The organism is Streptomyces sp. DH24 (assembly GCF_029813775.1).
Taxonomy (GTDB): Bacteria; Actinomycetota; Actinomycetes; order Streptomycetales; family Streptomycetaceae; genus Streptomyces.
This window is the reverse complement of record NZ_JARVKW010000028.1, coordinates 55,856-99,054: the sequence shown is the minus strand read 5'-3', so window position 1 is coordinate 99,054 and position 43,199 is coordinate 55,856. Positions and strand designations below refer to the sequence as shown.

Below are 43,199 nucleotides of genomic sequence, written 5' to 3'. Positions count from 1 at the left end.
CCCCCCGACACGTCCCCTTCCCGCCGTACGCGACTGCGGCCCGGTGGCCCATCCCGTCCCGCCCATCCCGCGCGGGCGGCTGCGGCGGCGGCACGCCGCAAGCCGCGGGCAGTCGTGCCGCTGGGGCGGCACGGGTGGGCGCGGGCGGCAACCCGATGGCGCCGGGCCGCGCGAACCCCGTGCGGTCAGCGCAACGCCGGGCAACCGGACAACACCGGACAGCCGAGCGGCGGCACGTCGCACGCCGCGGGCATGCGTGCCGCCCGGGGCGGCACGGGTGGGCGCGGGCGGCAACCCGATGGCGCCGGGCCGCGCGAACCCCGTGCGGTCAGCGCAACGCCGGGCAACCAAGCAACGTCGCTCACCCCGACGTCCGCAACGGGGCAACGCCGCAGCCACCGCACCCCCGGTCGCTCGCCACCCCCGTCGCCCCCTACGGAGCCGGGTCCGTGGACAGTCGGGCGTGCAGATGCGCATCGCGGAACGCGTCGTGCCGGCCCGCTGCGAACACCGCCCCCCGCAGCGTCCCCTCGTACCGGAACCCGCACCGCTCGGCGACCCGGCAGGACACCTCGTGCCCCACGGCGTGAGTCCAACTCAAGCCGGTGCAGCCGGAGTTCACTGAACGCCCAGTCGGCCGCGACCCGCAGCGCCCGCGTCGCGACACCCCGGCCGCGCGCCTCGGGAAGCACCCAGTAACCGAACCGGGCCACCTTGAGCGCATGGTTGACGGCGTTCACACCGATGTGCCCGAGCGTCGTGCCGCTGTCCGCGGCGGTGATGCGGAACGCCGCGCACCGTCCCTCGTCCGCCTCCCGGGCCCGCATCCGCAGCGACTCCCGCGCGCTCTCGGCGTCGGTCACGGGGCTGACGGGCGTGTTCCAGCGCCGGAACTCGGGGTCGAGCTGGCCCCGCAGCCACGTCTCCACGTCGGTGTCGGAGTCGGCGTCCCAGGGGCACAGCCGCAGATCGTGGCCGCGTACCTCGGACACGAGGGAGGTCAGGTACGGGTCGTGAAGGGAGGCCATCGGTCCATTCAACAACGCGCGCGCCCCGCACGGGGCCAGCAAGACCCGAGGGCTTCGGCCACCCGCCTCCCCTGGGCAGCAGCCGCCCGGCGGGGTTTCGCGGGGCTCAGGCACCAGGCCCTCGTACAAGCGTTCCGGTCCGTGGTGGATACTCCCGCCCATGGCCGACTCCACAGCATCCCCGAACCCCGCGGTGCCGACCCCGGCGGACCCCGCGCGTCCCGTCTACGTCGTCGGCGGCGGCCCCGGCGGGCTGGCCGTCGCGTACGCCCTGCGCGCCCGGGGCATACGCGCCGTCGTCCTGGAGAAGTCGGACCGGGTCGGGGCGTCCTGGCGGGGCCACTACGACCGGCTGCGCCTGCACACCACCCGCCGGCTGTCGAGCCTGCCCGGACTGCCGATCCCGCGCCGGTTCGGGCGCTGGGTGTCCCGGGACGACGTGGTGCGCTACCTGGAGAAGTACGCCGAGCACCACCGGCTGGAGATCGTCACCGGTGTGGAGGTGTCCCGCGTCGAGCGCACCCCCGACGGCACCGGCTGGCTGCTGCGCGCCACCGGCGGCCGGGAGCTGACCGGCGCGGCGGTGGTCGTCGCGACCGGCCACAATCACACGCCGTACGTCCCCGCCTGGCCGGGCCGCGAGACCTTCACCGGCGAGTTCCTGCACGCCCGCGAGTACCGCAACGCCGGGCCGTACGCCGGGCGGGACGTGCTCGTCGTCGGCGCCGGCAACACCGGCACCGAGATAGCCGTGGACCTCGCGGAGGGCGGCGCCGCCCGGGTGCGGGTGGCGATCCGTACCGTGCCGCACATCGTGCGCCGGTCGACGGCGGGCTGGGCCGCGCAGTACACGGGCGTGCTGGTGCGCCGTCTGCCGGCAGCCCTCGTCGACCGGCTGGCCCGGCCGATGGCCCGGCTGAGCGTGCCCGACCTGGCGGAGCGGGGCCTGCCCCGGCCCGACACCGGTCTGTACTCCCGCGTCCGCGAGGGCGCGATCCCGGTGCAGGACGTCGGCTTCGTCGACGCGGTGCGCACCGGCAAGGTCGAGATCGTGGCGTCCGTCGAGCGTTTCGAGGACGGCGGGGTGGTCCTCGCCGACGGCAGCCGCGTCGAGCCGGACGCGCTGATCGCGGCGACCGGGTACGCCCGTGGCCTGGAGAGCCTCGTCGGCCATCTCGGCGTACTGGACGACCGGGGAAGACCGGTCGTCCGGGGCGCGCGCACCCCGGACGGGGCGCCCGGTCTGTACTTCACCGGGTACACCAACCCCATCAGCGGCATGCTCCGTGAGCTGGCCAGGGACGCGGTGCGGATCGCCGGTGCCGTCGCGAAGAAGGGCGGCGGGGCCGTGTCACGCCTGCCGGGCTGACCGGCGCCCCGTCGCGGTCAGGTGAGGGACGGCACCGGCGTCGGGCGGCGCCGGATCACCAGGGCCATCAGGGTCGCCGCCGCGCACAGGGCGCCGGACGCGTACCAGACGACGTCGTAGGAGCCGAAGGTGTCGCGGGCGACGCCGCCCAGGAAGGCGACGAGGGCGGCGCCGACCTGGTGGGAGGCGAGGACCCAGCCGAACACGATCGCGCTGTCCTCGCCGTACTGCTCCCGGCACAGCGCCAGGGTGGGCGGGACGGTGGCGACCCAGTCGAGGCCGTAGAAGACGATGAAGAAGATCATCGGCGGGTGGACGCTCGGCGCCAGCAGCATCGGCAGGAAGAGCAGGGAGATGCCGCGCAGCGCGTAGTAGGCGGCGAGCAGGCGGCGGGGTTCGAAGCGGTCGGTGAGCCAGCCGGAGGCGATGGTGCCGACCACGTCGAACACCCCGATCACGGCGAGCAGGGAGGCTGCGGCCGTGATGGGCATGCCGTGGTCGTGGGCGGCGGGCACGAAGTGGGTCTGGATCAGGCCGTTGGTGGACGCGCCGCAGATCGCGAAGGTCCCGGCCAGCAGCCAGAACGGCCCGGTGCGCACGGCGGAGAACAGCACGGTGACGGCGCGGCGGGCGGCGCCGGGCACGGGCGCGGGCTTGGGCACGAACTCCTTGGCGCCGTACGGCTTCAGGCCCACGTCGGCCGGGTGGTCGCGCATCAGCAGCCAGACGAACGGGACGACCGCGAGGGCGGCGAGCGCGACCGTGACGGCGGCCGGGCGCCATTCGTGCCGGTCGACGATCCAGGACAGCAGGGGCAGGAAGATCAGCTGTCCGGACGCGGAGGCGGCGGTGAGGATCCCGGTGACCAGGCCGCGCCGTTCGGTGAACCAGCGGTTGGTGACCGTGGCCGCGAAGGCCAGCGCCATCGAGCCGGAGCCGAGGCCGACCAGCAGGCCCCAGCACAGCAGGAGCTGCCAGGCCGCGGTCATCCACACCGTCAGGCCCGAGCCGAGGGCGATCACGGTGAGGGCGACGGCGACCACGCGCCGGATGCCGAACCGGTCCATCAGCGCCGCCGCGAAGGGCGCGGTCAGGCCGTAGAGGGCGAGGTTGATGGAGACCGCCGCGCCGATCGTGCCGCGTGACCAGCCGAACTCCTGGTGCAGCGGGTCGATCATCAGCCCGGGCACGGAACGGAAGGCGGCGGCGCCGATGATCGTCACGAAGGCGACGGCGGCGACGAACCAGGCGCGGTGGACACGGGAACGCCTGCGGGGCCCGGCGCCCTCGGCGGCTGTGGCGGCAGCGGTTGTCTGGGTCACGCCATAGAGCGTGTGGTGCGGGGACCGCACGATCGAGTGGCCCGAAGGACAGCATTCGCTAGGATCGGGCCATGGCCCTGGACAGCACACCCGAGCGGCCCTTCCGGCCGCACCGCGTCGTCGTCCTCGCCCTCGACGGGCTGCTCCCCTTCGAGCTGGGCATCCCGCACCGCATCTTCGGCCGGCCGAAGGACGCCCGCCGCCGGCCGCTGTACGAGGTCGTCACCTGCTCGGTCCGGCCGCCGGGCCCGGTCGAGACGGACGCCGACTTCTCGATCCACGTGGCGCACGGCCCGGAGGCGCTGGCCACCGCCGACACGGTGATCGTGCCGGCGTCGTACGAACTCGGCCCGGTGTACGAGGAGGGCGTGCTGACCGACGACCTGGCCGCCGCGCTGGCCCGCGTCCGGCCGGGCACCCGCCTCGCCTCCATCTGCACCGGTGTGTACGTCCTGGCCGCCGCCGGCCACCTGGACGGCCGCCCGGCGACCACGCACTGGGCGGACGCGGAGCGCCTCCAGCGGCTGTTCCCGCGCGTCAAGGTCGACCCGGAGGTGCTGTTCATCGACGACGGCGACGTCCTGACCTCGGCCGGGGTGGCCGCCGGCATCGACCTGTGCCTGCACATGGTGCGCCGCGACCACGGCACGGCGGTCGCCAACGAGATCGCCCGCCGCACCGTCGTACCGCCGCACCGGGACGGCGGGCAGGCGCAGTACATCGAGCGGCCGGTGCCCGATCCGCAGCAGGCGACGACGACCGGGGCGCGGGCCTGGGCGCTGCAGCGGCTGCACGAGCCGATCCAGCTGCGGGACCTGGCCGCCCGGGAGAGCATGTCCGTCCGCACGTTCACGCGCCGGTTCCGCGAGGAGGCCGGGGTGAGTCCCGGGCAGTGGCTCGCGCGGCAGCGGGTGGAGCGGGCCCGTCAGCTGCTGGAGTCCACCGACCTGTCGGTGGACCAGGTGGCCCGCGAGGCGGGCTTCGGCACGGCCCAGTCGATGCGGCAGCACCTGCAGGCGGCGCTGGGGGTCACGCCCACCGCGTACCGCAGGACGTTCCGGGTGGGGAGCGGGGCGTAGTCGCGGCGCGGGCCGATGAAAAGTTGTCCACAGCCTGTGGACAAAGAGTCGCGGTGAGCCGCGGCCGCATCCCGCGGTTCGGTCGGCTGGCGGCGTGGCGCTTGCCTCGCCCCGAGCACGGCTTCGCCCGCCGCCACCCGACTCCGGCGTCCCCCGCCCGGCCTCCCGTGGCCCCGAGGAAACCGACGCCGTGTCACGACCCGCGCTCGTCGAGGGCCTCCGTCACCAAGGCCCTCGTCGTCCCCTCACGGCAAGTCGCTGCCACAAGCGTGATCAAACGGACATGAGGCGTCAACACCTGTCCGGCAATTTGTTACTTACGCACCCTTTGCGGCGGACGCGCACAGATGCACAACCCCGGCGCACCACTTGACGGTCCGGACACGCCCCGCGTCCGACGTGCGCCCCTGCCCCGGGCGGTGTCCGCGGCCTAGACCGCCTCGTAGGCGAAGCCGCCGTACGCCGCGGCGCCGCCACCGTACGCCACGACGCCACCGGTGCAGGCCGCGGCGTCGGAGGGCCGTTCGCAGCGGTCGAGTTCGCACCAGATGCGCTGGCCGGCGCCCTCGCGGGTCCAGCCCCCCCGGTCGGCGAGCCCGTCGACGAGGGCGAGACCCCGGCCGCCGGTCGCGTCGCCGTCCGGGCAACGGGGCACCGGGGCGCGGTCGCTGCGGTCGGCGACCTCCAGGCGGACGGTGGCGCCGTCGACCGCGGTGCCCGGCAGGGACAGCCGCAGCACCGCCGGACGGCCGGTGTGCACCACGGCGTTGGTGACCAGTTCGGAGACGAGCAGGATCAGCGTCTCGGCGATCGGCTCATCGGCCTCTATCCCCGACCCGGCGAGGCGTGAGCGGGCCCACTTCCGGGCTCGCGCCACCTCGGCGGGGTCGGGCCGGACCTCCAGCTGCACTTGAAGCACCTGCACCGCTCACACCATCCGAACCGGCGGACACTTAGGCTCGCGCCTCATGAGGGCCACGATCGTAGCCATTTTCTGCATGGCCAGAACAACGGCCGGGACAAGAGTCACGGAACGTGAATCCCTTGTGGGACAGCATGGTTGACGTACAGTCACGTCAACAAGCGCTTCGGGCATATTCCAGCGCGAAGGAGTACCCGTGCGGCATACTGTGCGACGCCCGTCGCCACGAGTCGAACGTGCGACGTCGCCGGACCCTCCCGACCTGCTGCGAACGGCACCGCGCACCGCCGCGCCCCGGGCCGCCTCACAGGCAACTCCGGCCGGGCGCGCGCTCAGAACCACTCGCATCCACCACAAGGTACCGGAGCGGACCGCCGACTCCGGGCCGTGACGAGCCGCACCCGGGACACAACCCGGTATCAACGCTCCGTGACCTGCCGATGCCACAATCCGTGACATTCGCCGGTGTGTTGCGACAACACCCCAGCCCAGGCCGCTCCGACGGCGGGACGGCGCACACCGAGGCGTACGGGAGCGCTCACTCTGTGTCACAGAACGGGGCGGCAACGTCCGTCGCCCGTACGGCGCTTGGTCCCGGCCCGGCCTATTCGGGGACGGTGAAGTAGCGGGCGAAGGCCGACACGATCTCGGCCTCGCCGATCCTGCCGTCGGCGTCCGTGTCGAGGGCGGCCGCGGCCCGCGCGGCGACGTCGTCGCTCACGCCGAGGCAGCCGAGCACCCGCGCGGTGGCCTCGACGGTCGCCCGGCCGTCGCCGTCGGCGTCCGCGACGTCGAGGGCGGCGTGCAGAAAGGGGCGGGCGATCTCGGCGAACCGGTCCGGGTTGTCGCGCAGCCGCTTGACCGCGCCGGTCACGAACTCCTCGCGGGTGATGCGCTGGTCGCCGTCCCGGTCGGCGATCCCGGCCATGCCCTGCCAGAACGCCTCGGCGCCGATGTACAGCGCCTGGCCCCTGTCGGAACGCGCCGGTACCGCGAACTCCGCGAGCAGCGCCTTGGCCGCCGCGTTGAAGTCCGCACGGTCGATGTAGCCGTTGCCGTCCTGGTCGAAGGTGGCGAACCGGGCGGCGATCCTGCCCTCGTACTCGCTGCTCACCATGTCTCTCGGGCCGCCTTACGTCGGATGGATGGGCGATCTCGCTCGGAGCGTACGACGGCGCGGACCGCGCCGGAGCGGGAACAACGACGCTTGTACCAAGACCGGGGGAATTCCGGGACAACGGCGTTGCGGTGCGGCGCGCCTGTCCGCGCGGGCTTTCCGGGGGCGACGGTTCAGGCCGACAGCGGCCCGGCCTCCGGGGCGACGGCCGCGTCGACGTCGGGATACACGTCGAACAGCCGGCGGACACCGAGGGCGCCCATGACCCGGTTGACGTGCGAGCCGTCGGCGGCGCCGCGGGCCGGCAGGACCAGCCGCAGACTCCCCCGGCAGGAACGTATGAGCCGGCGGGAGGCGATGAGGACGCCGACGCCGCTGGAATCGCAGAACCAGACCTCGGAGAGGTCGAGGACGAGACTGTGCCGGCCGTCGGCCACCACGTCGTGAATTCCCTGACGCAGCACCGGCGACGTCACCAGGTCCAGCTCGCCCGACACCCGGAGCACGGCCCACTCGCCGCGCTCGGCACCGGTCACTTTGAACGCCACCACCATGCCCTTCGCTCGCCGGACCGAACGGAAGCAGTTCTTACGCTTCCTTGCAGCGCGGCTGCCCAGCGGCAGTTCCCTGAAACACGGGGCCACAAACGGACGCTGTACGAAAGAGGCTTGTTCAAGTCGGCTTCGATCCTGTTCGATCGGGTCTGTGCCGACGGCGTCCCGCGTGGTCGCGCCGCGGGACACGCGCCACCACTGATCGGCGGCCCTATACCACCCGCGGATGCGCCCAGGGCACACATTGACGCAAAGGGGCGTGCGTTGTCATACGTGCCGACTACATTCGAAGGGACGGCGGGCGCACGCCGGGCAGCGAAGGGACGGCGGACACCGCCGTCGGGCAAGGGGCGAGGGGGGGAGGGCCGCATGGCGAAGAAGGAAACGCCGCTGCGCTGGGACCGCAAGATGCAGCAGCGGCTCGCGCGCGGGGAGGCGGCGGCCCTCGGTGAGCTCTACGACCGGTTCGCGTCCCTCGTGCACGGTCTCGCGTACCGGGTGCTCGGCGACGAGCGCGCCGCCGACCGCCTCACCCGCGAGGTCTTCACCCATGTCTGGGAGCACCCCGACACCTACGACCCGAAGCAGGGCCCGCTGCGCACCTGGGTCGCGGCGCTGACCCACCGCTTCGCCGTGCAGCGGCTGCGCGACACCGAGACCGCCGCCCTCGCCCGCGGCGGCGCCGGCAGCACGGAGGAGCTGGAGCGCAAGGTGCGCCAGGCCTCGGTCGCGGCCCGCGCCGACTACATCGTGCAGTCCATGCCGGTCCCGCTGCGCGCCGCCCTGGAGCTGGCGTACTTCCAGCGCCGCGACTACCGCCAGACCGCCGCCGACCTCGGCGTCACCGAGGACGAGGCGCGTCGCAGACTCCGCCTCGGCCTGCAACTGCTGTCCACCGCACGCGACGCCGGGGCACCGGGCGCTCCGCCCGGGTACGGGGGTGCGGCGTGAGCGGAGCGGACCGTTTCGAGGCGTTCGACGAGCACGGAGGTGACCGGGAACACACGGGATGCGACGGCGGCGAGGGCACCGGCGCCGAGCAGCCCGGCGGCTTCGACGGCTCCGGTGACCCCTGCGACTCCGGTGGCCCGTGCGGGCCCGGCCGGGTCGGCGGTCCCGGTGACCCAGGTGACTTCGGTGATGCGGGTGGCTCCGGTGGCTCCGGTGACCGGGGCGGGTCCGGTGGGCCGCGGAGCGGCGGGCCGGAGGGCGGTGGCGGGAGTGAGCCCGGCCGGCCCCGCATCCCGCTGCCGCGTGCCTCCGTCGAGGACGGCGGACGGCCGCTGCCCGCGCTGGAGGACCTCGGCGACCCGGACCGCCCCGCGCCGCCCGCCCTCGACCACCGGGTCCTGAAGTCGCTGCTGGGCGCCTGGGCGCTGGCCGCCTGCTCGGCCGAGGAGGCGGCCGGCGTCGAGGAGCACCTCGGCGAGTGCGGCGCCTGCGCCGAGGAGGCCCTGCGGCTGCGCGACGCCGTCGGCCTGCTCCAGCGGCCCGAGAGCCTCGACCTGAACCCGGCGCTGCGCACCCGCGTCCTGGAGGCCTGCCTGGAGCGGCGCCCGCCGCGCATCCCGGTGCCGCAGTGGGCGACGGCGTACGACGCCGAGACCGCCCGGCTGGACGCGCTGCTGCAGGACTTCGGCGACGCCGAGTGGCACGCGCCCGTGCGGCTGCGCTGGTTCGCCGGCCAGGAGGAGACGAACCGGCGCACGACGGTCGCCGGGGTCATCGCGCACCTGATGACGGTCGACGGGCTGGTCGCGGTGGCCCTCGGCCTGGACGACCCGCTGGGCGAGATCGCGGCCGAGGCCGGCACCCCGGCGGCGCGCACGGAGGCGTACTGGCGGGCGCTGCACGTCCCGCCGACCCGCGGGGTGCGGGCGCAGTGGCGTGAGCAGAGCCACGACCTGGTGCGGACGGTGGCGTTCACGGACGGGAGCGCGGGCCGGATGCCGGTGTCGTTCGGCGACTTCCGGCTGCCGCTGCACGACGCGATGCTGGACCGGGCCTTCGAGTGCTGGGTGCACGCGGAGGACATCGCGGACGCGGTGGACTACCCGTACGAGCCGCCGTCGGCGCGGCATCTGAACCGGATGATCGACCTGGCGGCGCGGCTGCTGCCGGAGGCGCTGGCGGACCGCCGCCGGGGCGGGCCGGGCCCGTCCGGCGGGCACCGGCACCTGGTCGCGGCGGGCGAGCCGGGCCGCAGCCTGCGGCTGGAGATCGAGGGTTCCGGCGGCGGCGAGTGGCTGATCCCGCTGGACTCCCCGGCGGCGGTGGGCTCCGCCGAGCACGAGGTGGCGCACATCGCGCTGGACGGTGTGGAGTTCTGCCGGCTGGCCGCGGGCCACGTGTCCCCGGAGGAGGCGGCCGCGGGTCAGCTCGGCGACAAACAGGCCATCAGGGACGTGCTGTTCGCGGCGGCGTCGCTCAGCCGCATGTGACCGGCAGCACGCCGGCCGGGCCGTGGCGCTAGGCGAAGACGACCGTCCGCCGCCCGTTCAGCAGGATGCGGCGCTCCGCGTGCCACTTCACGGCCCGCGCCAGCGCCTGGCACTCCACGTCCCGGCCGATCGCGACCAGTTGGTCGGGGGTGACGTCGTGCCCCACCCGCTCGACCTCCTGCTCGATGATCGGACCCTCGTCGAGGTCGGCGGTCACGTAGTGCGCGGTCGCCCCGATCAGCTTCACGCCCCGGGCGTGCGCCTGGTGGTACGGCTTGGCGCCCTTGAAGCTCGGCAGGAACGAGTGGTGGATGTTGATGATCCGCCCGCTCAGCTGCTTGCACAGGTCGTCCGAGAGCACCTGCATGTACCGGGCGAGCACGACCAGCTCGACGTTCTCCTCGCGCACGAGCTCCAGCAGCCGCGCCTCGGCCTGCGGCTTCGTGTCCTTCGTCACCGGAATGTGGTGGAAGGGCAGGTCGTAGGACTTCACGAGCTCGGCGAAGTCGGTGTGGTTGGACACCACGGCGGCGATGTCCACCGGCAGCGCGCCGATCCGGGCGCGGAACAGCAGGTCGTTCAGGCAGTGTCCGAACCTGCTGACCATGAGGACGACGCGCATCCGCTCGTCGGCCCGGTGGATCTGCCAGTCCATCTGGAAGGAGTCACCGATGGCGGCGAAGCTGGCCCGCAGCTTGTCCACGGTCACCGGCGGCTCCGCCGAGAAGTGGACGCGCATGAAGAACAGTCCCGTGTCGTGGTCGCCGAACTGCTGGCTGTCCTCGATGTTGCAGCCGGTCATGAACAGGTAGCTCGACACGGCGTGCACGATGCCCTGCTTGTCGGGGCAGGACAGCGTCAGGACGTACTGGTCGGCCGGGGCCGCGGCTCGGGTGGACTGCTCGTTCATGCAGGACAGGGTCCCATATGCGGGGCCCGCGCCGGGGTGGCGTCCCGCTACGCGGACCGGGTCAGGATGTTCAGCACCTCCAGGCTGCGCGGCGGCGTGTCCGGGTCCTCGCCGTCGCTGGTGGCCATCCGCACGTGCGCGTCACGGGCCGCCCGCACCGCCTCGGGCCAGGCCTCGTTCGCCAGGTAGGTCTGCACGGGGGCGTCGGGGCCGACGTGGTGCATGATCCGCAGCACGCGCAGGACGGCGGTGTCGACGAGGGCGGCCTCCTGCGAGTCGCGGAAGATCGTGCCCACGTACTTCTCGGCCGACCAGTGGTCCAGCCAGGTGTCCTCGACCAGGCGGTAGACGGCGTCGGTGACGTCGCCGTAGCCGTCCACACCGGCCAGCCAGACGTCCCGCTGGAACACGGGGTCGGAGAGCATGTGCAGCGCGGAGCGCACATTGCTGCGCCAGCGCCACCACGGCATGTCGTTCAGGGGCATGCCGCCCATGGTGGGGGAGCGACGGCCGCGACGGGAAGAGTTCTCCGAACCTTGCACGGTCACCGATCGTACGTTCCTGTCCCCGGGTGCCTCACGGGCCCCCGCAATTCACTTCGCCGCCACCGCACGTTGACCGAGGGTCACTCCCCGGTTGGCCGTGTGAGGGAATCGTGCGAGCACATGACCGGTAGGCGCCACCCCCGCAGCACATTCCTGTCCCGCCTCCTCTCCCGACGCGTCAAACCGACCGCCCTGACCACGGTCGCCCTGGCGGCGTGCTCGACGCTCGCCGCCGGCTGCGGGGTCGTCCCCGGTACCACGGGGGGTTCCGGGGACGACCCGATCACCGTCATGACCTGGGCGCCGATGGACACGGGCGCCACCAACCAGCCCGGCATGCCCGCCTTCGCCCAGGCCTACGCCCGCTGGATCAACGCCCACGGCGGCATCAACGGCCGCAAGCTGCGCGTGCTGGTCTGCAACGACCACAACGACGGCGTGGCCGCCGCGAAGTGCGCCCGCCGCGCCGCCAAGGAGAACGTCGTCGCGGTCGTCGGCTCCTACAGCCAGCACTCCGACGCCTTCCTGCCTCCCCTGGAAGGCGCCGGCATCCCGTACATCGGCGGCTACGGCATCACGACCAACGAGTTCACCAGCCCGCTGTCCTACCCGGTCAACGGCGGCCAGCCCACGCTGCTGGCCGGCCTCGGCAACGCCCTCGCGTCGAGCTGCGGGCCCGTCACCCTCGTCCGGCCCAACACGATCGCCGGCGACCAGCTGCCCGAGCTGCTCGACTCCGGCCTCACGGCGGGCGGCCACCCGGCGGCGAGCGACCAGCTGGCCGAGGAGGACGCCAACGAGTACGACGGCCAGTCCGAGCTGGCCCTGCGGCGGGCCAACGCCGACCCGGCGAAGCAGGGCTGCGTGGTGCCCGCGCTCGGGGACCGCACCAACACGTTCATGGACTCCTTCCGCCGCGCCCGCGACCACTACCCCGAGGTGCGGACCGCGACCGTCCTGGGCAGCGTCGACCAGACCGCGATCAACGCCACCGGCGGGGCGTCGGGTCCGTACGAGGGCTCGTACATCACCGGCTGGTACCCGGTGGCGAGCGACGCGCGCTGGAACCCGATGAAGAAGGTCATCCAGGAGAAGGCCTTCGGCGACAACCGCATCGACGCCGCGGACGCCGGCGTGCAGACCACGTGGATCGCCTACACCGTGCTCCGCAGGGCCGTCGAGGCGCTCGGGGACGGCGAGGTGACCGCGGACTCCGTGCGGGACGTCCTCGACGACGGCCTCAAGGTCGACACGGGCGGGCTCACGCCGACGCTCCAGTGGAAGTTCCAGGACCAGCTCGCCGCCGTGGGCTTCCCGCGCCTGGTCAACGCCAACGTGACCCTGCAGATCGTGCGGGAGGGCCGGCTGGTGGCGGCGCGCGAGGGCTTCGTGGACGTGACGGGGACGCTGCGGAACGCGGAGCTGTGACGCCCCGACGCCCGACGCCGTGACACCGCGCCGCGGGGCCGCCCCGGCCGGGACGGCCCCGCCCGCCGTCACAGCTGGGTGGGCCGGCGCTGGGTCAGTCCGTAGTTCTCGGCGATCACGTTCCACAGCTCGGCCGCCCTGGCCTTCTGCTGGGTGGCGATGCCGCTCTGCCGGTTGCCCGCCGCCGTCTGGCCGCTGGTGAAGGCCTGCCCCTTCTTGCACTTGCCCTTCTTGGCGGCGACCTGGTCGGCCCAGGCCGCGTAGTGGTTGTCGGCCGACGCGGACGCCTGCCACGCCTTGGTGAGCGCGGTCGTCAGCGCGGCGTGGTCGGGCAGCTTGTCCACGCTCAGCCCGGACAGGCGCGTGACCAGCTCGTTGCGCTGCTTGGCCGCGTCCCGCAGGTCCTTGGCCGCCGCGTCGAGGTTCCGGCAGGCCTTGACGTCCGAGACGGCGTTGATCACCGAGGTCCGGCTGTCGCCGCTGTCGGCCAGCAGCTTGTCCAGCTCGACGGCCTGCGCCTCGGCCGGGTCGGCGGACGGCGAGGGCGACTCCTCGGCCACCGGCGCCGTCGCGGACACCGGCTGCTTCTTGTCGTCCTGCTCGCCGCCGCCACCGGCGAGGAGCGCGCCCGCGCCGACGCCGACGACGACGATGGCGACGCCGATCGCCGCGATCAGCGGCACCCGCGAACCGCCGCGCCCGCCACGGCCTCCCCGGCCGCCCTCACCGTCGTACGCGGTGCCGTGCCGTCCGCCGCCGGGGCCCTGCGGGGCGTACGCGGTCTGCGCGGCGGCGTGCGGGGGGCCCTGCTGCGCGAAGCGGGGCATCTGCTGGGTGGCGTTGGCCGCGCCGCCCGGCTCGCTGCGGAAGAGGTTGTCGAACTCGGCGGGCGGCTGCCGCTCGCCGGGCGCCCCGGACGGCCGGTCGCTGACGGGGGCGATGAACTGGGTCGCCTCGGCGTCGGGCCCCGACGCGGGCGGCATGGGGCCGCCGTGGACCTGCTGTCCGGCGTGGTGGGGCCGGCCGGCGTGGCCGGCGTGCGGTCCGCCGTGCTGCGGGGCGCGGCCGAGGAACTGCGTGGACTCGGCCGGCGAGTCGGCGCGCGCGCCGGCCGGCATCTCGGGCGGCAGGGCACCGGGCCCCACCGGGGGTATGTACTGCGTCGCGCCCTCGTCGGGGGCGGACGCGGCGACCGGCGGCAGGTAGTGGGTCGCCTGGTCGGTGTGACCGCCGGGCGCGGGCGGCAGGTACTGCGTCGCGCCGTCCCCGGCGGGCGGCAGCGGGGCCCCGGCGCCCTGGTGGCCGTACGTGCCCCCGTCCGCGGGCGGCAGGGTGTGGTCCGGGCCGCCGTGCTGGGCGGGCGGCAGCGGAGCGGCGCCGTGGTGGCCGTACGTACCGCCGTCCGCGGGCGGCAGGGCGTGGTCGGGCCCGCCGTGCTGGGCGGGCGGCAGCGGGGCCGCGCCGTGGTGGCCGTACGTGCCGTCGTGGCCGGTGTCCTGGTGCGCCCGGGGGGCCGTGCCGTAGGCGTCCGGGGTGCCCTCCTGCGGCAGCGGGGCCCCGGCGTCCTGGCCCGGCGCTCCCCAGGAGGCGGGCTGCTGCGGCGCGCCCTCGGGCGAACCCCAGGGCTGGGCGGGCGGCGGCGTCCAGCCCGGGGCGGCCGGCGGGTTCTGCTGCTGGTCGGGCCCCCACGGGGTGCCCCAGGCCTGGCCGCCGGCCGGCGTCGTGGTGGGCGGCGGGGCGGGCGCGGGCCCGCCGGGCCGACCGCCGCCGGATGCGCCCGGCATGCCCGGCAGCAGCGGCTCGCCGCCGTCGGAGGGCAGCACGATGCCTTCGCGCGCGGGGCGCGCCGAGGGCTCCTCGCCCTGTCCACTCTGCGTCACCGGGACTCCTACGATTGGGGGACCTTCGGAATCGTCGGCTCACGCTACCGGGTCCCCCGAGCCCGCTGCCACGCAGCACAGGGCGCGAGCTCCTTCCCTGTGAGCGCGGTAACAAACCCGGGCCGCACGACGCTGTTTACGTCACCTCCCGCGCCGCACCCTGTCCTTTCCCTCACCTTCACACCGTGGCCACCGGGGCGTTCACGCCGCTGTCTGCAGGTCGAGCCGTGCCCCGAACTCCCTGACCACCGGCTCGTCCCGGTACGGCTCCAGCCGCTGCTGGAAGTCCTCCAGGTACTCGGCGCCCCGGTTGGAGCGCAGCGTCTCCAGCAGCTGGACGGCGCGCAGCCCGGTCGCGCAGGCGTGCTCGATTTCACGTTGCTGCACCTGCGCGGTGGCCAGCAGGACGTACCCGATGGCCCGTCGGCGTGCCCGTGACTCCGGATGCCCGGCCAGGGACTCCTGCGCGCACCGCGCCGCCGCGTCGGCCTGCCCGAGGTCGCGGTGGCAGTGCGCCAACTCGTCGGCCAGGTACGCCCGGTCGAAGTGGGCGATCCACGCCGGGTCGTCCCCGGAGGCCGGGTCGGCCGACTCCAGGGCGCTCACCGCACGCCCGGCCGAGGTCTGCGCGGCCCGCGCGTCGCCCATCAGCGCGTGCCCGCGGGCCTCCGCCGCGAGGAACATCGCCTCCGCGCGCGGCGTCACCCGCCCGCGTGCGCCCTCCTGCGCGGCGCGCGCCAACTGGGCGATCTCCCTGGGGTTTCCGAGCTGCGCGGCCAGGTGGCTCATCGACGCGGCGAGCACATAGCCGCCGTACCCGCGGTCCCCCGCGGCCTGGGCGAGGCGCAGCGCCTGGATGTAGTACCGCTGGGCCAGGCCCGGTTGACCGGTGTCGACGGCCATGTACCCGGCGAGTTCGGTCAGTCGCGCCACCGCGGCGAACAGGTCCCGGCCCACGGCCTCGCGGTACGACCCCGCCAGCAGTCCCGAGACGACGCTGTTGAGGTAGTGCACGAGGACCGGGCGCACGTGTCCGCTGCCGTACTGGTGGTCGAGTTCCACCAGCGCCTGTGTCATCGCGCGGACGGCCGCCACGTCGGACTGGCCGACGCGCGGCCCCGCCGAGCGCGCCACCTGGCCGTCGGGCGCGGTGATCAGCCAGTCCCGGCTGGGCTCGACCAGCGCGGACGCGGCGATCGACGAGCCGGACAGGAAGTCCCTGCGGCCCACGTCGCTGCGCCACAGTTCGCAGACCTGCTCGATGGCCCCCAGTACCGTCGGCGAGAACTGGAGACCCACGCCCGAGGCGAGGTTCTTGCCGTTGGCCATGCCGATCTCGTCGATCGTGACCGTCCGGCCGAGTTTGCGTCCGAGCGCCTCCGCGATGATCGCGGGCGCCCGGCCCCGCGGTTGCTGGCCGCGCAGCCAGCGCGCCACGGACGTCTTGTCGTAGCGCAGATCGAGCCCGTGCTCGGCGCCGCACATGTTGACCCGGCGGGCCAGCCCGGCGTTCGAGCAACCCGCTTCCTGGATGAGCGCCTGCAGCCGTTCGTTCGGCTGCCGCGCGACGAGAGGCCTTGCGGCCATGCGTACCCCCTGAGGCTGCGGTGCCTGCCCACGCACCGAGTTGACGTGTCTTCCGCGACCGGACCCCCTCACGTCCCGGCGAAAAGTTCCGGCCGTGAAGATCAATGCCCCGCCCAGTTGGCGAAGATGCGAGGCTTACGAGGATTTGCCGGATACGGCTGCCGCGCGAAGGCGGCGACCGGTCCCCCACGTGGCTACCCAGCCCTCGCACCGGAACCTCCCACGCGCCCCCGCCCGTGCACCCGTGCGCCCCGGATGCGGAATCGATGCTCCTGCCTCGCGCGCGAGCCGCCCGCGGCACGGCCGTAACTCCAGGTGGGTGCGGGAGTTGAGTGGGGCGTGGAAAAGACGATCCCGGGCACCGAAGCCGTTCAGACCGCCGGGCGGACCGCTGGGCGGACCGCTGGGCAGATTCCGACGCAGCGCGGGGAGTCGCTGCTGGATACCGCCGTGCGCTATGCCGAGGAACGTCACTGGGACGTGTTCCCCGGCACCTGGCTGGAAGCCGTCGACGGAGTGCACCGCTGCTCGTGCGGCGACGCCGCGTGTGCCGCGCCGGGCGCGCATCCGGCGCGCGAGGACTGGGCGACCCAGGCGACGGGCAGCGCGACCGTCGCGCGACGCATGTGGCAGCAGCGGCCGACGGCGTCGATCCTGCTGCCGACGGGGCGCACGTTCGACGCGATCTCCGTGCCGGAGACGGCCGGTTTCCTGGCGCTGGCGCGCATGGAGCGGATGGCGGTGACGCTGGGGCCGGTGACGCTGACGCCGGACCGGCGGATGGAGTTCTTCGTGCTGCCGGGGGCGGCGGCGAAGGTGCCGGGGCTGGTGCGCAAGCTGGGCTGGTCCCCGGCGTCCCTCGACCTCGTCACGCTCGGCGAGGGCGCGTACCTGGCGGTGCCGCCCACCCGGTTCGGGTCCCGCGGCGCCGTGCAGTGGGCCTGCCGGCCGACGGCCGCGAACCGGTGGCTGCCGGACGCGGAGGAACTGATCTCGCCGCTCGCCTATGCGTGCGGGCGGGACCGGTAGCCCAGCCCGCGCCTCTTCGCCCGTCGTTGATGCCGCCGGCCGAGCGCGGCCGAGCGCCGGCCGACGCCGCCCGCCGACCGACGCCGGCCGACGCCGCCCGCCGACCGACGCCGGCGGGCGGCTGCGGTTCGGCCGCGGTTCGGCCGAGACTGGTCGAGCGGTTCCCCTCCCGCCTGCCGGGCGTCGCCGCCCCGTAGGGTGCTCGCTATGACCGAGGGGACTGCAGTGGGTACACCGGCCGTGCGGGTGCGAGGGCTCTGGAAGCGGTTCGGCCAGCAGGTCGCCGTGGCCGGGATCGATCTGGAGCTGCCCGCGGGCAAGTTCATCGGGCTCGTCGGGCCGAACGGCGCCGGGAAGACCACCACCCTGTCCATGGTGACCGGTCTGCTGCGCCCCGATCAGGGCGAGGTCGAGGTCGTCGGGCACGACGTGTGGCGTGATCCCGTCGAGGTGAAGGCCCGGATCGGGGTGCTGCCGGAAGGGCTGCGGCTGTTCGAGCGGCTGTCGGGACGTGAACTGCTCGCCTACTCCGGCCGTTTGCGGGGGCTGCCCGGCGCCGAGGTCGACAAGCGCGCCACCCAGCTCCTCGACGTCCTCGACCTGGCCGGCGCCCAGCACAAGCTCGTCGTCGACTACTCGACCGGCATGCGCAAGAAGATCGGCCTGGCCGCCGCCCTGCTGCACAACCCCGAAGTCCTCTTCCTGGACGAGCCGTTCGAGGGCGTCGACCCGGTCTCCGCGCAGACCATCCGCGGTGTCCTGGAGCGCTACACCGCCTCCGGCGCCACCGTGGTCTTCTCCTCCCACGTGATGGAACTCGTGGAGTCGCTGTGCGACTGGGTCGCCGTCATGGCGGCCGGCCGCATCCGCGCCCACGGCCCCCTCGCCGAGGTGCGCGGCGACGCGCCCTCGCTGCAGCGGGCGTTCCTGGAACTCGTCGGCGCGCACAGCCGCGACGCCGGGTCCGACCTGGACTGGCTGGGCGGCGGGGCACGATGAGCACCGTCACCTCCACCGTCGTCCGGCTGAAGCTGTCGCTGCTACGGGGCGGGCTGCGGCAGTCCGGCGGGCGGCGCGCCGCCTACGTCGCGTCCGCCGCGTTCGCCCTGCTGTTCGCCGCGCTCCAGCTGATCGGACTGGTCGCGCTGCGCGGGCACGCGCACGTGGAGTCGCTGGTCGTGCTGGCGGCGGCCGTGCTGGGGCTGGGCTGGGCGGTGATGCCGCTGTTCTTCCCGGGCGGCGACGAGACCCTCGACCCGACCCGGCTGGTCATGCTGCCGCTGCGGCCCCGCCCGCTGGTCCGGGCGCTGCTGGCGGCGTCGCTGGTCGGCATCGGGCCGGTGTTCACGCTCTGCCTGCTGGTCGGTTCCGTCGTCGCCGTCGCGCACGGCGGGGCGGCCTTCGCCGTCGGCGTGGTCGCCGTCCCGCTCGCACTGCTGGTGTGCGTGGCGCTCGCGCGGGCCGTGGCCGCCGCCAACGTACGGCTGCTGACCAGCCGCAAGGGCCGCGATCTCGCGGTGCTCAGCGGCCTCGTCATCGCGGTCGGCGCGCAACTGGTCAACTTCGGGGCGCAGCGCCTCGGTTCGTCCGGCCTCGCGCAGCTCGACCCCGCGGCCGACGTGCTGCGGTGGGTGCCGCCCGCGTCGGCGATCGCCGCCGTCCACTCGGTCGGCGACGGCTCCTACGCTGTCGCCGCCGCCCAACTCGCCCTGAGCGTCCTGGCCCTGGTGGTCCTCGTCGTCGTGTGGACGCGGCATCTGACCCGGCTGATGACCGCGCCCGACGGCTCCACGCTCGGCGCGGCGGACTCGGCCGCCCGTGAACGCACGTCGAGCGGGCTCGCCCGGCTGCTGCCGCCCGGCCGCACCGGCACCGTCATGGAACGCAGCCTGCGCTACGTGTGGCGCGACCCGAAGACCAAGGCGGCCTGGGTGACGTCGCTGGCCATCGGCGTGATCGTCCCCGTGTTCAACGCCTGGCAGGGCACCGGCTCGGTGTACTTCGCGTGCTTCGCCGCCGGCATGCTGGGCATCCAGATGTACAACCAGTTCGGCCAGGACACCTCCGCGTTCTGGATGGTCGCCATGACCGTCTCGTCCGCCCGGGACGCCTACGTCGAACTGCGCGCCCGCGCCTTGGCCCTGCTGGTGATCACCCTCCCGTACGCCACCGTCGTCACCGTCGTCACGACGGCGATGCTCGGCGACTGGGACCGGCTGCCGGAGGCGCTCGGCCTGTCCTTCGCGCTGCTCGGCGCGATGCTCGCGACCGGCGCCTGGACGTCCGCGCGTTTCCCGTACTCCATCCCGCAGGAGGGCCACAAGAACGTCGCCCCGGGCCAGACCGGACTGGCCTGGATCTCCATCTTCGGCGGGATGATCGCGGCGGCCCTGCTGTGCGCCCCGGTCATCGCGCTGACGATCTGGCTGCACGTGAGCGAGGGCGGCGACCGCTGGGCCTGGCTGCTGCTGCCGGTGGGCACGGCCTACGGCGCGGCCCTCACGCTGCTCGGCCTGCGGCTCGCGGCACCCCGCACGGCGGCGCGGCTGCCGGAGATCCTCACGGCGGTCAGCAAGGGGTGAGGGCGCGTGCCCGGCGTCACCGCACCGCGCACGCCTCCAGGAACGGTTCGATCGCCGCGCGCCACGCCTCCGGCTGGTCGTAGTGCACGAGGTGGCCGGCCTCGGCGACCTCCGCGTACTGGCCCCGGGGCAGCACCCGCACCATCTCCTGCGCCTCGGCGCGGCCCAGCTCGCCGTCGAGGCCGCGCACCACCAGGGCGGGGCAGCGGACCTGCGCCAGCTCCTCCCAGTGCGCGTCGTAGACCCACGTCTCGCGCGACCTGAGCATCTGGTCCGGCTCGAAGACGGGCCGCCAGCCGTCCGTGGACTCGGACATCACCTCGGCGTAGAACTCGCCGCGGGACGGATGGGGCCGCTCCACCCAGGGATCGTCCCCGCCGAACCACTTGCGGACGTCCGCGAGGGTGGCGAAGGGCACCGGCCACGCCCTGAACCAGTCGGCCCACTCCCGCTGCGAGGCGGCGCCGAGCGCGGAGGCCCGCATGTCGCAGATGACCACGCCGCGCACCAGGTCGGGGCGTTTCGCGGCGAGCTGCCAGGCGGTCAGCGCGCCCATCGCGTGCCCGATGAGGACGGCCGGGCCGAGGCCGAGCTGTTCGAGGGCGGCCTCGGCGTCCTCGACGTACGCCTCCCTGGTGAAGGCGGCGTCCGGGGGCTTGTCGCTCTGGCCGTGGCCGCGCTGGTCGAGGGCGACCGCGCGGTGCCGCTCCGAGAGCCAGCGGGCCGTGGACGCCCAGTGCGAGGCGCGTCCCATCAGCCCGTGCAGCAACAGCACGCCGGGCGCGCTCTGCCCGCCGGGCGGACCGCCGGCCCGTGCCGTGTCCGGTGTGTGCTGCCCCGCGCCCGGTGTTCCGTCGTCCGTGTCCGTCGCCGGGTCGGTCTTGGGAGGGTCGCCGAACTCCCAGGCCGCCAGGCGGACGCCGCCCGCCCCCGTCACGTCGATGCGCCGCATCATTGGTTCTGGCACCCCCCAAGCTCCGCGTGGACCGCTCGCTCCGTCGAGCCGGACGGTCCGGTGAACCGTGTCCTGCCTGCCGTGCCCTTCTGCCGTCCGGCGGCTGCGCGGCGCGCGTCCCGCTGGGCCTGCCACCCCCAGGTTATCGAACGGTCATTCGAAAATGCCGCCTCGGCGGGCAACACCCCTCGTTCGAGTGACCCCCGTCAAGGAATGATCGCCTCCGCCACGGGGAGACCTTCAGCGGGAGGCGGACCACTCGGGGAAAGAGGTCCGAAGGGGATGACCCTGGGAGCTCGGGGCTCCGGGTCAGCACAGGGGAGGACAGGCCCCGGCGCCGCACGGCGCCGGGGCCCTCCGCGTCTTCTGTGCCTGCTGTGCCTGCTGTGCCTGCTGTGCATTGTGCGGAGTCCGCGTGTCTCCGGTTCCGGCACATCATCCCCGCCCCCTCCCGGCCGGACGGCGGCACCGTGACGGACGAACCGTCAGGTCCCACGCCCACGCGACAGCGTCGCACGCGCGGCGCCGGAGCGCTGCGGTTCGACGTACTGGATCTTCGATTCGGCGAGATCGCAACGGCGCGCGACTGACACACCGTCACCGCCGCCCGGCGGCCCCCACCGCCGGACCCGGAACGGCGCTCAGCGCTTGGCGACGAACACGTGCGACGCGACGTCCGCCTCCAGCTCGGCCGCCTCGCCGCCGCTGCCCACGAGCACCCCGCCCGCCGACTCCGTCACGCTGACCACCGAGCCGGGCTGCACGCCCGCCCTGCGCAGCGTGTACATCAGCTGCGCGTCCGTCTGGATCGGCTCGCCGATCCGGCGCACGACGACCGTCTTGCCCTCCACGCCCGGGTCGAGGTCGGCGAGCGACACCATGCCCTCGTCCAGGAACGGGTCGGCGCCGTCCTTCTCGCCCAGCTCCTCCAGGCCCGGGATGGGATTGCCGTACGGCGACTCGGTCGGGTGCCGCAGCAGCTCCAGCACACGCCGCTCGACCGCCTCGCTCATCACGTGCTCCCAGCGGCACGCCTCGGCGTGGACCTGCTCCCACTCCAGACCGATCACGTCGACGAGCAGGCACTCCGCGAGGCGGTGCTTGCGCATCACGCGCGTGGCCAGCCGCCGGCCCTCGTCCGTGAGCTCCAGGTGCCGGTCGCTGGCGACGGACACCAGGCCGTCCCGCTCCATCCGCGCCACCGTCTGGCTCACCGTCGGGCCGCTCTGGTCGAGCCGCTCGGCGATCCGGGCGCGCATGGGGACCACACCTTCCTCCTCCAGCTCGAGGATGGTGCGGAGATACATCTCCGTGGTGTCGATCAGTCCGGACATACGTGCCCCTCGATTGAGATCTGCCGGAGGCTCGGCGGCTCCGGCGTGTGCGCTGGCCCTGGACTCAATTCTGACGCATACCGCCGACAACCGTGCCTCGGCGGCGAAAGGCGGGGCCCGCCGGGCGGCGACCGGCGTGGCCCACGGCGCCCGGACGGCGCGGGCCGCCCGCCCGCGCCGGTGCCCGCGCGGTCGTATTGACACCGTACTGGTCCAGACCGCACCGTGATCCGCGACGCAGCCGCACCGAAGGGGCCCCGCATGAGCGACCGCAAGCCGGCACGCCAGTTCCTCGACGCCGCGATCGGCCTGCTCGAACGAGTGCGGGACGAGGAGGGCGAGGCCGTCGAGGCGGCCGGCACGCTCCTCGCCGACACCGTCGAGTCCGGCGGGCGGCTCTTCGCGTTCGGCGCCGGGCACTCCTCCCTCCCCGCGCAGGACGTCGTCTACCGGGCCGGCGGCCTCGCCCTGATGAACCTGCTGGCCGTGCCCGGCGTCGTCGGCGTGGACGTCATGCCGGCCACCCTCGGCTCCGCCCTCGAACGCGTCGACGGCCTCGCGAGCGCCGTGCTGGACACCTCGCCGGTCCGCGCGGGCGACGCCCTGGTGATCATCTCGCTGTCGGGGCGCAACGCCCTGCCCGTGGAGATGGCGATGAACGCCCGCGCGCTCGGCGTGAAGGTCATCGGCGTGACCTCCGTCGCGTACGCCACGGAGACGAAGTCCCGGCACGTCTCGGGGACGTACCTGAAGGACCACTGCGACGTCGTCCTCGACTCCAAGATCGCGGTCGGCGACGCGGAACTCACCCTCGACACCGTCCCGGCGCCCTTCGCCCCGGCCTCCACGGTCGTCACCTCGGCCCTCATGCAGGCCGTCGTGGCGACGGCGGCCGGGGTACTCGCCGACCGCGGCATCGAGCCGCCGCTGCTCCGCTCGGGCAACGTGGACGGCGGCCACGACTGGAACGGCCGCGTGATGGAGCAGTACCGGGACCGGATCTTCTACCGGCGCTGACGCCCGCGACGACCCCCAACGGGCGTCGCCTTTCGGACGTACAACGATTCCCCGGAATCTTGCCGGAACCCGATGTGCGTTGAGTCACGTTCAAGTTGAATGATTGCAAGTATGCGAACCGACGCGCCGTACGAACGGACGCAGCCTGCAGGGGGTCCAGGTGAGTGCTTCCCGGCGTAGTGGGACCACGGACGAGCTGGGGCCCGGCGAGTCCGAGCCGCCCGAGCGGGACGGCGCGGACCTGCTCGCCGCGCTCCTCGACGGGATGGACGCGGCCCTGTGCGCCTTCGACGCCGACGGCGTCGTCACCCACTGGAACCGGGAGGCGGAGCGGATCCTCGGCTGGACCGCCGCCGAGGCGGTGGGCCGGGAGGGCCTCACCGGGTGGGCGGTGCGCAGCGCCGACGCCGAAGAGGTCCAGGGCCGCCTGATGTCCGCCATGAACGCGCCGGGGCGGCAGGTGCACGAGTTCGCCCTGCTGACCAAGGACGGCGGCCGGGTGCTCGTGCGGACCCAGTCGGCGGCCGTGCGCGGCCCGGACGGCAAACCGGCCGGGCTGTACTGCGCCTTCAGCGAGGTGCACACGCAGATCGACCTGGAGCGGTCCATAGCCCTCAGCGAGGCCCTGTTCGAGGACGCGTCGTGGGGTGTCGTGCTGGTCGACGCCGATCTGCGGCCCGCCGTCGTCAACGCGCACGCCGCCCGCGCCCTGGGCGTCGGCCGTACGTCCGTACTGGGCCGCCCCCTCGGTGAGCTGCTCGCGCAGGGCGTCGAGGAGCTGGAGAGCGCGCTCACGCACGTCCTGGCGGAGGGCGCGCCGCCCGCGCCGGCCGACATCTGGGTGAGCGTGCGCACGCCGGAGGGCGACAAACGGCGCTGCTGGTGCTGCGGCTTCGTGCGGCTGGCGTCGCCGCTCGCGGAGGAGCCGGTGCCGCTCGGCGTCGGCTGGCTGTTCCAGGACGTCACCGAGGCCAAGCAGAGCACGCAGGAGGCGTCGCTGCTGCGCTTCCGCACCAACCAGCTGCACCGTGCCGCGCGGGCCGCCGCCGAGTGCGAGAGCCCCGTCGAGGCGGCGACCGTCCACCTGGACTTCGCGCTGGCCGGTTTCGCCGACCACGCCGTCGTGGACCGCGTGCTGGGCGATCCGGCGGACGAGGACGCCTCCGAGGCGGTGCGCCTGGTACGGGTCATGGCGACACCCTCGGGCGCGCCCGGACCGAGCGCGCTGGGCGGCGCCGCGGGGCTGCCCGCGCGGTACGCCCCGGGGCATCCGGCGCTGCAGTGCGTGGCGCGCTCCGGGTCGGTGCGCGCGAGCGCCGGGTCCGTGCCGGCGGAGCGGGCGCGCGCGTGGGCGCTGGCCCGGCAGTGGCCGGCGGACACGGTGCACGCCCTGTGCGCGGTGCTGCGCAGCAGGGGCCGCACACTCGGCGCCGTGACGTTTCTGCGCGGCGCGGGCCGGAACTCCTTCGAACGCTCCGACACGGCCTACGCCGAGGACGTCGCCGCCCGCATCGCCGCGGCGCTGGACCTGTCGGCGGCGCTGAAGGACACGGACGGGAACCCGAACACGGGCACGGGCACGGACCCGGAGTAAGGAAACGGAGTAAGGAACCGGACGCGGGCGACGGACGCGGCCCCGGTGACGGCGCCGCGCCGGTGACCGCCCTGGTGACCGCGCCGGTGACCGCGCCGCCCCGCCGCGTCCGCCCATCCGTCACGTCCGCCGCGTCGGTCGCCGGTGCCGTGTCCCGGTCCGCCTGGTCGTGAAAAAGCACTTGAACGGACGGAGCGCTGCTTCTTAGTGTGGGCAGCACTTCGGAAAGGAGGTGGTTCGGCAGATGTATGCATACCGGACGGAAGAGGTGACCGCGGGCTAGCGTCCGTCGTCGTACTCGGTTCGGCGCCGGACCAGCGTGTGCCAGTCACGCGCAGCCGGCCAATCCAACGCAGTCACCCGACCCGCGGGCTGCCGGTACGTCCGGCCGGCTCCTCCTTGAGGAACCCAGCCCGCGGGTCGCTGCGTTTTCCGGTGGCGATGTCCCGCCTGTCAGCCGGCGATGTCCTCGTAGCCCTCGATCTCGCGCGGGTCGCGCGAGCCGGGGCCGACATAGCGGGCGGACGGGCGGACCAGGCGGCCGGTGCGCTTCTGCTCCAGGATGTGCGCGGACCAGCCGGCCGTGCGGGCGCAGGTGAACATCGACGTGAACATGTGCGCCGGGACCTCGGCGAAGTCCAGGACGATCGCCGCCCAGAACTCCACGTTGGTGGCGAGGACACGGTCGGGGCGGCGGCTGTGCAGTTCGTTCAGCGCCGCCTTCTCCAGGGCCTCGGCGATCTCGTAGCGCGGGGCGCCCAGCTCGCGGGCCGTGCGGCGCAGCACCCGGGCGCGCGGGTCCTCGGCGCGGTAGACGCGGTGGCCGAAGCCCATCAGGCGCTCGCCGCGGTCGAGGGCCTGCTTGACGTAGGCCTCGGCGTCGCCGGTGCGCTCGATCTCCTCGATCATGCCGAGGACGCGGGAGGGGGCGCCGCCGTGCAGCGGGCCGGACATGGCGCCGACGGCACCGGAGAGGGCGGCGGCCACGTCGGCGCCCGTGGAGGCGATGACCCGCGCCGTGAAGGTGGAGGCGTTCATGCCGTGCTCGGCGGCGCTGGTCCAGTAGGCGTCGACGGCGGCGACGTGCTTGGGGTCGGGCTCGCCCCGCCAGCGGATCATGAAGCGCTCGACGACGGACTCGGCCTTGTCGATCTCGCTCTGCGGGACCATGGGCAGGCCCTGGCCGCGGGCGGACTGGGCGACGTAGGACAGGGCCATGACGGCGGCGCGGGCGAGGTCCTCGCGGGCCTGCGCCTCGTCGATGTCCAGCAGGGGTTTCAGGCCCCACACCGGCGCGAGCATGGCGAGGGCCGACTGGACGTCCACGCGGATGTCGCCGGAGTGGACGGGGATCGGGAACGGCTCGGCGGGCGGCAGGCCGGGGTTGAAGGCGCCGTCGACGAGCAGGCCCCAGACGTTTCCGAAGGAGACGTGGCCGACGAGGTCCTCGATGTCGACGCCCCGGTAACGCAGGGCGCCGCCCTCCTTGTCCGGCTCGGCAATCTCCGTCTCGAACGCGACGACTCCTTCGAGCCCGGGTACGAAGTCGGACATCAGGCGGCTCCTCGTGATGTGTGCGACAGATGGTGTTGTGGGGCTGGGGCGACCATGTGTCAGGCAGTGGTGAAGTGGCGGTCGTCCGGGGGATCCACGGCCGTGACGGCTCGCGGTCCTGGACGTCACCCCAGTGATGCCCCGTACGGTCGGCGGTCACCCAACCGCATCGGCCTCCTCACGATATTCCCTCAGTGCCACCCTTGTGCAGGGGTCGCGGCACTGAGTGCCACTCAGTGACGAAGGCCACCGGATGCCGGGGGGACGGACGGCCACGGTGTGGACATCTTCCCTGGGGCGGCTTTCGCATGCGGCAAGATGACGGCGTGACCCACCGAGACTCCTCCCACACCGTCCCCTTCGACCTCGCGTCGATGCGCAAGCAGTACCGGGCCGAAGGGCTCCTGGAGTCCGAGCTGGCCGCGTCGCCCGTGGAGCAGTTCGCGCGCTGGTTCCGGCAGGCCGCGACGGAGGGCGGACTGTTCGAACCGAACGCGATGGTGGTGTCGACGGCGGACGCGCAGGGGCGGACGAGCTCCCGCACGGTGCTGCTGAAGCACTTCGACGAGCAGGGCTTCGTCTTCTACACGAACTACGACTCCCGCAAGGGCCGTGACCTGGCCGAGAACCCGTACGTGTCACTGCTGTTCCCGTGGCATCCGATGGCCCGGCAGGTCGTCGTGACGGGCACGGCGCGGCGCACCGGCCGGGACGAGACGGCGGCGTACTTCCGGACGCGTCCGCACGGCTCGCAGCTGGGGGCGTGGGCCAGCGCCCAGTCGTCGGTGATCGCGGACCGTGCCGACCTGGACGCGGCGTACGAAGGGCTGGCGGCGCGCTATCCGGAGGGTGAGCAGGTGCCGGTGCCGCCGCACTGGGGCGGCTTCCGGGTGGTCCCGGACGCGGTGGAGTTCTGGCAGGGCCGCGAGAACCGGCTGCACGACCGCCTGCGGTACGTGGCGGAGCCGGACGGCGGCTGGCGGGTGGAGCGGCTCAGCCCCTGAGGGCGTGACCGCGCAACCCCGAAGACCCGCACCACCCCGCCCGCGAAGGCTCAGCCCTTGAGGGCGTGACCGCGCATCGCGGCCGGGCGTCCCGGCCGATGCGCCCGCCGGTGCGCCTCAGGACAGCGCGTCGTCCAGCAGGGCCGCCCACTGGGTGACCACGCGCTCGCGGCGCGCGGTGTCGTCGGTGAGCAGATTGGCCAGGCCCAGGCCGCGGGCCATGTCCAGAAGGCCCTGGACGGTCTCCCGGGCTCCGGGGCGGGACTCGTCGGCGCCGAGCAGTTCCACCGCTATCCGGTGGGTCTCGCGGCCGACGCGCGCTTCGAGCTCGGCGACGCGGGGGCCGAGCTGGTCCTCGTTGGAGGCGGCGACCCACAGGTGGAGCGCGGCGCGGAACAGCGGCCCGGTGTAGAGGTCGACGAGGGCGGCGACGACGGCCCGGCGGTCCTGGGCGGTGCCCTCGGGGAAGAGGGCCCGCAGGGCGACGGAGCGCTCCTCGGCGACGTACTCGACGGCCGCGGTGAACAGGTCCTCGCGGGTCGGGAAGTGGTGCTGCGCCGCGCCCCGGGACACGCCGGCCCGCTCCGCGACGACGGAGACCGTGGAGCCCGCCCAGCCGTGTTCGGCGAGGCAGGCCACGGCGGCTTCCAGGAGGCGCTGCCGGGTGGCCCGGCTGCGGTCCTGCTTGGGAACGCGTTCGCCGGGGACGCGTTCGTCCGTGCTCACAGCACCCATGCGGGGTCCCGTCGTTCTAGGAAGGCCGTCATTCCCTCGCGGGCGTCGGCGGAGCCGAACAGCCGGGCGGAGAGCCTGGTGAGCTCGTCCGCCTCCCGGTCGAAGGTCTCCAGCACCTTAGCCGTGAGAAGGGCCTTCGTCGCGGCGAGGGCCTGCGGGGCGGCTCTGCGCAGGCCGTCGAGGACCGGGGCGAGGACGGCGTCGACGTCGTCCCCGGCCGCCGTGAGCAGGCCGATGCGGGCGGCCTCGGCCGCGTCGAAGCGTTCACCGGTGAGGTAGTAGCGCGAGAGGGCGCGCGGGTCGGTGCGCGGCAGGAGCGGCAGGGAGATGACGGCGGGCGCCACGCCGATGCGCACCTCGGTGAAGGCGAAGCTCGCGCCGGTGGAGGCGGCGGAGATGTCGCAGGCGGCGAGCAGGCCGAGGCCGCCGGCGCGGACGTGGCCGGTGACGCGCGCGACGACGGGTTTGCGCAGCTCGGCGATCTGCCGCAGCAGCGCGACGAGGGCCTTCGGGTCGGGCGGGTCGCGCAGGTCGGCCCCGGCGCTGAAGGTGTTGCCGCTGTGGGTGAGGACGACGGCCCGTACGGCGTCGTCGGTGCCGCTCCGGTCCAGCGCTGCGGCGAGTTCGCCGACGAGGGCGGCCGACAGGGCGTTGCGGTTGTGCGCCGAGTCGAGGGTGAGGGTGGTGATGCCGCGGTCGTGCGCGGCCGGGACGAGGGTCGTCATGTGAGCTCCCTGAGCTGTCGCCTTCGGAACATCGGTTCCTCCTCGCACACCGTTGTGCTCGTCGGTACGGCTCGGTACGGCCGTCGGGCTCAGTACGACTTGGGCAGGCCCAGGGTCTGGTGGGAGACGTAGTTCAGGATCATCTCCCGGCTCACCGGGGCGATACGGGCCACGCGCGCGCCGGTGATCAGCGAGGCGAGCCCGAACTCGCGCGTCAGGCCGTTCCCGCCGAGGGTGTGCACGGCCTGGTCGACGGCCTTCACGCAGGCCTCCCCCGCCGCGTACTTGGCCATGTTGGCGGCCTCGCCCGCGCCGGCGTCGTCCCCCGCGTCGTACAGGTGTGCCGCCTTTTGCATCATCAGGCGGGCCAGCTCCAGGTCTATGTGGGCCTGGGCGAGGGGGTGGGCGATGGCCTGGTGGGCGCCGATGGGGGCCTTCCAGACGGTGCGCTCGCGCGCGTACTCGACGGCCCGGGACAGGGCGTAGCGGCCCATTCCGATGCCGAAGGCGGCCGTCATGATCCGCTCGGGGTTGAGGCCGGCGAACAGTTGCAGCAGCCCGGCGTCCTCGTCGCCCACGAGCGCGTCGGCGGGCAGGCGCACGTCGTCCAGGACGAGCTCGAACTGCTTCTCGGCGGCGTGGATCTCCATGTCGATGGGGTGCCGCCGGAAGCCCTCGGCGTCGCGCGGGACGATGAACAGGCAGGGCTTGAGGCTGCCCGTGCGGGCGTCCTCGGTGCGGCCGACGATGAGCGTGGCGTCGGCGTGGTCGACTCCGGAGACGAACACCTTGCGGCCGGTCAGCAGCCAGTCGGCGCCGTCCCGGCGGGCGGTGGTGGTGATGCGGTGGCTGTTGGAGCCGGCGTCCGGCTCGGTGATGCCGAAGGCCATGGTGCGGCTGCCGTCCGCCAGGGCGGGCAGCCACGTCCGCTTCTGCTCCTCGGTGCCGAAGCGGGAGATGACCGTGCCGCAGATCGCCGGTGAGACGACCATCATCAGCAGGGGGCAGCCCGCGGCGCCGAGCTCCTCCAGGACGATGGAGAGTTCGGCGATGCCGCCGCCTCCGCCGCCGTACTCCTCGGGGAGGTTGACGCCGAGGTGGCCGAGCTTGGCGGCCTCCCGCCACAGCTCGTCGGGCTGGCCGCCCGCCTCCACCGTCCTCAGCATGTACGCGCGGCCGTAGCGTGCGCCGAGGGCGGCGACCGCGCTGCGCAGTGCCTTGTGCTCTTCGGTTTCGACGAGGGTGGTCATGGGGCTCCTTCGGATCGCGGTGGCGTGCGGCTTTCGTGGCTGGTCGCGCGGTATCCCGCGCTGCTAGGTCTCCTGCACCACCGCGAGCAACATGCCGGGCTCGACCTGTTGTCCCGGCTCGATGTGCAGGGCGGTGAGCACTCCCGTCACCGGAGCCGAAATGCGGTGCTGCATCTTCATCGCTTCGAGCCACAGCAACGGTTCACCGGCCGTCACGGCGGACCCGGCCGTCAGGCCGTCGGCGACGCGGACGACCGTGCCGGGCATCGGCGCCAGCAGGGAGCCGGGGGCGAGGTGGGCGGTGGGGTCGGGGAAGCGGGGCAGGGCGGTGAGGGCGGTGGCGTTGACGTACACCTGGTCGCCGTAGCGGGCGACGGCGAACTTGCGGCGCACGCCGTCGGTCTCCAGCACCACGAGGGACGCGTCGGCGCGGACGACGCGCACGCCGTCGGCCGCCAGGCCCTCGCGGGTGTGCCGGTAGCGGACCTCGTGTTCCTCGCCGTTCATGGCGTACCGCTTGACCTGCGGCTGCGACGGCACGTTGCGCCAGCCGCCGAAGCGTGACCGGCCGTGGGCGTCGGCGAGGGCGGCGGCCAGCGGGGCGTACGGGTCCGGCGCGGGCTCGGTGAGGGCGGCGAGGTGGCGGTCGTAGAAGCCGGTGTCCATGCGGCCGGAGGTGAACTCCTCGTGCCGCAGGGAGCGCACGAGCAGGTCCCGGTTGGTGACCGGCCCGTGGATGACGGCCCGTTCGAGGGCGCCGGCGAGGCCGCGGACGGCCTCCGCGCGCGTGGGCGCGTGCGCGACGGCCTTGGCGATCATCGGGTCGTAGTGGACGCCGATGCCGTCGCCGTCCGTGAAACCGGTGTCGAGGCGGACCCCGGGAACGTCGAGGCGGTGCAGCCTGCCGGTCTGCGGGGCCCAGCCGTTGGCGGGGTCCTCGGCGTAGAGGCGGGCCTCGACGGCGTGGCCACGCGCGCGTGGCGGTTCGGCTTCGAGGGCGTGGCCCTCGGCGACGCGGAGCTGGAGGGCGACCAGGTCGACGCCGAAGACGGCCTCGGTGACGGGGTGTTCGACCTGGAGGCGGGTGTTCATCTCCAGGAAGTGCGCCCGGCCGCCGGCGACCAGGAACTCGACCGTGCCGGCGCCCACGTAGTCGACGGCGCGGGCGGCGCGGACGGCGAGCGCGTACAGCTCGTCGGTCAGCTGCTCGCTGAGGCCGGGCGCCGGGGCCTCCTCGACGACCTTCTGGTGGCGGCGCTGGAGGGAGCAGTCGCGGGTGCCGAGCGTCCACACGGTGCCGTGCGTGTCGGCGAGGACCTGCACCTCGACGTGCCGGCCGCCCTCGATGTACGGCTCGACGAAGACCTCGCCGTCGCCGAAGGCGTTCGCCGCCTCCTCGCGCGCGGCGGCCAGTTCGGCGTCGAGGTCCGCCAGGCGGCGGACGATCCGCATGCCGCGTCCGCCGCCGCCCGCCGCGGCCTTCACCAGGACGGGCAGGTCGGCCTCGGTGACCTGGCCCATCGGCTTGAGGCCCATCAGCTCCCTGGCGCGGGTCTTGGACGCCATGGCCTCGATCGCCTCGGGCGGCGGCCCGATCCAGACCAGGCCCGCGTCGCGCACGGCACGCGCGAAACCGGCGTTCTCGGAGAGGAAGCCGTAGCCGGGGTGCACGGCGTCCGCGCCGGCCGCGAGCGCCGCCTGCACGACGAGGTCACCGCGCAGATAGGTCTCGCCGGGCGCCGCTCCGGGCAGTCGTACGCACGTGTCCGCCACGCGCGCGTGCAGGGCGTCCGCGTCGGCGTCCGAGTGCACGGCGACCGTCCGGATGCCCAGCTCACGGCAGGTGCGGAAGACGCGGCAGGCGATCTCGCCGCGGTTGGCGACGAGGACAGAAGTGATCACTGGAAGGCCCCTCACATCCGGAAGACGCCGAAGCCGCCCCGCGCGCCCTCGAAGGGGGCGGTGTGGATGGCGGACAGGCACAGGCCGAGGACGGTGCGGGTGTCGCGCGGGTCGATGACGCCGTCGTCGTACAGCCGCCCCGACAGGAACATCGGCAGGGACTCGGACTCGATCTGCTGCTCCACCATGGCGCGCAGCGCCGCGTCGGCCTCGTCGTCGTAGGGCTGCCCCTTGGCGGCGGCCGACTGGCGGGCGACGATCGACAGGACGCCCGCGAGCTGCTGCGGGCCCATGACGGCCGACTTGGCGCTCGGCCAGGCGAACAGGAAGCGCGGGTCGTAGGCCCGTCCGCACATGCCGTAGTGCCCGGCGCCGTAGGAGGCGCCCATCAGGACGGACAGGTGGGGCACCCTGGAATTGCTGACGGCGTTGATCATCATGGCGCCGTGCTTGATGATGCCGCCCTGCTCGTACTCCTTGCCGACCATGTAGCCGGTGGTGTTGTGCAGGAACAGCAACGGGATGTCGCGCTGGTTGGCGAGCTGGATGAACTGGGCGGCCTTCTGCGACTCCTCGCTGAACAGCACGCCCCGCGCGTTGGCGAGCACCCCGACGGGATAGCCGTGCAGGCTCGCCCAGCCGGTGGTCAGGCTCGTCCCGTACAGCGGCTTGAACTCGTCGAAGTCGGAGCCGTCGACGATCCGGGCGATCACCTCGCGCGGGTCGAAGGGCGTGCGCAGGTCGCCGGGGACGACGCCGAGCAGTTCGTCCGGGTCGTACGTGGGCGGCTCGGCCGGGGCCGGATCGGCGTACGCCTTGCGGTGGTTGAGGCGGGCGACGACGCGGCGCGCCTGCCGCAGGGCGTCCCGCTCGTCCAGGGCGAAGTGGTCGGCGAGGCCGGAGGTGCGGGCGTGCATCTCGGCGCCGCCGAGCGACTCGTCGTCGCTCTCCTCGCCGGTGGCCATCCTGACCAGCGGCGGGCCGCCGAGGAACACCTTCGCGCGTTCCTTGACCATGATCACGTGGTCGGACATGCCGGGGATGTACGCGCCCCCTGCCGTGGAGTTGCCGAACACGACGGCGACGGTCGGGATGCCGGCCGCCGACAGCCGCGTGAGGTCGCGGAAGACGGCGCCGCCGGGAATGAAGATCTCCTTCTGCGACGGCAGGTCGGCGCCCCCGGACTCCACCAGGCTGATGCAGGGCAGCCGGTTGGCGAGCGCGATGTCGTTGGCCCGCAGCGCCTTCTTCAGGCTCCACGGGTTGGACGCGCCGCCGCGCACGGTCGGATCGTTCGCGGTGATCAGGCACTCCACGCCCTCGACGACGCCGATGCCGGTGACGAGCGAGGCGCCCACGGCGTAGTCGCTGCCCCAGGCTGCCAGCGGCGACAGTTCCAGGAAGGGCGTGTCGGGGTCGAGCAGCAGCTCGATCCGCTCCCGGGCGAGCAGCTTGCCGCGCCCGCGGTGCCGCTCCACGTACTTCGGGCCGCCGCCCGCGAGGGCCTTGGCGTGCTCGGCGTCGAGTTCGGCGAGCCTGGCGAGCATGGCCTCGCGGTTGGCCCGGTATTCGGGGTCGGCCGGGTCCAGGGCCGAGGACAGGACGGTCACAGCAGGGCCTCCGGGATGTCCAGGTGGCGGGAGCGCAGCCATTCGCCGAGCGCCTTGGCCTGCGGGTCGAAACGGTGCTGGGCGGCGACACCGGCGCCGAGGATGCCCCCGACGACGAAGTTGAGGGCCCGCAACCGCGGCAGCGCATGGCGGACGACGGGCAGTTCGCGGGTTTCGGGGACGAGCTCCCGGAACCGTTCGACGGTCAGCTCGTGCGCGAGCCACCGCCAGGTGTGCTCGCTCCGCACCCACACGCCGACGTTGGCGTCCCCGCCCTTGTCGCCGCTGCGGGCCCCGGCGACGAGACCGAGCGGGGCGCGCCGGGTGGGTCCGCCGGGGAGCGGCGCGGGCGGCTCCGGTTCCGGTACGTCCACCAGGTCACGGGTGCTGCCGGGCGGCGGCACCCTCACGCGGCTGCCGTCGGGCAGGACGGCGACGTGCTCCACGGCGCCCTGCGCGACCTGGGCGGCCTCGAACACGCCGTACGGGCTGCCCTTGCCCGGCGGGGCGGTCACGTGGAACCCGGGGATGCTGGCCAGCGCGAGCTCGACGGCCGCCCCGCTCAGTGCCCGTCCGACGACGGCCTGGTCGGGGTCGCGCGCGACGAGCCGCAGCAGCGCGCTGGCGGTCTCCTCGGTGGGCGCGTCGGGCCGGTCGGTGCGGACCAGGTCCCACCGCACCTCGGCGGGCGGCGACGTGGCGAGCGCGTCGGTCATCTGCTGCCGCACCAGCGCGGCCTTGGCCTCGATGTCGAGGCCGGTGAGGACGAAGGTGACCTCGTTGCGGAAGCCGCCGAGCCGGTTGAGGCCGACCTTGAGGGTCGGGGGCGGGGCCTCGCCGCGCACGCCGTCGACGCGCACCCGGTCGGGCCCTTCCTGGCTGAGCCGTACGGTGTCGAGGCGGGCGGTGACGTCGGGCCCGGCGTACCGGGCCCCGCCGGTCTCGTACAGCAGCTGGGCGGTGACGGTGCCGACGTCGACGAAGCCGCCGGTGCCGGGGTGCTTGGTGATGACGCAGGTGCCGTCCTCGTGGATCTCGGCGAGGGGGAAACCGGGCCGCCGCAGGCCGGGCCCGCCCTCGGTGAAGAACGCGTAGTTGCCGCCGGTGGCCTGCGTCCCGCACTCCAGGACGTGCCCGGCGACGACCGCGCCCGCGAGCCGGTCGTGGTCGTCCGCCGACCAGCCGAAGTGGGCGGCGGCGGGCCCGCTGACGAGGGCCGCGTCGGTCACCCGGCCGGTGACGACGACGTCCGCGCCGGCACGCAGGCACGCGGCGATCCCGAAGCCGCCGAGGTAGGCGTGCGCGGCGAGGGTGCCGGGGTGGGCGCCGGTGAGATCGTCGCCCTCGACGTGCGCGACGCGCAGCGGGACGCCGATCCGGTCGGCCAGCTTCCGTATCCGGTCGGCGAGTCCGGCGGGGTTCAGCCCACCGGCGTTGCTGACGATCCGGACGCGCCGCTCGTGGGCGAGCCCGAGGCATTGCTCCAGTTGCCGCAGGAAGGTGCGGGCGTATCCGGCGGACGGGTCCTTGAGGCGGTCGCGGCCCAGGATGAGCATGGTCAGCTCGGCGAGGTAGTCGCCGGTCAGGACGTCCAGGTCGCCGCCGGTGAGCATCTCGCGCATGGCGTCGAAGCGGTCGCCGTAGAAGCCGGACGCGTTGCCGATGCGCAGGGGCGGTGCGGCGGCGGTCACCGGGCGTCGCCCTTCGCCGCGCGTCCGGCGCCGGGCGGTCCCGCGAACGCCTGCGCGATGCCGAGCCAGCGCTCCGCGTCGGCGCCCTCGGCCCGTACGGCGAGGTCGGCGCGGTGCGCGCGCTGGGTGACGAGGAGGCAGAAGTCGAGGGCGGGTCCGGTGACGCGCTCGGGTGCGTCGTCGGGCCCGTACGTCCACATCTCGCCCGCGGGTCCGGTCAGTTCGACGCGGAACTCACCGGCGGGCGGCGTGAGTCCGTGGACGTGGAAGGCGTAGTCCCGCGCCCGGACGCCGATGCGCGCGATGTGCCGGAGGCGGGCGGTGGGTGGGGGTGCGACGCCGAGTGCGTCGGCGACGTCCAGGCCGTGGGCCCAGGTCTCCATGAGCCGGGCGGTGGCCATCGAGGCGGCCGACATGGGCGGGCCGTACCAGGGGAAGCGGGCGCCGGGCGGGGCGGCGCGCAGCGCCTTCTCCAGGGCGGCGCGCCCGGTGCGCCAGGTCTCCAGCAACCGCGGGGGCGCGAGCCGGGCACCTTCTTCGGCGCCCTCGTCGACGTAGCTGTCCGGTGCGGCGAGGGCCTTCTCGACCAGTGCGCGGAAGTGTTCCTCGTCCGTGACGGCCGCCAGGGCCGAACGGTCGGTCCACGCGAGGTGGGCGATCTGGTGCGCGATGCTCCAGCGCGGTGCGGGGGTGGCGAGGGCCCACTGCTCGGGCGGGAGACCGGCCACGAGCCGGTCCAGTTCCTCGCTCTCCTCGCGCAGATCGTCGATCACGGGCGTCGGATCAGCCACGGTGGCGCTCCCTCGGGGCACGACGGTGTGCGGGGCGGTGTGGTGAGGAGCATGGCACCGGCGCCATAAACAATCAAGCATGCTTGCATGATTTTGGAGAGGGATCGGGGCCGCCTCGGGTGACCACGAAGCGGGCCCTCGCGGTCACCCGCCCGCGAGGGCCCGCGTCGACGCCCTTACGCCGTGGGCGTCGACCCCGGCACCGGGACCTTCGCCTTCGCGTCCCTCCGGGAACGGCCGCCCACCTGCGTCCGCATCGCGCCCATGCTCGCCACGACGACCAGGGCGATGGCCAGGGCCTGCACCGGCTCCAGGGCCTGGCTGAGGACCAGGAAGCCGGCCGTCGCGGCGAGGGCCGGTTCCAGGCTCATCAGGATCGCGAAGGTCGAGGCGGGCAGGCGGCGCAGCGCCAGGAGTTCGAGGGTGTACGGCAGGACCGAGGACAGCAGCGCCACCGCCGCGCCCAGCGCGATCGTCGTCGGGTCGGTGAGCTTCGGGCCCGACTCGGCGATGCCCAGCGGCAGGCACAGCACGGCCGCCACCGCCATCGCCAGCGCCAGCCCGTCGGCCTGCGGGAACCGCCGCCCCGTGCGCGCGCTGAAGATGATGTACGCCGCCCACATGGCGCCGGCCCCCAGCGCGAAGGCGACGCCCACCGGGTCGAGGCTGCCGAACCCTCCGCCGCCGAGCAGGAACACGCCCGCGAGGGCGAGGGCCGCCCACAGCACGTTGATCGCGCGGCGGGAGGCGAGGACGGAGAGGGCCAGCGGGCCGAGGACTTCGAGCGTGACCGCCGGGCCCAGCGGGATGCGGGCGACGGCCTGGTAGAAGAGGGCGTTCATCGCACCCATGGCGACGCCGAAGACGACGACCGTGGTCCAGTCGGCGCGCGAGTGGCCGCGCAGCCGGGGCCGGCAGACCAGCATCAGCACGACCGCCGACACCAGCAGCCGCAGCGTGACGACGCCCAGGGCGCCCGCCCTCGGCATCAGGCTCACGGCCAGCGCGCCGCCGAACTGGACCGATATCCCGCCGGCCAGCACCAGGCCCACGGGGCCCAGCGAACCCCGGCGGCCCGGCGCACCGGAGGGGTCCGGGCCGTGGTCCGCCGCGGGAGCGGCCGAGGCCGGGGTGGACGGGGTGGCGGCGCTGGGGGTGGTCACGGGGCCTTCCAAGGACTCGGCGTTCGACGCGTGAGCGTCCATCGTGCTGGACTTCCCGGTCCAGGGTAATGGACTAGGTCAGGGGCGTGAACCCCCATGTTCCTGACATGGTTCCGGACTTCAGCCACCTTCGCCACTGCCTTTCCCGCCCCCGGAACCGCCCTCTCCACCGTCCTCTCCGCCGCCCTCTCCACCGCCCTCTCCACCGTCCTCTCCGCCGCCCTCTCCCCGCCCCGCTCGCGCCCGCTCGCCGTCCAGCGCCGCCGCCAGCACCTCCGCCAGATGCCGCCCCCGCACGCCCGCGAGCTGTTCCAGCTGGGTCCGGCACGAGTAGCCGTCGGCCAGGACCTCCGCCCCGGCCGGGGCCCGCCGTACCGCCGGGAGCAGCAGGTCCTCCGCGCAGGCCACCGACACCTCGTAGTGGCCCCTCTCGAAACCGAAGTTCCCGGCGAGTCCGCAGCAGCCGCCGGTCAGCTCGCCCGTGAGGCCCGCCGCGGCGCGCAGGCGGCGGTCGGCGGCGTCACCCAGTACCGCGTGCTGGTGGCAGTGGGTCTGGCCGGTCACCGGGCGGTCGACGCGCGGCGGCGCCCAGTCGGGCGCCAGCCGTACCAGCGCCTGGGCGAAGGTGACGACGCGGGCGGCGAGGCGGGCCGCGCGCGGGTCGTCGTGCAGCAGCTCGGGCAGGTCCGTGCGCAGGGCCGCCGCACAGCTCGGTTCCAGCACGACCACGGGAACACCGGCTTCCAGCACGGGCGTCATCAGGTCGAGGGTGCGGCGCATGACCTCGCGCGCCCGGTCGAGCTGCCCCGTGGAGACGTAGGTGAGTCCGCAGCAGACCCGGGACCGGGGGCGCAGGACCGACAGGGGCCCGAGGAACCTCGTCCGGCCGTCGCCCACCGGTGCCTTCCGCAGCCGCAGTGTCGGGGGCAGCGCCACGCGCAGTCCCGCCGCCTCCAGCACGCGGACGGCCGCGCGGCCCACGGACGGCGACAGGTGCTCGGTGAAGGTGTCCGGCCACAGCACCACGAGCCGGCCGGCATCGGCCGCGCGGGGCGGCCGGGCGCGCCACCAGGAGCTGAACGTCTCCCCCGCCAGCCGCGGAATCCCCCGCTCACCGGCGATGCCGCCCGCCCGTTTCGCCACCGCCGCGAGCGGTCGCACCGACGCGAGGGCGTTGACCGGCCCCGCCGCCCGCAGCCGGGACGCCCAGCGCAGCCACACCGGCAGCCGGCCCAGCGCGTAGTGGGCGGCCGGGCGGCGGCGGCCGGCGTAGTGGTGGTGCAGGAACTCCGCCTTGTACGTGGCCATGTCGACCCCGACCGGGCAGTCGGAGCGGCAGCCCTTGCAGGACAGGCACAGGTCGAGCGCGTCCCGTACCTCCGTCGACCGCCAGCCGTCGGTGACCAGTTCACCGGCGAGCATCTCGTGCAGCAGCCGGGCACGCCCGCGCGTGGAGTGCTCCTCCTCGCCCGTCGCCCGGAACGAGGGGCACATGACGGCGGCGCCCGCGACCGCCGTCGTACGGCATTTGGCGACCCCGACGCAGCGGCGCACCGCGGCGGAGAAGTCGCCGCCGTCGGCGGGGTAGCCGAAGGTCACGTCGACGGGCTCGCGGGGCAGGACCGCGAAGCGGAGGCCCGCGTCCAGGGGGGCCGGGCGGACGAGCATGCCGGGGTTGAGCAGGTCGTCGGGGTCCCAGACCGCCTTGGCCCGCTCGAACAGCGCCACCGTCTCGGCACCGTACATGCGCGGCAGCAGCTCGGCCCGGGCCACGCCGTCGCCGTGCTCGCCGGACAGGGAGCCGCCGTGGGCCACGACGAGGTCGGCGAGTTCCTCGGAGAAGCGCCGGAAGCGGGCGACGCCCGGACCGGTCAGCAGGTCGAAGTCGATGCGGACGTGGATGCAGCCGTCGCCGAAATGCCCGTACGGCGTGCCGCGCAGCCCGTGGGCGGCCAGCAGCCCGCGGAACTCGCGCAGGTACGCGCCGAGCCGGGCGGGCGGCACCGCGCAGTCCTCCCAGCCGGGCCAGGCCTCCGTGCCGTCCGGCATCCGGGTCGCCGTGCCGCTCGCGTCCTCCCGGATGCGCCACAGGACGCGCTGCCCGGCCGGGTCCGTCACGACCAGGGAGTCCAGCACGTCGGCGGCCCGCACGATCGCCTCGGCACGCGCGCGTGCCTCGTCCGCCGTGTCCCCGCCGGTCTCCACGAACAGCCAGGCGCCGCCCCTGGGCAGCGCCGTCGGCTCCGGCACGAGGTCGGCGGCCATGCCCTCCACGGTGAGCGGACCGTGCGGCAGCAGGCCGTGGGCCGCCTCGGCCGCGGCGCTCTCGTCGGCGTACCCGAGGACGGCCAGCGCACGCGCGCGTGGCGCCTCCACGAGCCGTACGACCGCCTCGGTCAGGACGCCCAGGGTGCCCTCGGAGCCGCAGAAGGAGCGGGCGACGTCCGCGCCCTTCTCGGGGAGCAGGGCGTCCAGCGCGTAGCCGGAGATACGGCGGGGCAGGTCGGGGAAGCCGGTGCGCAGCCGGGCGAGCTCGCCCTCGGCCAGGGCCCGCAGCCCGTCCGGGGCGCCGGCCCAGCCCGGCCCGAGCCTCAGCGCCTCGCCGCGCGCGGTGAGCACCGACAGTTCCCGCACGCTGTCGGCCGTCGTCCCCCAGGCGACCGAGTGGGAGCCGCACGAGTTGTTGCCGATCATGCCGCCGAGCGTGCAGCGGCTGTGGGTGGACGGGTCGGGCCCGAAGCGCAGGCCGTGCGGGGCGGCGGCGTCCTGGAGCCGGTCGAGGACCAGACCGGGCTGGACGACGGCCGTGCGCGTCGCGGGGTCGAGGGCCGTCAGCCGGTTCATGTGCCGCGTGAAGTCGAGGACGACGCCCGTGCCGGTCGCCTGCCCGGCGATGGACGTCCCGCCCCCGCGCGGCACGACGGGCACGCCGTGTCCGCGGCAGGTCGCGAGGACGGCGGCCACGTCGTCGGCGTCGTGCGGTGCCACGACCCCCAGCGGGACCCGCCGGTAGTTGGACGCGTCCATGGTGACCAGCGCCCGGTCCGTGACACCGAACCCGACCTCGCCCCGGACGACCCTGCGCAGCTCGGCCTCGAGATCCGTCATGCGTCCATCCGTCATGCGTCCAGGAAACAGCCCGCACGCGCGTGAAGGCGAGACCGCCCGGGACCATACGGGTCGGACACCGTCTCACCCGACGGACGACGTTTCGCCCAGGTTTCCCTCAACGGCTACGCTCCCTGCGTGGCTGAGATCCAGATTCCCTCTGACATCAAGCCCGCGGACGGACGTTTCGGCGCGGGGCCCTCCAAGGTGCGGACGGAGGCGCTGGACGCGCTCGCCGCGACCGGCACGTCCCTCCTCGGTACCTCTCACCGCCAGGCGCCCGTGAAGAACCTGGTCGGCCAGGTGCGCGAGGGCATCCGCGAGCTGTTCCAGCTCCCCGACGGCTACGAGGTGATCCTCGGCAACGGCGGCTCCACGGCGTTCTGGGACATCGCGACGCACGGCCTGATCGAGAACAAGTCGCAGCACCTCAGCTTCGGCGAGTTCTCCTCCAAGTTCGCCAAGGCGGCCAAGCTGGCCCCCTGGCTGGCCGAGCCGACCGTCGTCTCCGCCGACCCGGGCACGCACCCCGAGCCGGTCGCCGAGGCGGGCGTGGACGTGTACGCGTTCACGCACAACGAGACCTCGACCGGTGTCGCCATGCCGATCAAGCGGGTGGCGGGCGCCGACGAGGGCGCGCTGGTGCTGGTCGACGCCACGTCGGGCGCGGGCGGCCTGCCGGTCGACATCGCGGAGACGGACGTCTACTACTTCGCGCCGCAGAAGTGCTTCGCCTCCGACGGCGGCCTGTGGATCGGCGTGTTCTCACCGGCCGCGATCGAGCGGGCGGAGCGCGTCCACGCGTCCGGCCGCCACGTCCCGGAGTTCTTCTCCCTGCCGACGGCGATCGACAACTCCCGCAAGAACCAGACGTACAACACCCCGGCCCTGTCGACCCTCTTCCTGCTCAACCAGCAGCTGGAGTGGATCAACGGCCAGGGCGGCCTGGACTGGGCGGTCCGCCGCACGGCGACCTCCGCGCGGACGCTGTACGGCTGGGCGGAGGACGTGAAGTTCGCCAACCCGTTCGTCACCGACCCGGCGAAGCGCTCGGCCGTCATCGGCACGATCGACTTCACGGACGAGGTCGACGCCGCGGCCGTCGCGAAGGTCCTGCGCGCCAATGGCATCGTCGACACCGAGCCGTACCGCAAGCTGGGCCGCAACCAGCTGCGCGTGGCGATGTTCCCGGCGATCGACCCGGCGGACGTCGAGGCGCTGACGAAGTGCGTCGACTATGTGATCGAGAAGCTGTAGTCATCGCGGGATGACGGGGAGGGCGCCTGGCGGGAACGCGGGGCGCCCTTTGCCGTTCGTACGGCTTGCCGACTCGACGGTGGTCCGTGGCTCGCGGATGCCCTGTGCCGGCGAAGGTGATCCAGCAGGTGCTGCGCACCCAGGCGCGATAGGTGTTCTCGCGTGCTTGCTGGGCGAGGCTGTCCCATCCCTTCGCGGACGCCGCGTCCGCGAAACGGACTTCCCAGTGGCCGTCAGGCGCGGGCGGCGCCACGCGGTCGCCGCGCCCCGCACTCACGCGTCGTCCCTCGGGTCCGGCACCGGGCCGTAGTCCTCGGAGTGGTCCCGGGTCGGCGCGGCCGCCACGGAAGTGGAACCGCCGTTTTGTCGCGCTCGCCAGCGGCACGACTCAGCCCGCGGGCGAAGAACCGTGAAGAGATCCTGCGTGCGGTCACTCACGCCCCACTGATTGCCGCCCGAGCCGCTGACTCACGGCGGTCCGGCCTGGTTAGGGTCGTGGCATCCCCAGCTCGAAAGGCAGCGGCATGACCGACATCGTGATCGCGCAGACGACCATCGACGACGAGGACCGGGCGAAGGCACTGGCGCGGGGCGCGGTCGAGAACCGGCTCGCGGCGTGCGCCCACATCGACGCGCCGTTCACCGCCGTGTACCGGTGGCAGGGCCAGATCGAGACGGCCCAGGAGTGGCGGGTCTCGTACAAGACGACCACGGACCGCCTCGCGGAACTGGAGGCGTGGGTGACGGAGAAGCACTCCTACGACGTCCCCGAGTGGATCACCCTGCCGGTGACCGGCGGGTCGGAGGCCTATCTGTCCTGGGTGGTGGACGAAACCTCCCGGACGGGCTCCTGAGGCCGGCAGCCTGCGCCAAGTCCCTACAGCCAAGCGGCAGTCCGGCAGTACGGTGAGACGGTGACCTCGTTACCGGAAAACTCGCCGCCGCCGCTCGCAGAAGACGCCCGCGACAGGGCCGTACGGCGTCTGCAGGAGGCGTACGCAGAAGGGCTCGTCTCCCACGAGGAGTTGGACGAACGCCTCCACCGGGTGCTGACCGCGACGGCCCGCGACGACCTCGCCTCGGCTCTCGCCGCTCTCCCGGCCGAACCCCCGGACACCACGTCGGTGATCGGCGCCGCCGGCGGACGGATCACGCGGCGCGGCGTGTGGCGGGTCCCGCGGTTCCTCAAGGTCGAGTCGGCATACGGGACGGTACGGCTGGACCTGTCCCGGGCGGTCATCGAGCACCCGGTCGTGGACATCGAGCTGCAACTCGGAACGGGCGGCGCCCGCATCACGGTCCCGCGCGACGCGGAGGTGGAGGTCGAGGGCCTGCACACCGGCTGGAAGGACCTGCGCTACAAGCCCCGGCAGAGCTCCGGCCCCACCGGCCCGAAGATCCGGTTCTCCGGGACCATGGGCTTCGGCCGCCTGAAGATCCGCCACGCCCGCCGCTGACGTTCCTTCGTCGCCGGGCGCCCTGCCGGCTCAGCCGAACTGGCGCAGGAAGGCGTGCCAGCTCTCGCGGGAGACGGTGAGGAGGGGGCCGTCCTGCTGCTTGCTGTCGCGGACGGCTCGGCCGCCCGGGACTGTGACGGCCACTTCTACGCATTCGCCCAGTTGGGCCGAGTACGAAGACTTCCGGAAGGGACCCACAAGTTTGGTCATTACACGCCTGCCTCAATGCTTCGCAACTTGCTCTGGATCAGTTTCGCAC

The 43,199-nt window shown here is 73.9% G+C and carries 36 protein-coding genes and 1 pseudogene (1 of these 37 cut by a window edge); 14 read left to right on the top strand and 23 right to left on the bottom strand.

Annotated elements, in window-relative coordinates; all coding sequences use genetic code 11:
* Window positions 1-433: 433 nt before the first annotated feature.
* Window positions 434-1,028: pseudogene (locus QC282_RS22285) on the bottom strand (GNAT family N-acetyltransferase).
* Window positions 1,029-1,188: 160 nt separating this feature from the next.
* Between QC282_RS22285 and QC282_RS22280 the strand changes: the two are divergent.
* The gene (locus tag QC282_RS22280) at window positions 1,189-2,397 is read left to right on the top strand and encodes an NAD(P)/FAD-dependent oxidoreductase (RefSeq protein ID WP_279551304.1); all 1,209 of its coding nucleotides are present in this window, start codon (window positions 1,189-1,191) and stop codon (window positions 2,395-2,397) included.
* Window positions 2,398-2,414: 17 nt separating this feature from the next.
* Here QC282_RS22280 and QC282_RS22275 read toward each other — a convergent pair whose 3' ends face one another.
* On the bottom strand, window positions 2,415-3,719 hold the full coding sequence (locus QC282_RS22275) for an MFS transporter (protein ID WP_279551303.1): 1,305 nt from the start codon (window positions 3,717-3,719) through the stop codon (window positions 2,415-2,417).
* 71 nt (window positions 3,720-3,790) lie between these two features.
* Between QC282_RS22275 and QC282_RS22270 the strand changes: the two genes are divergently transcribed.
* Window positions 3,791-4,798, top strand: a complete 1,008-nt coding sequence (locus QC282_RS22270) for a GlxA family transcriptional regulator (RefSeq protein WP_279551302.1) — start codon at window positions 3,791-3,793, stop codon at window positions 4,796-4,798.
* 430 nt (window positions 4,799-5,228) lie between these two features.
* Here the strand turns inward: QC282_RS22270 and QC282_RS22265 are convergent, their stop codons facing one another.
* The 3 genes from QC282_RS22265 to QC282_RS22255 form a co-directional block, all read right to left on the bottom strand.
* Window positions 5,229-5,723: an ATP-binding protein gene (locus QC282_RS22265; RefSeq protein WP_279551301.1), complete on the bottom strand. Its 495-nt coding sequence runs from the start codon at window positions 5,721-5,723 to the stop codon at window positions 5,229-5,231.
* A gap of 601 nt (window positions 5,724-6,324) precedes the next feature.
* Complete coding sequence (locus QC282_RS22260; protein WP_279551300.1) at window positions 6,325-6,837, bottom strand: EF-hand domain-containing protein; 513 nt, start codon at window positions 6,835-6,837, stop codon at window positions 6,325-6,327.
* 173 nt (window positions 6,838-7,010) lie between these two features.
* Complete coding sequence (locus QC282_RS22255; RefSeq protein WP_279551299.1) at window positions 7,011-7,391, bottom strand: STAS domain-containing protein; 381 nt, start codon at window positions 7,389-7,391, stop codon at window positions 7,011-7,013.
* Between the two features lie 369 nt (window positions 7,392-7,760).
* Here QC282_RS22255 and QC282_RS22250 point away from each other — a divergent pair, with 369 nt between their 5' ends.
* Together QC282_RS22250 and QC282_RS22245 are read left to right on the top strand one after the other, a co-directional pair.
* Window positions 7,761-8,342 carry a sigma-70 family RNA polymerase sigma factor gene (locus QC282_RS22250; RefSeq protein ID WP_279551298.1) on the top strand — a complete coding sequence of 194 codons (582 nt, stop codon included), beginning with the start codon at window positions 7,761-7,763 and terminating at the stop codon, window positions 8,340-8,342.
* Window positions 8,339-9,832 carry a maleylpyruvate isomerase N-terminal domain-containing protein gene (locus QC282_RS22245; RefSeq protein WP_279551297.1) on the top strand — a complete coding sequence of 498 codons (1,494 nt, stop codon included), beginning with the start codon at window positions 8,339-8,341 and terminating at the stop codon, window positions 9,830-9,832. Before QC282_RS22250 ends, QC282_RS22245 begins: the two co-directional genes overlap by 4 nt.
* 28 nt (window positions 9,833-9,860) lie before the next feature.
* On the opposite strand, the gene purU is transcribed toward QC282_RS22245, so the two are convergent.
* Entirely contained in the window at window positions 9,861-10,742 is an 882-nt protein-coding gene (purU, locus tag QC282_RS22240; RefSeq protein WP_279551296.1) for a formyltetrahydrofolate deformylase, read from the bottom strand.
* A 47-nt stretch (window positions 10,743-10,789) separates the two neighbouring features.
* Window positions 10,790-11,290, bottom strand: a complete 501-nt coding sequence (locus QC282_RS22235) for a hypothetical protein (protein WP_279551295.1) — start codon at window positions 11,288-11,290, stop codon at window positions 10,790-10,792.
* Window positions 11,291-11,407: 117 nt separating this feature from the next.
* Between QC282_RS22235 and QC282_RS22230 the strand changes: the two genes are divergently transcribed.
* Window positions 11,408-12,715 (top strand): ABC transporter substrate-binding protein, encoded by a 1,308-nt coding sequence (locus QC282_RS22230; protein WP_279551294.1) that lies wholly within the window; start codon window positions 11,408-11,410, stop codon window positions 12,713-12,715.
* Window positions 12,716-12,783: 68 nt separating this feature from the next.
* Here QC282_RS22230 and QC282_RS22225 read toward each other — a convergent pair whose 3' ends face one another.
* Both QC282_RS22225 and QC282_RS22220 read right to left on the bottom strand, forming a co-directional pair.
* Window positions 12,784-14,595, bottom strand: coding sequence for a hypothetical protein (locus QC282_RS22225; protein ID WP_279551293.1), 1,812 nt, complete (start codon window positions 14,593-14,595; stop codon window positions 12,784-12,786).
* Window positions 14,596-14,796: 201 nt separating this feature from the next.
* Window positions 14,797-16,182 carry a transcriptional regulator gene (locus QC282_RS22220; protein ID WP_279551292.1) on the bottom strand — a complete coding sequence of 462 codons (1,386 nt, stop codon included), beginning with the start codon at window positions 16,180-16,182 and terminating at the stop codon, window positions 14,797-14,799.
* A 351-nt stretch (window positions 16,183-16,533) separates the two neighbouring features.
* Here QC282_RS22220 and QC282_RS22215 point away from each other — a divergent pair, with 351 nt between their 5' ends.
* The 3 genes from QC282_RS22215 to QC282_RS22205 all read left to right on the top strand — a co-directional run bounded on the left by QC282_RS22215 (window position 16,534) and on the right by QC282_RS22205 (window position 19,793).
* Entirely contained in the window at window positions 16,534-17,211 is a 678-nt protein-coding gene (locus QC282_RS22215; RefSeq protein WP_279551309.1) for a bifunctional DNA primase/polymerase, read from the top strand.
* 207 nt (window positions 17,212-17,418) lie between these two features.
* Complete coding sequence (locus QC282_RS22210) at window positions 17,419-18,210, top strand: ABC transporter ATP-binding protein (RefSeq protein WP_279551291.1); 792 nt, start codon at window positions 17,419-17,421, stop codon at window positions 18,208-18,210.
* A complete protein-coding gene (locus QC282_RS22205; protein ID WP_279551290.1) occupies window positions 18,207-19,793 on the top strand; it encodes a transporter in 1,587 nt (528 codons plus the stop codon). Before QC282_RS22210 ends, QC282_RS22205 begins: the two co-directional genes overlap by 4 nt.
* 16 nt (window positions 19,794-19,809) lie before the next feature.
* Here the strand turns inward: QC282_RS22205 and QC282_RS22200 are convergent, their stop codons facing one another.
* Together QC282_RS22200 and QC282_RS22195 are read right to left on the bottom strand one after the other, a co-directional pair.
* Window positions 19,810-20,748: an alpha/beta hydrolase gene (locus QC282_RS22200; RefSeq protein ID WP_279551308.1), complete on the bottom strand. Its 939-nt coding sequence runs from the start codon at window positions 20,746-20,748 to the stop codon at window positions 19,810-19,812.
* Between the two features lie 641 nt (window positions 20,749-21,389).
* Entirely contained in the window at window positions 21,390-22,082 is a 693-nt protein-coding gene (locus tag QC282_RS22195; protein ID WP_004000347.1) for a metal-dependent transcriptional regulator, read from the bottom strand.
* A 261-nt stretch (window positions 22,083-22,343) separates the two neighbouring features.
* On the opposite strand from QC282_RS22195, the gene QC282_RS22190 reads away from it, so the two are divergent.
* Window positions 22,344-23,099, top strand: coding sequence for an SIS domain-containing protein (locus tag QC282_RS22190; protein WP_279551289.1), 756 nt, complete (start codon window positions 22,344-22,346; stop codon window positions 23,097-23,099).
* Between the two features lie 160 nt (window positions 23,100-23,259).
* Complete coding sequence (locus QC282_RS22185; RefSeq protein ID WP_279551288.1) at window positions 23,260-24,693, top strand: PAS domain-containing protein; 1,434 nt, start codon at window positions 23,260-23,262, stop codon at window positions 24,691-24,693.
* Between the two features lie 453 nt (window positions 24,694-25,146).
* Here the strand turns inward: QC282_RS22185 and QC282_RS22180 are convergent, their stop codons facing one another.
* Window positions 25,147-26,247: a citrate synthase 2 gene (locus tag QC282_RS22180; RefSeq protein ID WP_279551287.1), complete on the bottom strand. Its 1,101-nt coding sequence runs from the start codon at window positions 26,245-26,247 to the stop codon at window positions 25,147-25,149.
* 308 nt (window positions 26,248-26,555) lie between these two features.
* Between QC282_RS22180 and pdxH the strand changes: the two genes are divergently transcribed.
* Complete coding sequence (pdxH, locus tag QC282_RS22175) at window positions 26,556-27,251, top strand: pyridoxamine 5'-phosphate oxidase (RefSeq protein WP_279551286.1); 696 nt, start codon at window positions 26,556-26,558, stop codon at window positions 27,249-27,251.
* Window positions 27,252-27,368: 117 nt separating this feature from the next.
* Here the strand turns inward: pdxH and QC282_RS22170 are convergent, their stop codons facing one another.
* The 9 genes from QC282_RS22170 to QC282_RS22130 form a co-directional block, all read right to left on the bottom strand.
* Window positions 27,369-27,986, bottom strand: coding sequence for a TetR/AcrR family transcriptional regulator (locus QC282_RS22170; RefSeq protein ID WP_279551285.1), 618 nt, complete (start codon window positions 27,984-27,986; stop codon window positions 27,369-27,371).
* Window positions 27,974-28,711, bottom strand: a complete 738-nt coding sequence (locus QC282_RS22165; protein ID WP_279551284.1) for an enoyl-CoA hydratase family protein — start codon at window positions 28,709-28,711, stop codon at window positions 27,974-27,976. Before QC282_RS22165 ends, QC282_RS22170 begins: the two co-directional genes overlap by 13 nt.
* A gap of 89 nt (window positions 28,712-28,800) precedes the next feature.
* Window positions 28,801-29,961, bottom strand: a complete 1,161-nt coding sequence (locus QC282_RS22160) for an acyl-CoA dehydrogenase (RefSeq protein WP_279551283.1) — start codon at window positions 29,959-29,961, stop codon at window positions 28,801-28,803.
* Between the two features lie 63 nt (window positions 29,962-30,024).
* A complete protein-coding gene (locus tag QC282_RS22155; RefSeq protein ID WP_279551282.1) occupies window positions 30,025-31,863 on the bottom strand; it encodes a biotin carboxylase N-terminal domain-containing protein in 1,839 nt (612 codons plus the stop codon).
* Between the two features lie 11 nt (window positions 31,864-31,874).
* Window positions 31,875-33,473 (bottom strand): acyl-CoA carboxylase subunit beta, encoded by a 1,599-nt coding sequence (locus QC282_RS22150; protein ID WP_279551281.1) that lies wholly within the window; start codon window positions 33,471-33,473, stop codon window positions 31,875-31,877.
* Entirely contained in the window at window positions 33,470-35,164 is a 1,695-nt protein-coding gene (locus QC282_RS22145; protein WP_279551280.1) for a DUF1446 domain-containing protein, read from the bottom strand. The genes QC282_RS22150 and QC282_RS22145 overlap by 4 nt, the downstream gene beginning before the upstream one ends.
* Window positions 35,161-35,955 carry a TIGR03084 family metal-binding protein gene (locus tag QC282_RS22140; RefSeq protein ID WP_279551279.1) on the bottom strand — a complete coding sequence of 265 codons (795 nt, stop codon included), beginning with the start codon at window positions 35,953-35,955 and terminating at the stop codon, window positions 35,161-35,163. The genes QC282_RS22145 and QC282_RS22140 overlap by 4 nt, the downstream gene beginning before the upstream one ends.
* A gap of 176 nt (window positions 35,956-36,131) precedes the next feature.
* Window positions 36,132-37,118, bottom strand: coding sequence for a DMT family transporter (locus QC282_RS22135; RefSeq protein WP_279551278.1), 987 nt, complete (start codon window positions 37,116-37,118; stop codon window positions 36,132-36,134).
* 120 nt (window positions 37,119-37,238) lie between these two features.
* Window positions 37,239-40,226: an FAD-binding and (Fe-S)-binding domain-containing protein gene (locus QC282_RS22130; protein WP_279551277.1), complete on the bottom strand. Its 2,988-nt coding sequence runs from the start codon at window positions 40,224-40,226 to the stop codon at window positions 37,239-37,241.
* Window positions 40,227-40,364: 138 nt separating this feature from the next.
* On the opposite strand from QC282_RS22130, the gene serC reads away from it, so the two are divergent.
* From serC to QC282_RS22110, 3 genes are all read left to right on the top strand, one after another.
* Window positions 40,365-41,483: a phosphoserine transaminase gene (gene serC, locus QC282_RS22125; protein WP_279551276.1), complete on the top strand. Its 1,119-nt coding sequence runs from the start codon at window positions 40,365-40,367 to the stop codon at window positions 41,481-41,483.
* A gap of 524 nt (window positions 41,484-42,007) precedes the next feature.
* Entirely contained in the window at window positions 42,008-42,337 is a 330-nt protein-coding gene (gene cutA, locus QC282_RS22115) for a divalent-cation tolerance protein CutA (RefSeq protein ID WP_279551275.1), read from the top strand.
* Window positions 42,338-42,397: 60 nt separating this feature from the next.
* Window positions 42,398-42,940 (top strand): DUF1707 domain-containing protein, encoded by a 543-nt coding sequence (locus tag QC282_RS22110; RefSeq protein WP_279551274.1) that lies wholly within the window; start codon window positions 42,398-42,400, stop codon window positions 42,938-42,940.
* Between the two features lie 30 nt (window positions 42,941-42,970).
* Here the strand turns inward: QC282_RS22110 and QC282_RS22105 are convergent, their stop codons facing one another.
* Together QC282_RS22105 and QC282_RS22100 are read right to left on the bottom strand one after the other, a co-directional pair.
* A complete protein-coding gene (locus QC282_RS22105; RefSeq protein WP_279551273.1) occupies window positions 42,971-43,150 on the bottom strand; it encodes a DUF397 domain-containing protein in 180 nt (59 codons plus the stop codon).
* Window positions 43,150-43,199 carry the 3' end of a helix-turn-helix transcriptional regulator gene (locus tag QC282_RS22100; RefSeq protein WP_279551272.1) on the bottom strand. It continues 817 nt past the right edge of the window, so the window shows 50 of its 867 coding nt (coding positions 818-867); its start codon lies off the right edge, out of view; the stop codon is at window positions 43,150-43,152. The genes QC282_RS22105 and QC282_RS22100 overlap by 1 nt, the downstream gene beginning before the upstream one ends.

Coding starts and splice junctions, on each gene's coding strand:
- QC282_RS22280 (WP_279551304.1), top strand. CDS start 1,189: ATGGCCGACTCCACAGCATCCCCGAACCCCGCGGTGCCGACCCCGGCG.
- QC282_RS22270 (WP_279551302.1), top strand. CDS start 3,791: ATGGCCCTGGACAGCACACCCGAGCGGCCCTTCCGGCCGCACCGCGTC.
- QC282_RS22260 (WP_279551300.1), bottom strand. CDS start 6,837: ATGGTGAGCAGCGAGTACGAGGGCAGGATCGCCGCCCGGTTCGCCACC.
- QC282_RS22255 (WP_279551299.1), bottom strand. CDS start 7,391: ATGGTGGTGGCGTTCAAAGTGACCGGTGCCGAGCGCGGCGAGTGGGCC.
- QC282_RS22250 (WP_279551298.1), top strand. CDS start 7,761: ATGGCGAAGAAGGAAACGCCGCTGCGCTGGGACCGCAAGATGCAGCAG.
- purU (WP_279551296.1), bottom strand. CDS start 10,742: ATGAACGAGCAGTCCACCCGAGCCGCGGCCCCGGCCGACCAGTACGTC.
- QC282_RS22230 (WP_279551294.1), top strand. CDS start 11,408: ATGACCGGTAGGCGCCACCCCCGCAGCACATTCCTGTCCCGCCTCCTC.
- QC282_RS22220 (WP_279551292.1), bottom strand. CDS start 16,182: ATGGCCGCAAGGCCTCTCGTCGCGCGGCAGCCGAACGAACGGCTGCAG.
- QC282_RS22210 (WP_279551291.1), top strand. CDS start 17,419: ATGACCGAGGGGACTGCAGTGGGTACACCGGCCGTGCGGGTGCGAGGG.
- QC282_RS22205 (WP_279551290.1), top strand. CDS start 18,207: ATGAGCACCGTCACCTCCACCGTCGTCCGGCTGAAGCTGTCGCTGCTA.
- QC282_RS22200 (WP_279551308.1), bottom strand. CDS start 20,748: ATGATGCGGCGCATCGACGTGACGGGGGCGGGCGGCGTCCGCCTGGCG.
- QC282_RS22195 (WP_004000347.1), bottom strand. CDS start 22,082: ATGTCCGGACTGATCGACACCACGGAGATGTATCTCCGCACCATCCTC.
- QC282_RS22190 (WP_279551289.1), top strand. CDS start 22,344: ATGAGCGACCGCAAGCCGGCACGCCAGTTCCTCGACGCCGCGATCGGC.
- QC282_RS22180 (WP_279551287.1), bottom strand. CDS start 26,247: ATGTCCGACTTCGTACCCGGGCTCGAAGGAGTCGTCGCGTTCGAGACG.
- pdxH (WP_279551286.1), top strand. CDS start 26,556: ATGCGGCAAGATGACGGCGTGACCCACCGAGACTCCTCCCACACCGTC.
- QC282_RS22170 (WP_279551285.1), bottom strand. CDS start 27,986: ATGGGTGCTGTGAGCACGGACGAACGCGTCCCCGGCGAACGCGTTCCC.
- QC282_RS22165 (WP_279551284.1), bottom strand. CDS start 28,711: ATGACGACCCTCGTCCCGGCCGCGCACGACCGCGGCATCACCACCCTC.
- QC282_RS22160 (WP_279551283.1), bottom strand. CDS start 29,961: ATGACCACCCTCGTCGAAACCGAAGAGCACAAGGCACTGCGCAGCGCG.
- QC282_RS22130 (WP_279551277.1), bottom strand. CDS start 40,226: ATGACGGATCTCGAGGCCGAGCTGCGCAGGGTCGTCCGGGGCGAGGTC.
- cutA (WP_279551275.1), top strand. CDS start 42,008: ATGACCGACATCGTGATCGCGCAGACGACCATCGACGACGAGGACCGG.
- QC282_RS22105 (WP_279551273.1), bottom strand. CDS start 43,150: ATGACCAAACTTGTGGGTCCCTTCCGGAAGTCTTCGTACTCGGCCCAA.